At 45.6% G+C, this 57,671-nt stretch carries 43 protein-coding genes and 1 tRNA gene (1 of these 44 running past the window's edge); 20 read left to right on the forward strand and 24 right to left on the reverse strand.

What is annotated here, in order from left to right; genetic code table 11:
• Nucleotides 1-102 precede the first annotated feature (102 nt).
• Nucleotides 103-822, reverse strand: a complete 720-nt coding sequence (locus NWE73_RS05500; protein ID WP_277577287.1) for a response regulator — start codon at nucleotides 820-822, stop codon at nucleotides 103-105.
• A 265-nt stretch (nucleotides 823-1,087) separates the two neighbouring features.
• Here NWE73_RS05500 and cfa point away from each other — a divergent pair, with 265 nt between their 5' ends.
• Nucleotides 1,088-2,221 carry a cyclopropane fatty acyl phospholipid synthase gene (gene cfa / locus NWE73_RS05505; protein ID WP_277577288.1) on the forward strand — a complete coding sequence of 378 codons (1,134 nt, stop codon included), beginning with the start codon at nucleotides 1,088-1,090 and terminating at the stop codon, nucleotides 2,219-2,221.
• 122 nt (nucleotides 2,222-2,343) lie between these two features.
• Here the strand turns inward: cfa and NWE73_RS05510 are convergent, their stop codons facing one another.
• On the reverse strand, nucleotides 2,344-3,639 hold the full coding sequence (locus NWE73_RS05510; RefSeq protein ID WP_277577289.1) for a beta-sandwich domain-containing protein: 1,296 nt from the start codon (nucleotides 3,637-3,639) through the stop codon (nucleotides 2,344-2,346).
• Between the two features lie 346 nt (nucleotides 3,640-3,985).
• Here NWE73_RS05510 and NWE73_RS05515 point away from each other — a divergent pair, with 346 nt between their 5' ends.
• Nucleotides 3,986-4,645, forward strand: coding sequence for an Hsp20/alpha crystallin family protein (locus tag NWE73_RS05515; protein WP_277577290.1), 660 nt, complete (start codon nucleotides 3,986-3,988; stop codon nucleotides 4,643-4,645).
• Nucleotides 4,646-4,769: 124 nt separating this feature from the next.
• Nucleotides 4,770-5,312: an Hsp20/alpha crystallin family protein gene (locus NWE73_RS05520; protein ID WP_277577291.1), complete on the forward strand. Its 543-nt coding sequence runs from the start codon at nucleotides 4,770-4,772 to the stop codon at nucleotides 5,310-5,312.
• A gap of 74 nt (nucleotides 5,313-5,386) precedes the next feature.
• On the opposite strand, the gene NWE73_RS05525 is transcribed toward NWE73_RS05520, so the two are convergent.
• The 4 genes from NWE73_RS05525 to NWE73_RS05540 form a co-directional block, all read right to left on the reverse strand.
• On the reverse strand, nucleotides 5,387-8,968 hold the full coding sequence (locus tag NWE73_RS05525; RefSeq protein ID WP_277577292.1) for an ABC transporter permease/M1 family aminopeptidase: 3,582 nt from the start codon (nucleotides 8,966-8,968) through the stop codon (nucleotides 5,387-5,389).
• Between the two features lie 18 nt (nucleotides 8,969-8,986).
• Complete coding sequence (locus NWE73_RS05530) at nucleotides 8,987-9,859, reverse strand: ABC transporter ATP-binding protein (protein ID WP_277577293.1); 873 nt, start codon at nucleotides 9,857-9,859, stop codon at nucleotides 8,987-8,989.
• 321 nt (nucleotides 9,860-10,180) lie between these two features.
• A complete protein-coding gene (locus NWE73_RS05535; RefSeq protein WP_277577294.1) occupies nucleotides 10,181-10,924 on the reverse strand; it encodes an endonuclease I family protein in 744 nt (247 codons plus the stop codon).
• Between the two features lie 173 nt (nucleotides 10,925-11,097).
• Nucleotides 11,098-18,216 (reverse strand): tail fiber domain-containing protein, encoded by a 7,119-nt coding sequence (locus NWE73_RS05540; RefSeq protein WP_277577295.1) that lies wholly within the window; start codon nucleotides 18,214-18,216, stop codon nucleotides 11,098-11,100.
• Between the two features lie 253 nt (nucleotides 18,217-18,469).
• Here NWE73_RS05540 and pip point away from each other — a divergent pair, with 253 nt between their 5' ends.
• From pip to NWE73_RS05560, 4 genes are all read left to right on the forward strand, one after another.
• Entirely contained in the window at nucleotides 18,470-19,432 is a 963-nt protein-coding gene (gene pip, locus NWE73_RS05545; protein ID WP_277577296.1) for a prolyl aminopeptidase, read from the forward strand.
• A gap of 254 nt (nucleotides 19,433-19,686) precedes the next feature.
• Nucleotides 19,687-21,876 carry a hypothetical protein gene (locus NWE73_RS05550; RefSeq protein WP_277577297.1) on the forward strand — a complete coding sequence of 730 codons (2,190 nt, stop codon included), beginning with the start codon at nucleotides 19,687-19,689 and terminating at the stop codon, nucleotides 21,874-21,876.
• A gap of 161 nt (nucleotides 21,877-22,037) precedes the next feature.
• Nucleotides 22,038-22,274, forward strand: coding sequence for a hypothetical protein (locus NWE73_RS05555; protein ID WP_277577298.1), 237 nt, complete (start codon nucleotides 22,038-22,040; stop codon nucleotides 22,272-22,274).
• A 30-nt stretch (nucleotides 22,275-22,304) separates the two neighbouring features.
• Nucleotides 22,305-23,918 carry an SH3 domain-containing protein gene (locus tag NWE73_RS05560; protein WP_277577299.1) on the forward strand — a complete coding sequence of 538 codons (1,614 nt, stop codon included), beginning with the start codon at nucleotides 22,305-22,307 and terminating at the stop codon, nucleotides 23,916-23,918.
• 246 nt (nucleotides 23,919-24,164) lie between these two features.
• Here the strand turns inward: NWE73_RS05560 and NWE73_RS05565 are convergent.
• From NWE73_RS05565 to NWE73_RS05590, 6 genes are all read right to left on the reverse strand, one after another.
• Nucleotides 24,165-24,240 (reverse strand) — tRNA-Gln (locus NWE73_RS05565).
• A 136-nt stretch (nucleotides 24,241-24,376) separates the two neighbouring features.
• Entirely contained in the window at nucleotides 24,377-24,829 is a 453-nt protein-coding gene (locus NWE73_RS05570; protein WP_277577300.1) for a hypothetical protein, read from the reverse strand.
• Nucleotides 24,830-25,057: 228 nt separating this feature from the next.
• The gene (gene spoVG / locus NWE73_RS05575; RefSeq protein ID WP_277577301.1) at nucleotides 25,058-25,387 is read right to left on the reverse strand and encodes a septation regulator SpoVG; all 330 of its coding nucleotides are present in this window, start codon (nucleotides 25,385-25,387) and stop codon (nucleotides 25,058-25,060) included.
• A 404-nt stretch (nucleotides 25,388-25,791) separates the two neighbouring features.
• Nucleotides 25,792-27,225, reverse strand: a complete 1,434-nt coding sequence (locus NWE73_RS05580; protein ID WP_277577302.1) for a trypsin-like peptidase domain-containing protein — start codon at nucleotides 27,223-27,225, stop codon at nucleotides 25,792-25,794.
• Between the two features lie 69 nt (nucleotides 27,226-27,294).
• Nucleotides 27,295-27,546, reverse strand: coding sequence for a DUF1844 domain-containing protein (locus NWE73_RS05585; protein ID WP_277577303.1), 252 nt, complete (start codon nucleotides 27,544-27,546; stop codon nucleotides 27,295-27,297).
• 32 nt (nucleotides 27,547-27,578) lie between these two features.
• A complete protein-coding gene (locus NWE73_RS05590) occupies nucleotides 27,579-28,391 on the reverse strand; it encodes a M48 family metalloprotease (protein WP_277577304.1) in 813 nt (270 codons plus the stop codon).
• 412 nt (nucleotides 28,392-28,803) lie between these two features.
• Between NWE73_RS05590 and NWE73_RS05595 the strand changes: the two genes are divergently transcribed.
• Genes NWE73_RS05595 through NWE73_RS05625 form a run of 7 tightly spaced genes read left to right on the forward strand, consistent with a single transcriptional unit; the run spans nucleotide 28,804 to nucleotide 36,422 of the window.
• Nucleotides 28,804-29,778 carry an AAA family ATPase gene (locus NWE73_RS05595; protein WP_407652940.1) on the forward strand — a complete coding sequence of 325 codons (975 nt, stop codon included), beginning with the start codon at nucleotides 28,804-28,806 and terminating at the stop codon, nucleotides 29,776-29,778.
• A 35-nt stretch (nucleotides 29,779-29,813) separates the two neighbouring features.
• Entirely contained in the window at nucleotides 29,814-30,647 is an 834-nt protein-coding gene (locus tag NWE73_RS05600) for a DUF58 domain-containing protein (RefSeq protein WP_277577306.1), read from the forward strand.
• The gene (locus tag NWE73_RS05605) at nucleotides 30,647-31,552 is read left to right on the forward strand and encodes a hypothetical protein (protein WP_277577307.1); all 906 of its coding nucleotides are present in this window, start codon (nucleotides 30,647-30,649) and stop codon (nucleotides 31,550-31,552) included. The genes NWE73_RS05600 and NWE73_RS05605 overlap by 1 nt, the downstream gene beginning before the upstream one ends.
• Nucleotides 31,549-32,559 (forward strand): vWA domain-containing protein, encoded by a 1,011-nt coding sequence (locus NWE73_RS05610; RefSeq protein WP_277577308.1) that lies wholly within the window; start codon nucleotides 31,549-31,551, stop codon nucleotides 32,557-32,559. Before NWE73_RS05605 ends, NWE73_RS05610 begins: the two co-directional genes overlap by 4 nt.
• Nucleotides 32,559-33,623: a vWA domain-containing protein gene (locus tag NWE73_RS05615; RefSeq protein ID WP_277577309.1), complete on the forward strand. Its 1,065-nt coding sequence runs from the start codon at nucleotides 32,559-32,561 to the stop codon at nucleotides 33,621-33,623. Before NWE73_RS05610 ends, NWE73_RS05615 begins: the two co-directional genes overlap by 1 nt.
• Complete coding sequence (locus NWE73_RS05620; protein ID WP_277577310.1) at nucleotides 33,620-34,384, forward strand: tetratricopeptide repeat protein; 765 nt, start codon at nucleotides 33,620-33,622, stop codon at nucleotides 34,382-34,384. Before NWE73_RS05615 ends, NWE73_RS05620 begins: the two co-directional genes overlap by 4 nt.
• Nucleotides 34,368-36,422: a BatD family protein gene (locus NWE73_RS05625; protein WP_277577311.1), complete on the forward strand. Its 2,055-nt coding sequence runs from the start codon at nucleotides 34,368-34,370 to the stop codon at nucleotides 36,420-36,422. The genes NWE73_RS05620 and NWE73_RS05625 overlap by 17 nt, the downstream gene beginning before the upstream one ends.
• A 66-nt stretch (nucleotides 36,423-36,488) precedes the next feature.
• Here the strand turns inward: NWE73_RS05625 and NWE73_RS05630 are convergent, their stop codons facing one another.
• On the reverse strand, nucleotides 36,489-37,034 hold the full coding sequence (locus tag NWE73_RS05630) for a hypothetical protein (protein ID WP_277577312.1): 546 nt from the start codon (nucleotides 37,032-37,034) through the stop codon (nucleotides 36,489-36,491).
• Nucleotides 37,035-37,285: 251 nt separating this feature from the next.
• Between NWE73_RS05630 and NWE73_RS05635 the strand changes: the two genes are divergently transcribed.
• Nucleotides 37,286-41,842 (forward strand): tail fiber domain-containing protein, encoded by a 4,557-nt coding sequence (locus NWE73_RS05635; protein ID WP_277577313.1) that lies wholly within the window; start codon nucleotides 37,286-37,288, stop codon nucleotides 41,840-41,842.
• Nucleotides 41,843-41,863: 21 nt separating this feature from the next.
• On the opposite strand, the gene cobB is transcribed toward NWE73_RS05635, so the two are convergent.
• Complete coding sequence (cobB, locus tag NWE73_RS05640) at nucleotides 41,864-42,580, reverse strand: Sir2 family NAD+-dependent deacetylase (protein ID WP_277577314.1); 717 nt, start codon at nucleotides 42,578-42,580, stop codon at nucleotides 41,864-41,866.
• Nucleotides 42,581-42,732: 152 nt separating this feature from the next.
• Between cobB and NWE73_RS05645 the strand changes: the two genes are divergently transcribed.
• Nucleotides 42,733-44,994 (forward strand): aconitate hydratase, encoded by a 2,262-nt coding sequence (locus NWE73_RS05645; protein ID WP_277577315.1) that lies wholly within the window; start codon nucleotides 42,733-42,735, stop codon nucleotides 44,992-44,994.
• Between the two features lie 108 nt (nucleotides 44,995-45,102).
• On the opposite strand, the gene NWE73_RS05650 is transcribed toward NWE73_RS05645, so the two are convergent.
• Complete coding sequence (locus tag NWE73_RS05650; RefSeq protein ID WP_277577316.1) at nucleotides 45,103-45,873, reverse strand: substrate-binding periplasmic protein; 771 nt, start codon at nucleotides 45,871-45,873, stop codon at nucleotides 45,103-45,105.
• A complete protein-coding gene (locus NWE73_RS05655; RefSeq protein ID WP_277577317.1) occupies nucleotides 45,870-46,664 on the reverse strand; it encodes a substrate-binding periplasmic protein in 795 nt (264 codons plus the stop codon). The genes NWE73_RS05650 and NWE73_RS05655 overlap by 4 nt, the downstream gene beginning before the upstream one ends.
• A 196-nt stretch (nucleotides 46,665-46,860) precedes the next feature.
• On the opposite strand from NWE73_RS05655, the gene NWE73_RS05660 reads away from it, so the two are divergent.
• Entirely contained in the window at nucleotides 46,861-48,612 is a 1,752-nt protein-coding gene (locus tag NWE73_RS05660) for a phospholipase D-like domain-containing protein (protein ID WP_277577318.1), read from the forward strand.
• 105 nt (nucleotides 48,613-48,717) lie between these two features.
• Nucleotides 48,718-49,872 carry a hypothetical protein gene (locus tag NWE73_RS05665; RefSeq protein ID WP_277577319.1) on the forward strand — a complete coding sequence of 385 codons (1,155 nt, stop codon included), beginning with the start codon at nucleotides 48,718-48,720 and terminating at the stop codon, nucleotides 49,870-49,872.
• Between the two features lie 88 nt (nucleotides 49,873-49,960).
• Here the strand turns inward: NWE73_RS05665 and NWE73_RS05670 are convergent, their stop codons facing one another.
• The 3 genes from NWE73_RS05670 to NWE73_RS05680 are packed head-to-tail and all read right to left on the reverse strand — an operon-like array spanning nucleotide 49,961 to nucleotide 52,863.
• Nucleotides 49,961-50,467, reverse strand: coding sequence for a hypothetical protein (locus NWE73_RS05670; protein ID WP_277577320.1), 507 nt, complete (start codon nucleotides 50,465-50,467; stop codon nucleotides 49,961-49,963).
• A 9-nt stretch (nucleotides 50,468-50,476) separates the two neighbouring features.
• On the reverse strand, nucleotides 50,477-52,177 hold the full coding sequence (locus tag NWE73_RS05675) for an aspartate:alanine exchanger family transporter (protein WP_277577321.1): 1,701 nt from the start codon (nucleotides 52,175-52,177) through the stop codon (nucleotides 50,477-50,479).
• Between the two features lie 8 nt (nucleotides 52,178-52,185).
• On the reverse strand, nucleotides 52,186-52,863 hold the full coding sequence (locus NWE73_RS05680; RefSeq protein WP_277577322.1) for a MarC family protein: 678 nt from the start codon (nucleotides 52,861-52,863) through the stop codon (nucleotides 52,186-52,188).
• 160 nt (nucleotides 52,864-53,023) lie between these two features.
• On the opposite strand from NWE73_RS05680, the gene NWE73_RS05685 reads away from it, so the two are divergent.
• Nucleotides 53,024-53,599, forward strand: coding sequence for an HD domain-containing protein (locus NWE73_RS05685; RefSeq protein WP_277577323.1), 576 nt, complete (start codon nucleotides 53,024-53,026; stop codon nucleotides 53,597-53,599).
• A gap of 151 nt (nucleotides 53,600-53,750) precedes the next feature.
• Here the strand turns inward: NWE73_RS05685 and NWE73_RS05690 are convergent, their stop codons facing one another.
• Nucleotides 53,751-54,404, reverse strand: a complete 654-nt coding sequence (locus NWE73_RS05690) for an OmpA family protein (RefSeq protein ID WP_277577324.1) — start codon at nucleotides 54,402-54,404, stop codon at nucleotides 53,751-53,753.
• Between the two features lie 199 nt (nucleotides 54,405-54,603).
• On the opposite strand from NWE73_RS05690, the gene NWE73_RS05695 reads away from it, so the two are divergent.
• The gene (locus tag NWE73_RS05695; protein ID WP_277577325.1) at nucleotides 54,604-55,323 is read left to right on the forward strand and encodes an SIMPL domain-containing protein; all 720 of its coding nucleotides are present in this window, start codon (nucleotides 54,604-54,606) and stop codon (nucleotides 55,321-55,323) included.
• Nucleotides 55,324-55,471: 148 nt separating this feature from the next.
• Here NWE73_RS05695 and NWE73_RS05700 read toward each other — a convergent pair whose 3' ends face one another.
• The 4 genes in view from NWE73_RS05700 to nadC are tightly spaced (at most 13 nt apart) and all read right to left on the reverse strand, a layout consistent with a single transcriptional unit that may run on beyond the window.
• Nucleotides 55,472-56,023, reverse strand: coding sequence for a GyrI-like domain-containing protein (locus tag NWE73_RS05700; RefSeq protein ID WP_277577326.1), 552 nt, complete (start codon nucleotides 56,021-56,023; stop codon nucleotides 55,472-55,474).
• A 1-nt stretch (nucleotide 56,024) separates the two neighbouring features.
• Nucleotides 56,025-56,573, reverse strand: coding sequence for a thioredoxin family protein (locus tag NWE73_RS05705; protein WP_277577327.1), 549 nt, complete (start codon nucleotides 56,571-56,573; stop codon nucleotides 56,025-56,027).
• 13 nt (nucleotides 56,574-56,586) lie between these two features.
• On the reverse strand, nucleotides 56,587-57,336 hold the full coding sequence (locus NWE73_RS05710; RefSeq protein WP_277577328.1) for a biotin--[acetyl-CoA-carboxylase] ligase: 750 nt from the start codon (nucleotides 57,334-57,336) through the stop codon (nucleotides 56,587-56,589).
• On the reverse strand, nucleotides 57,336-57,671 hold the 3' end of the coding sequence (nadC, locus tag NWE73_RS05715; protein WP_277577329.1) for a carboxylating nicotinate-nucleotide diphosphorylase. It continues 489 nt past the right edge of the window; the window shows 336 of its 825 coding nt (coding positions 490-825); its start codon lies beyond the right edge, outside the window; its stop codon occupies nucleotides 57,336-57,338. The genes NWE73_RS05710 and nadC overlap by 1 nt, the downstream gene beginning before the upstream one ends.

A 57,671-nucleotide genomic window follows, 5' to 3' on the forward strand; every position in this document is an offset into this window, starting at 1 on the left:
CATCTATCTCTGAGTGAGTGACGCTTTATTAAACTGAATTGTTGAAGATAAAAGAACCCACACAACGGCGGGTTCTATGTGCATTAGCGAATTCTTATAAGCTCATGAAAGAGTCATACTATCTAGATTGATCCTGGGCGCGTTGGAAGACTCCGATTTAAGGATATATCCCACGCCTCTGACCGTATAGAGCATGCGTGTGGGGAAATTGCGTTCCATCTTGGAGCGAAGTCGGCAGACTAAGACATCTACAATATTTGTTTGCGGATCGAAGTCATAGTTCCAAACTTCTTTGAGGATAGTTTGTTTACAGAGAATCTTATTGGGATTGCTCATCAGGAGGTCCAATAAGGCGAATTCATGAGAGAGTAAATCTAACTTCTTTTCACCACGGATCACATTGCGATTTAATCGATTCAATTTCAAATCTTGGAATATCAATTGAGTCACTTCAGAGATATTTTGCGAGCGCTTTAACAGATTTTTTACACGAATTTGAAGTTCAGCTGTCGCAAAGGGTTTGGACAGATAGTCATCCGCTCCCAGATTCAAACCTTTTAAGCGATCATCAAGCTCGCGTAACGCGCTCAGAATTAGAATTGGCGCATGGATCTCTTTTTCCCGAAGAGATTTGGTAAAGGTATAACCATCCATATCAGGAAGCATCAGATCCAAAATGATAATATCGTAATTATTTGAAATGGCTCTTTCGTAGGCCTGTCGTCCATTGAATTCAATATCGACTGTTGCATCCATTTCAATAAGGCTTTGTTTTACTAGTGATGCAATTTCGTAGTCATCTTCTACTATCAAACATTTCATATTAACCCCCTCGAACTGTTTCGTGGACCGTAATGTATTCATAAGTTTTGTTTATTAACAAACTAATCTGATCGAGCTTACCGCATTTTAATGTCAAACATTGCCAGGAAGAAACAAAGTATGAAGCCGAAGCTTTGCCAGTCTCAGTGAAATATTATTTTAGGCCCCTGTATGATCGTTCGCAAATTAAGGTAAATGCTATTGATACTTCTCCATCCTGGATGAAATAAATTTGAATTGAATTTCAAAAGCAAAGGAGGAGAAATTGAATATTGAAACACTCTCTCGGATTGATTCACAGGATTTTCTCAGTGAGATTCTGGGACGTGCCGGAATTGTGGTAAATGGCACCGCTTGTTCAGATATCAAAGTCCACAATCCTAGATTCTATAACAGAGTTCTCGCACAAGGCTCCTTGGGGCTGGGTGACTCTTATGTAGAAGGCTGGTGGGACTGCGATGATCTAAGTCAGTTCTTCTTTCTTTTGCTGCGAGCAAAACTGGATGAGGAAGTGAATCCTGCATTGTTCTTGCTCCAATCATTGAAATCAAAAGTCTTAAATCTTTCGAGTCGGAACGATCCCTTTTTGATTGGGGAGTTTCATTACGATCTGGGTGATGATCTTTATAAGGCCATGCTGGATGAAAAAATGATTTACACCTGTGGCTATTGGAAAGACGCCAAGAACCTCGAAGAAGCTCAAGAAAGAAAGCTCCAACTTGTCTGCGATAAGCTTTCCATTCAACCAGGCATGCGAGTTTTGGATATTGGCTGTGGTTGGGGAGGGTTTCTAAAATACTGTGCAGAAAAGTATCAAGTGCAAGGTGTGGGGGTGACGGTTTCGGAAGAGCAGGCGGTCGTAGCCCGCAAAAACTGTCAAGGTCTGGATGTTGAGATCCTTCTGCAGGACTATCGTGAAGTCACAGGAAAGTTCGATCGAATTGTGTCTTTGGGCATGTTCGAGCATGTGGGAAAAAGAAGCTATCAAACCTTTTTCGAGAAAGCGGCTGATTGTTTGACCGATGATGGACTTTTCTTACTTCATACCATCGGCGGTAACAAATCCTCCAGCGGCACCGATCCATGGATCGAACGTCATATCTTTCCAAACTCAATGCTTCCATCGATCGCGCAAATAGGCCAGAGCATTGAAGACGTCTTTGTCATGGAAGATTGGCACAACTTTGGAGTTGATTACGACAAGACACTGTTGGCATGGTATGAAAACTTCGACAGAAACTGGCCGGCGCTTTCGGGAAAGTATGAAAAGACATTCTATCGCAAATGGAAGTACTATCTTCTTTGCTGTGCTGGATCGTTTCGCGCACGAAGCAATCAGCTGTGGCAGATTGTATTATCAAAGAATGGCGTCCTCGAGGGGTATAAAGGCATCCGGTAGTGTTCAGCGTTTAATGAGATCACATGTAAAGTAGATAGAAAAAAGGCGGTCTTGTGACCGCCTTTTTCTTTGAGATAGCCCGCTCTTGTTTTGCAGCGGGCGTCTCGAGTAAATTTTCGTATCTACTTGGAGATGTAGATGCGGAACAAAGTACCTTGTTCAGATAGAATCAAAAGATACTTCATCATTGTTTCCTGATGGAAATGGGTAGGGTCGTTGTACTTGGTTTGGAACTCAACAATGAGTTGATATCTTTGCTCATTGTCCATTTGTTTAACTTCCTGAAGAAGCGCTTTTTCTGCCACAGCATAGGCCGCAAGGCTCATGTCTCTTTGAGTGGCTTTTAGAATGCTTTCAGGCTTGCTTGTGGTGTACGACTTATAATACTTGTTTCCTTCGGTATCTGCTGCGCGGAAGTCATAGTTCTTCGTAGCGAGCTCTCTACGATACTGTGCCGGAATCACTTTCCCGATTTCAGTGATCATCATTTCATAAAGCTTACCTGCGCGACTGTCTGATTTAACAGTTTCATACTTCTTTTGGAAGTCGAGGGCGATATTGATGAGACCTTCGCTGGTGACGTTGCGGCAAGGTTGATCACTTTGAATGGATGTCAAAAGAGAGCTGAAAGTTTCAGTGGCCATGGTTTTGTAGCCCAATTCCAAAGCACTGCCTTCGCGACTCGCGTTATAGCGCTCTGTGAAGAAGTTCAAAAGAACCAAAGTGTATTCAGTAGACGCATAAGATGGCTTCCCAGATTTCAATGTTGTGATGAAGTAGTTCACGTACTTATTGAACTCTTGGATTGTATATTTCTCTTGGATGGATCCAGGAGCACTTCCTTCCACACGAGAAGCCCATTTTTGAACTGTGTCCAATCCATCTTTAAGAATTGGGTCAATTTTTTGTTTGCATGAAAGCTCTTCACGTAAGGTAAGTTGAGGAGCTTCTTTACTTGAAACCGCTTTCACGTCAAGAGTCGCATCGCCTCCCATGGCTTCTGCCTTAATTTCAATCACCGCGATTATTGCATTCGGATTGAGATTTTCAGATACCAGGGCCGCGTCGGTGGCTGCGACAGTGACATTGGTCAATGTCTTAACAGGGATGCGTTCATTCTTGTCCGTGACCAGAACAGTTTCGATAATTCGTACACGGCCGGCTTGGGGTTTTACTTTTAATTGTGTGAGAGGAATTGCTCGCGACAAATCCAGTCTATAGATGTCACCACCTGCCTGACGGGTGATAGAGCCAATTCGAGCGGAGCCTTCAAAAGAGGGTGCTGGCTCAACCGGTGGTGCAGCCAGAGCCTCAGTGACATTTTGATAAGAGGGACTTATCGTGTAGGCGTGAGCTATCCCCGCAGTTTGAAGCAATAGGACGGAAGTTAGAATTTTGTACATTGAATGACGATCCATTTCGATTCCTTTCTCTTGAATTATTAAGTCAGAAGCATTTTGCCTGAGCAGTGATTCTGAACCTTAGTCTGGAAAAATCTCGAAGAAAAAAGAGCGAGTTGTTTAAAATCAGATGTCTTGGATTGTCATTTTGTACGCTAAATAACAGAACTGTAAATGAATGCTAAATGTCAGGATGAACTGCAATCTGCAGTGGATTGCCTGTCTATATGTTGCGGCATAAGCGGTTTTCTTAAATATTTGAAAATACTAAATTTTCAAAAAATATTTCCAGTCGAACTTGACGAGAAAAAAAGTGATCACATTTTTCTAAAAAATGAGGGCCAATTCCTAAAAAGGAGGAATTATGAATTTGTCCTTTAGAAAATTAATGATTCCCGCTGCGAGCGCTGTCGTCGGAGGCGTCGCTGTATTGGCAGTGTTAAAAATGAATCCAGCACTGCGCCTGAAACTTGAGGGCGATTCTCACAAAGCACCAAAGATCGAATCTCCCACCGAGGACATTTTCGATCATAAAAACCGGTTCCGGAATAATTTCGACGGTTTCTTCGATGACGATATTTTTGACCAAGAAGATCCATTCAGGCAGATGAAAAGAATGCGCGAGCAAATGGAAAAGCGAATGAGAAAGTTTGCTGGCGAAGATCAAACAAGAAGTAATTCTTTTGAATCGTGGTTTTCGGATAAACTCGGTGGCGGCGGTACCTATGGCATCTCTAAAAGAGAAGACGATGGTTTTATTTACTACGACATCAGAATTAATGATCTCAACCCAACATCTATTGATACAAAAGTTGAGAATGGGTACGTCACTATAACGGGGACCGTGGAGAAAAAGAATCAGGATATTGGAACCGATGAGACCGACAGAATATCTACTTTGCATTTCTATAAGTCGACATTCAATCGAACGTTCCCATTACCTGATAATGTAAATGCAGATAAAATGCAGATGACTCCTGAAAAAGACAAAATCGTACTGAAGTTCCCGAAGGTGAGTGTCTGACGGTGTACTTGATTTTGAAAAAAATAATTTGATCAACTTGACAGAATATTTAAGCAGCACACATTAAACACAGAACAACTTGAATTGGTTAAAAATTTATAACTACAACTATAGGAGGTACAAAATGAGAATGTTAAGCCCACTATCAACAGACTGGACATGGTCACGTCGTAATTTATCTCCCGATCGTATGGTAGATGTTTTTAGCGATTTTGATCGGATTGTTGATGGTTTTTTGCGACCAACGTATGCAAGTACAGTGAATTTTCAACCAAGCTGCGATATCCATGAAAGCAAGGATCACTATTTGGTCAGCTTCGATATGCCAGGCGTAAGAAAAGAAGATATTAAAATTGAAGTGCAAGGTAATAACCTGGTTATTTCAGGCGAGCGCCAACGTGAAGTGAAGCAGCAAGATGGCGAGGCGACTCTTTACCATGAGCGTGCCTATGGAAAGTTCGAAAGAACCTTTGTTATGCCCACATCTATCAATCTTGAAAAAATCGAAGCTCATTATGAAAATGGCGTTTTGAATGTGGCTCTTCCTAAAGCCGAATCTGCAAAAGGAAGAACTATTCAAATCCAAACGGGCCAAGATAGCATCTTCAGTAAACTTTTAGGTCCCAAGAAGGAAGCGAAAGAACTTAAGGACGTAAAAGTGTCTTAAATCCCATCCCCCCTCTAGGACTGTGATCCTAGGTATCCTACAAGTGGCCACTCCAAAGATTGGATGGCCACTTTCTATTTCTCTTCTTCCGCAGTCACCAGATTGTCGTCAGGAATTCGGTCAATCAACTTATTGATGGGATCCACGCCCGCTTTGGCGGGAAGTGTCGTGACCTGAATCTTGAATTCGTTCGCGCCTGATTTCACCAAGTGTTTTTTCAAGTAAAGAAAGTTGCCATCCTTGTCAGTGACGCCAATGTCGATCATGTCTTGCAAAGGAACTTCAGTTTCTTTGCCCAGCTCATCCGCGCGAAGTTTTTGGTTTTGTGTGGTGAGTGTCACCAAATATCCTTTGTCATTCTTTTTATAAGTCACTTTGCGGGTTTGATTGTCCCACAAGGTGATTGTTTCAAAAAGATCTGTGATCAGATGTTTCTGCTCTGGCAAGGCGACCTTTTTAAAACGTTCAACCAATTCCACCGAACGGGTGAAGGGAGCATCTTGAAAACCAACGTCCTTGATGAAGTCACGAAGGACTTTATTCACAACCTCTTCGCCCAGATAGTCTTTTAAGGCATAGAACACAATGCTGCCCTTATTGTAGTGAATATAAGGCTGGTTTTCGTTGTAAGCCAAAGGAAGTTCTTTTTTGGTTTCGCTGCCGCGGCTTTTTAAATATTTATCCAGTTCATACTTTAAGAACTTACGCATTTTTAAGGGGCCGTATTCTTTCTCCATCACCATCAAAGCTGAATACTGAGCTAGCGATTCTGATAACATCGTCGCGCCCTGAACATTGCCGCCAATGACTTGATGAGCCCACCACTGATGGGCAATCTCGTGAGAGGTGACATAGAACGGGAAGTCGATCTCTGTAGGTTTCGAGTCATCCACCTTCGCGATAAAGCCTATGGCTTCTGAATAGGGAATAGTGTTCGGGAAAGCCTGTGCAAACATTTGATAGCGCGGAAACTCCAAAATCCTGGCTTGTCGGAACTGATACGGAGAGAAGTTTACAGTGAAGTAATCGAAAGATTTTTTAATCGACTTCACCATGCGCTGCAGATCTTCAATGTGGCCCGGGTGGTAGTAGATTTCGATATTCACATCATTCCACTTGTCGCGCAGGACCTCATAGCGGGCTGACATGAAAGCAAAGAAATTCAAAATCGGTCGGTCCATTTTATAATGGAAATAACGACGACCGCCTTCGTTCCATTCCTTTTGCAAGTAACCCGGAGCGATCGCGATCTGATCAGACGTCGTGCTGACCGTTGCTTCAAAATTAATCCAAGTCGCCTCGGAACTGATATAAGTTTTATTCAAAGCTGTCAGATCTTTGATATCATTCATGCGTGGGCGTTCCGGCAGATTGTATTTCCGGCGAGTTTTGTCCTGTGCGATCTCTCCGCCATCGTTATAGCCCATCATGGGAATGAAGTCTGAGCCATAGAAGAAGCTGCCGTTTTCGACAATCTTTTTTGAGAAATCAGAGTTTTGGAAACCCTTGGGGGACAGCTCGGCCTCATAGTGCAAAGTCACTTCGTCGCCGGGTTTCATTGGTTTCGCAAACTTATAAAGAGAAACTGGCAGGTCTGTATCTTTCTTAACTAATGTAGCCTCGTTGCTCCAAGCAAACTTCTGCACCTGGATTTGGTCGTTGAACGACATCAGGAATTCAGAAATATCTTCTTTCGTTTTATTTTTATATATCAAGGTCGCAGACGCTTTTAGCTGTTGAGTCTCGGGGTAGATGTCGGCCTTGACATTGACATCAATCAGTTCCGGCATGGCCTTATGTTCATAAGACTTGTATCTGATTTCATAGTTTACCTGATCCTGCTCTTGCTGCTTTTGAGTCTTATAGATGTTCAGCACATTGGTGTTGTAGAAAATAAATCCACCTACTGAAGCCCAAGCCACCAGGCTTGAAGTCAGAACTGCCTTATGAGTTTTATTAATGCGTTGGAAAAATTCTTTCTGACGTTCTTTCCAAGTGAGGTTGGATCCACGGCGCCAGAAAAGCACCGTCAGGTCCGCCAAGGCGATATGGAATAGCCCCCAATACACTGCAAAGACAAAGAAAGGCCATGCAGTTGCACCATACTGATTCATATCAGAATAGAAAGCGTGAGGTAGAACCCCAATAAGGTACAGCTTGTGATCCAGGCCAAAACTGGGCAGCCAGATCAAGGCGATATAATACAAAACCACAAACGAATGGCCGACGTACTTGTTCTTGGCAACACTTTGGATGAACAGGGCAAAGATGCAAGTCAGAATCTTGGCAGGAAGCCAATAGACAATGAGATGTTGGAAGTAAAGACCGAATTCGTACTTGTGATAGCCCTTAAAGGTTTGAATCAAAATACAGCAAAGGAAAATCACCACAGCCAGGAAGACTTGAATTAAACTCAAGGACAAGAGTTTTGAAAGGTACAGGTAAAGATTAGAAACTGGTTTTGAATCCACCAGCTCGTTAAACTTAAGCTCGCGATCTTTCCAGACCAGTTCCCCGGCATAATAAGTCGTGATGATGATCACGAACAAACTAAAGGTGTTACTGACCACATCTAGCACGTGATAAGTCACGGGCAGGGTTTCAGTGCCATAGAATTTGCCGATCTCGCCGCTAATAGCAAAGATGTACAGCAATCCGCATAACAGAATCATCAAAAAGTAAACGTTCGAGAAAGCCTGCTTGAATTCCGAAACCGCAAGTCCCAAGAAGACTTTCCACGAGCTAGTTTTAGATTCCGCCTGAATCCGGCTGTAATCAATTTTCTCGTAGGCTTTCTCTTCAATCTCAAGAACCTTCTTTTTCTTCTTAGAAGCGGAAGGAGCCTTGAATGGATTGAATGAGATATACCCTACCAGCAAGAATACCAAACCCACGGCAAACCAAAGCAGTCGGTTATAAAGCAGATACCCAGTTAGGGGAATGTTTTGGGTTGATTGCTCTGCCACGGACCAATAGCGAATCACTTGGGAAGTAGCTTCTAGGCCGAAGGGCTCAATGAGCGAAGCAACCAGTTTGTTTTCAAGATCACTGGTGAGATTTTGTGAAATCATCCAACCTGTAAACACGGCAATACTGGCCACATAAACCGGGGCCATTTTTTTTGCCAAAGACACGACTGAAATAAAGATCGCACCAAAGATCAAAATATTCGGGATTAATGAAAAGAAATAGGGATTCAGGTAATAGCTCAGATGATTTGCACCCACCAAGCTTTGATCCACAAAGGGCATTAAGGTCGCAAGCCAAAGTCCAATCGCCAAAGACGACAAAATCGCCAGCGATGCAATGGCCGAGGCCGAATAGCGAACGAAGAAATAGGTGAACTTACGAATCGGCGTGGCAAAAAGAATCTGTTGAAAGCCGGATTCAAAATCCTGGTTGATAGATTGTCCAAAAATAGGGGCGACCACCAAAAGTCCCAAGTAGCTTAAAAAACAAATCAGATAGCTCAAAACGACCGGACTGTTTAAGACAAGTTTATTTGAAAGTCCAAAGTTGACCACGACGCCTTTAAAGGCTCCTGCAAATGAGATCCCAATAAGAAAAGCCAAGCTCAAATAGACTAAAAAATAAATCAACGAAGACCAACGAAGCAGTCGGTTCTTAATCTCAAAGGCAAACAATGAAGCAAACATCTGAAAAAGCTCCGAACGTTAAGCGAGGTAAGATTTGATGTAAGAGAAATAAACGTCTTCAAGATCCGCCGGCGCAGCCTCGAATTCGGCCCCAGGAGATCCATCGCTGAACACCCGCACCATCACTTTGCCGTGGGTCAATCTTGACGAGATCACTTTGTGCTTGGCAGACACCGACTCTAACGAATCTTTAGAAACAATCTGCTTCCAGACTTTCCCCTGAACCAGCTTCAACGCTTCAGACGGGGACTTCTGCACAAGAACCTGACCGCCATTAATAATCGCCATGTCGTTACAAAGATCTGACACATCCGACACGATATGTGTCGAAAGAATGACGGTGACGTTTTCGCCAATAGAGCTTAGCAAATTATGAAAACGATCACGCTCTTCCGGATCCAAGCCTGCGGTGGGCTCATCCACAATAATGACTTGCGGACTTCCCAACAAAGCCTGTGCGATCCCAAAGCGCTGTCTCATCCCGCCAGAGTATCCGCCCAGGTTTTTCTTCTTATGCTTTGTCAGATTCGTCATCTCAAGTAGGTAAGCCACCATGTCGGCGCGTTTTTTAGAATCTGTGATGCCTTTAAGGATTGCCAAATGATGCAAAAGATCTTCGGCGTTGGAATTTGGATAAACGCCAAAATCCTGGGGCAGGTAGCCCAGGATTGAACGCATGTTCTCTTTTTCCGCCAGCACATCTAAAGAGTTGAATTTGATTGATCCCGAATCAGGCTCTTGAAGAGTGGCAATCGTGCGCATCAAGCTTGATTTACCAGCGCCATTCGGTCCGAGCAGACCAAACATTCCTTTTCCAATTTTAAGATCAATATTATTGATGGCTTTAACACCGTTCGCATAAGTCTTATTGAGGGCAGAAACTTCTAGCATTGTTTAAACTCCGTACTGTTTTTAGATCATGAAATGCGCGGAGTTTCGAATGAAAAGTGGGGGAGTGTTGGGGAAAATGCGTATACAACGCGGAGTCGAAACTTATCAGAACCTGAAATTAGAAATGTTTTGCTCTCGTGGATGAATGCAATGCAACACCGTCGCCGCAAGCGGAGTCCAAGAGTTTGGTTAAGTTCAAGTTGTAGTCGATGTGGAATTCTAGATATTTAAGAATCACGTTAAAGAATAAAAAAGAAGCCTCGTCATCTCGACGGGGCTTCGTTTTTCATTGGATGCCTTGGGAAGGGCGTATTAAGAAAACTAGAACTTAGAGATTTGATCAACATACTCCGGATGATCAATAAAGGGATTGCGATTGCCCTGAATTTTCTCAATGGCATCATTGCGGTCTAATTCTGTTTGATCTACAGGATCAAGCTTGTTCCAACGGCGTAGAGTTGCTTCTAAAGCAGATGGTACTGGGAAGTCGTAGCGAATTGCAAAATAGAATACCGCTCTTGCAACATTGCCTTTGTGTTTAGTCGGCGGTTCAAAAACAAGATTGCCGCCATTGCCACTGCCTAGTTTTGACTCTGTCGAAATAGTTTGTCTTTGTTCATCAAAACATTTTGGAGTGTTCTTAATCTCAGTCACTTCGCCAAATTGGAAGTTGCCGCGCATTGAGTTGGCTTTGGAGTCTGACGGATAAAGATGATGTAAGTCGGCTCTACCAACATTGAAGTAAGCTCGTCCTTTAAACCAAGATTGTGCAACAGTATGTTCAACATTGATGATCATTGAAGATGGCTCTTTGCCTGGACCGACTGAATTTCCTAGGTGGGTTGAACCATAAGGAGTGGAGCAGTAAACTTCGTCGACAGCGTAAGAGCCGTCACTCAAACGAATAAGTGCCACATTTCCGAGTAGTGCTACTTGCGCTTGGTCGTAAGAAATTGGATGGTGGCTGGAAATTACCTGTTTTTTTAAATCGCTGCGAAGGTCGGCTCTGGCTGCTATTGAAGTTAAGAGTAATGCAACTGATAAGATAACAAACGAACGGACCATTTTTCCCCCCTGGATAGGTCGCACAAGATCTTCAGAAAGAAGACATGCGTCCAGTATCAAAGGGATTTTGGTGTTTCAATCATGAACAGCAGTTTGTCTTGGTGCGGCTGATTATAAAAATGGATTCCTGACAAAGGAGCCGTCATAACCGGAGCCGCGATCGACTATGTGCGCTATTGTCCCGAGTGCTGGGTTAGAGCTTTCTCGATTCTTTCAAGGCGATTTTTGAGTTCATTGATCTCTTTATCTTTCGCGGCGTTCTCTTGTTTTAGGGCTTCCAATTCGACTTTATCCGCCTTTTGAGCCTTTAGCGAGGCGATTTCACGATTCTGGGCGACGCTATCGTCGAACCACTTTTTATAAAGGTCTTTGATGGCGTTCACGACAGCCCAGTGAATGGGGTCCACATTGAGTTCTAGATAGCCGTCTTTACGAGTGCTCACGGCATCCGGAATCACTTTTTGAACTTCTTGGGCTATAAAACCTGTTTTTGAAAAGTCGGAAGGAAGACCCAGTGGATTGTCCTTCTTGTAGTTATAGCGAACTGTGTGAAGTTGCAGGACTTCGTTAAGACCGTATTCGTAATCTCCCTGAATATCCTTGAGGCGAATGTCAGAGGCGTTCGTCCATGCGGTACCAGAGCTAAGACCGGCTGTACCTACCACGTGCAGGCTGTATGACGGAGTTGACGTTCCAATCCCGACGTTGCCACCCGAATTGGCCAAAAGGACGTTCCCGTAACTTCCAGCTCCACCGGGAGCCCCCCCATTCACGGTCGCATTACCACCATTCGCGTCTGTAGCGCCTCCAGTTCCACCGGTAATGGATACAGCGCCTCCTTGATAAGTGCCACTTCCAGTACCACCAGATACGCTGGCGCTACCGCCTGCACCAAGGGTTGCACCACCATTACCACCAAGCATCGAAACCGCACCACCTTGGCCTGAAGAAGCTCCAGTTCCACCAGTGATGGTAACTCCTCCACCACGCGACAAAATCGGACTACCACTAATATAAGCACCAACGCCACCGGTGATGAGGACGTTGCCACCGGCCCTATTCGAGGCGGCCGCTGCAGCATTCCCGGCTGTAAGAACAATATTACCACCAGAGTTTGAAGTACCGCTGTTAGCATTCTGTCCAACCAAGGTGATGGGCGCTGCTGCACCGGAGGACGTTCCACCTTGGACATCCAGTGGCCCTTGCGGAGAAGTCGTCCCCATGCCGACATTTCCTGAAGCATCGATGCGCATTCTTTCGGTAGCTGAAGTTGAAAAGCCGAGCATCTCCGTACCAGACGTAAAGAACATCCCACTGCCGAGGCCATTAAATTTAATATTCGGGCTTGCCGCTGAACCACTGGAAATGACTGTCCAAGAAGAAGACAAAGGAGTCCCGTTAAATTGCCAATTGCCGCTCGCAATACTATTACTTGCGCTATCAAGGGTTAAACGTGCAGTTCCCTTAGAGGTGAAGCTTAGTACACCCGCACTGTTATACATGCCAGTGTTCGTATTATTGGCAAACGAATAGGTTGGCGCTGAAACTGTTCCATCTGTTCCGGACAATGGGAAGGCTCCAGCTCCCCAGCCACCAGAAATGGTCTTACAGTTAGCGCCGGTGCGGTCACAGATCGTATCTGTGCGAATCGTACCCGAAACATCGAGGGTAGAACCAGGACTGGTTGTCCCGATACCCACATTGCCATTTCGCAAAACCATTCCTGTGCCGTAGGTGTTGTCCGCCGTGGGATATTGAAGAGCTAATATTGCACCTGGATAACCAGGGTTCGATCCTCCTGAAGTATCAAAATATGAAAGAATTCGGCCGGTAGAAAGTGAACTTGTCCCACCATAGGTTGCGGCTTTGAAGCTCAAGGCCGAACCATAAATGGACGTGGAAGGATTCGTGCCACCATTTGATAAAACCAAAGTATCATAACTTCCGGCTCCATTGGCGCCACCGACGTTAGAGTTGATGGTCGCTGTGGCAGAGGCCGGGCGTGCGGCGATATTAGCCGTCGCAACTTCAAGTGGAGTGGCTGGAGCGGTATTGCTGATACCCGTACTTCCTGCGGCAACAATAAGACCGTAGTTAGTGCTGGCGCCGCTGGCCGAGAAGTAACCACCCCAAGCTGTCGACGATCCACCTGTCAGAGCGACAACCGATTTCACTCCCACTGCAGTTGATGAAGAGCCTGAGGTGATATTCATATTAAGATTCAGGCCCACCGCATTTGAAAGGCCAGCTTGGGATCCATTGACTGCACTCAATGATAAAATGTTGCCCGACTGAAGAGCGTTGGCAGTTAATGACTGAAGATTTCCGTTCGTCATGGATGATGATGAGATGGCCAATGCTGAACCGTTAGTTAGAGAGTTGGCCGTGATGGATTGTGCCGTTCCGTTGCCTGTATAGGTTTGAGAGATTGTTCCCGTCCCTGATGAAAGAGTTAATCCTTTGTTCGCAGCCAATGTTAAGCCAGAGCTTGAGAAGGTGGCAGCAGGAGATCCCGCAGAGCTGATGCCGACTACACCCGCACCACCTTGATAGAGACCCGTTGTCGTATCACCAGTAAAATTCAAAGATGGTGCGGCCGCAGATCCTACAGGCAATGTGACAGCTGAACCGCTGCCTGAATTTGCCCAAGACAAAGTGCCGGCACCATCTGTCATCAGGAATTGTCCATTTCCTCCATCTGTAGCGGGTAAAGTCCACACGGTGGAGCCAGCTGCTGCTGCAGGTTGAAAGCCAGTGTAACCACTGGTTGCTCCAGACATGCGAATGGCACCCTTAACATCCAAGGCAGCCCCGGGTGAAGTGGTTCCAATTCCCACTTTTCCGGTGGATGGCACCAACCACAAGTTGTTATTTGTGTTGTCACCTTCTAGAAGTGTATGGTCGGTACTGCCGTAGTAGTTGTCGATCCAGAAGTTTCCATTGGTGCCGCGAACTCTCATCGCCGCTTTCAAAGTACCTGCAGCGGGAGCTGCGCCAACGGCACCCAAATGCAAGTTGTAACCACCGCCATTGGCGGCATTGCTTGTATAGAACAAGTTGGTTCCTTCAGAGTAAGGCGTGTTCGAAGAGTAGAATATAGAGTCGCCACGCACATCGAAAAATTTCTGCGGGCTCGCAGTGCCGACGCCCACGTTTCCTGACGTATCGATTGTCATTCGCGTGGAGTTATTTGTTTTAAAGCCCAAAGTGTTTGAATCATTTGTTCCAAGAGTGGCGGCGGCCCCGAAGGAGTTACCACCATTCATATAAAGACCTGTGGCTCCCGTAGTCGGCAGGTCTGTGCTGGCAATAGTACGATAAGTTGGCGCACCCGCAGCCCCGGTTGGCGCCGCCAGGAAAGTTTTGGCGGCCTGGGAGCCATAAGTGATTTGTGAATCAGCAATGGCGATATTTGAACAAGTTAAGTTGTCGCCGACAGAGTTGTAAGTCAAAGTTTGACTGGCGGTGCATGCACTGGCCAAAGCCGTCGTGCCTGTGATTGTCGAGCGAAGATCCAACATTGAAATAAAATTAGGAGTCCAATTTGTTCCATCATAGCGCAGAACTTGTCCTGCGATGGTTGGCGCGGCACTGACAGTTTTGCCTTTGATGCCCCCAACGGTGAAGACTCCAGCGTTCGTGGTGGAAAGGTCTCCTGATGGTGTTACTGCCGTGGCAGTTCCTGTTTGACCAACCCAAATTTTCCCATCAGCCAATGATGGCGTCGAGGGAGTGGACCAAGCCAGAGTTCCCGAGGTGTCAGAAGCAGTAAGAACTTGGCCCGCGACAGAAGCGACGTTCGCGGGGAGTTTTAACACATAGCTTGTTCCAATACTTGTTGGGGCTTGGATTGTGACTGTATTTGCGCCGGTATCTTTAAAGATCGCGCTCGTACTTAAAGTCACAGCACCCGCCGCAAAGTTTCCGGAGCCATCGCGCTTCACAATCGTGCTGGCTGTATTTGCACTTGCGGAGTTCAAAGTCAAAACAGGTGTGCTTGTGCCACTTGCCACACCGATGTCAGAGTTTGCAGAAGACACATTCGTAACCGTCCCGCCGGAGCCGGTGGACGAAGCAATATTCACCCAGGCACTAGAGTTGTATTGATAGATCGTTTTTGAATCCGTCGCAAAGTAGATAGTTCCAGCAGAAGGGGAAGCTGGTTTACTTGCATCTAAACCTGTTTGAATTCCAGGAGTTCCACCCAGGTTGCTGACCAAGGAATCCGTAATGCCATAGCCAGTCAGAGTTGTCGGATTTGCACCCGAAGTCACGCGACCTTTAGCATCTACAGTCACAGATTTATAAGTGCCCGCGGTCACACCTGAAAAGGCCAGAGTCAAAGCCCCTGCATTTGAAAGAATCGCATCACCACTCATAGTGACGGGTGCAGCAGTGTTGGTGGCATCACCAACGAAGAACTGACCAGAGTTTAATGCAGATGTTGCCGGATTATAACCCAAAGCCGTCGTCACTTGTGAGCTGGTTAAAGAGTAAGCCTGACAACTTAAGGTATCAGTCGCAGAAGTGTATGTCAGAGTCTGCCCAGAAGGACATCCACCAGAAGCGGTGAAAAAGGATCCAGCGACCGTCGATTGAATATCAGAAATATTTAAAGTTCTAAAGGTCGGTGTGCCGCCCGCAGCGGGAGCAGCAAGAACCGTTGAAGCCGATTGGGTGGCAAGTGTGGCCGTCAAAGTGCCAGTGTTTGTTACGGGAGAATTCGTCACTGAGAAAATGCTAGGAAGTGAAAGCCCCACACTGGACACTGTACCACCAGAGCCTGTGGACGAAGCAATGTTCACCCAAGAACCGGCATTGTACTGATAAATGGTTTTTGTATCTGTTGCAAAATAAATAGTTCCCGCTACTGGAGAAGCCGGTTTGGTGGCATCTGTTCCAGTTTTAATACCAGGAGTTCCCCCCAAGTTGCTAACCAAAGAATCTGTGATGCCATAACCAGCAAGAGTCGTCGGAGTCCCTGAGGTAATGGCGCTCCACGGAAGAGCAATGGCTGTATTTCCGGCAGCAGTCAACTGACCTTGAGCATTCACCGTGAATGTTGGCACCTGAGTCGCAGAGCCATAAGATCCTGCAGCAACAGCAGTGTCAGCGACAGCAATCGTACCTGTTCCAGTGATCGTGCCGCCGCTTAAGCCTGTACCCGTGGCGACTGACGTGACCGTGCCACCACTTCCACCTGCAGAGCTGATAAGATCCCAAGAGGCTCCGTTATAGCGATAAATTTTTTGTGAATCTGTCGCCACGAACAAGTCCCCGGAAGCGGGAGTACCAGGCTTTACAGCATCAAGACCCGCAGAGATATTGCCAACGCCACCCGCATTTTTCACGGCATCAGTAATCCCATAACCTGCCAGAGTTGTCGGATTTGCACCCGAAGTCACGCGACCTTTAGCATCCACAGTCACAGATTTATAAGTGCCTGCGGTCACACCTGACGAGGCCAGAGTCAAAGCGCCTGCATTTGAGAGTATCGCATCACCATTCATGGTAACTGGTGCTGCAGTGTTGGTGGCATCGCCGACGAAGATCTGACCAGAGTTGAGTGCAGATGTTGCTGGGCTATACCCCAAAGCGGCCGTCACTTGTGAATTGGTCAAAGAGTAAGCCTGGCAACTTAAAGTGTCATTCGCAGAAGTATAAGTCAGAGTCTGCCCAGAGGGACATCCACCAGAAGCCGTGAAGAAGTCCCCAGAAACCTTCGATTTGATATCAGAAATATTTAAAGTTCTAAATATGGGAGTCCCACCCGCAGCTGGCGCTGCAAGAACTGTTGAAGCTGACTGTGTTGCGAGTGTGGCGGTCAGAGTGCCAGTGTTTGTCACAGGAGAATTCGTCACTGAGAAAATGCTAGGAAGTGAAAGCCCCACACTGGAGACCGTCCCGCCAGAACCTGTCGATGAAGCGATATTCACCCATGCACTGGAGTTATATTGATAGATCGTTTTTGAGTCTGTCGCAAAGTAGATAGTTCCCGTAGAAGGGGAGGCCGGTTTGCTCGCGTCTAAACCTGTTTGAATTCCCGGAGTTCCCCCCAGGTTGCTGACCAAAGAATCGGTGATTCCGTATCCACTCAAGGTGGTGGGTTTTCCGGTGGTAATTTTATTCCAGTCCAGGTTTGGAATATCAGCAGCAAGAAGAGAAGTTGCACCAGAAGTGACACGACCCTTCGAGTCCGTTGTTACCTTATAGTAAGTGCCCGCAGTTCCAGTTGCACTTAAGGTTAAAATGCTCGAGCCCGCAGCAGAATTCACATCACCAGAAAAGGCGGGAAGATTTGTTGCGGAAATAGTTCCTGTGAGATCACTCGCTTGCAGAGGTGAATTCACAAATGCGGTTCCATTATAGCGGAAGTAGTCTGCCGTTTGTGGAGAGGTCAGCGTCACCGTGCTGCCTTGGATTTTAGCGATGCTTGCAGCTGCGGAACCAGGCCCTGTAGCGGTCACGTCCCCAGTCAGCGTAGTGATATAATTTCCTGTGGCCTGTTTGTTGTTAAAGGCATTCCAGTCCGCAGCGGATAGATATCCATCTGTGGTGGAAGTGGCTTTTGCGATAGAGATCGTCGGAGTGGTCGTTCCATTAATAACAGAGAGTGGGGCGCTGCCCGTAAGACTTGTTACAGAACCTGCTCCCGCAGGGCTGCAGGTCAAAGCAGTTCCATTCCAAGTGAGGAAAGTTCCCGCGGCGCAAGTAGGGAGCCCGGCCTTGAGAAGAAAATCAGAAGCGGTATTTGTTCCCAATTTGTCCGCCGCGTGAGCGTATGCCGCAAAAGGAACAGATCGAATCGCAGTGTCTGGAGAAATAGTTTTCCAACCTACGCCATCATAGAATTGAACTCTAAGCAGACGTCCATCAGACATGACTGGAGTGTAAGTCGAAGAACTCACGGAGCAAGTATAGCCGCTGCAATTTCCACAGCTTTGAACGACAGAATTATTAAAAGCATCCAAAATTGTATAGCTTCCACTTAAAGGGAAACTGATGGTTCCTTTTCCGATGGGTACATCAAAAATTCCATTGGAGTTAACCATGTTGTAGCCGCTGACTTGTTCCTGGTAAATAACGCAAGAACCAGTAGGATCTGTGACTTGAAAAATAAAGCCGACTGCACTGTATTCCAGAGGGTTGCCATCGCTTTTAACAATTCGACCTTGATAAGTTAATGCAGCCGGTGCCGCCAATAAATTCAGTGGTGCAACGACTAGCATCACTGCTAGCAGCGAGCGGGGAATCAACAATTTTAATTTTGAAAAGCATACCAGATTATTCAAAATTAGCTCCTCGGTATTCGGTCTTTACCGAGTCTTTATCGGGATGAGGTTTGAAAATTCTGAGGTCTTCTGTGATTAAAGTGTTTCATATATGGATGTGGATCAGCGGGATGGTGTTGTGCAGCTTTTAGAGCGTGCAAGGTAGCTCTTAAGTCAGCGTAATGGTGGGCAGTCGGCGTATCCAAAGCATTAGTTTGATGACTACCTACAAAGTTTAGATAAGCTCTTAACTATCGGAGGATAAGAAGTAACGATGTTCCCACCCATTGAGCCATTTAGAACTGGTTACCTGGCAACAACAGATGGAAATGAAATCTACTGGGAGGCCTCAGGCAATCCAAAAGGTTTGCCTGCTATCTATATACACGGCGGCCCCGGTGGAGGAATTATGACGGGATATCGTCGACATTTCGATCCCGAAAAGTTTTGTATCGTCTCGTTTGAACAAAGAGGATGCGGTCGAAGCAGACCTCTGGCTACCAGTAGCCTGGAAGATCTTAAAACGAATACCACTCAGAGTCTCATTTCAGATATCGAGTTACTAAGAACGCACCTGAATGTGGATCAGTGGCTTCTTTATGGTGTCTCTTGGGGAACAACTCTGGCGCTTGCCTATGCCCAAGCCCATCCTGACAGAGTTATGGGATTGATCTTGGCGTTAATTTGCACGACCACACATCAAGAGGTCGAATGGATTACAGAAGATATGCGACGTATCTTTCCTATCGAGTGGGAGCGGTTTGCTGCGATGGCAGAACCAGAGCCGGGCGAACGAATCATTGATGCCTATTATCGAAAGATCACAAGCCCTGATCTGACAATGCGAGAAGCGGCAGCTAAAGCCTGGTGCGAATGGGAGGACACTCACGTGTCTCTTGATCCTCGTCATACCCCTTTTAGTAAATTCCAAGATCCAGATTTTTGTATGTTATTTGCAACTCTGGTAATTCACTATTGGAAGAATGGGGCCTTCCTTGGTGACCAGCAGATTCTAAGGAATCTTAAAACCATTCAGCATCTTCCCTGCGTGTTGATTCACGGTAAACTTGATGTGAGTTCCCCGTTAGAAATTGCTTGGCGCCTTCATAAGGCTTGGCCGGGCAGTGAGCTGGTCATTCTTCAAAATGAGGGTCACGGAGGGAGCGGTATGGTTGAAGCGGTGACAAAGGCTGTAGCGAAAATGGAGAGTGAACTTGTGGGAAAGATGTCGATATGAACTCAATTAATTTGCTTATAAAAATGAGTGTCATTTTTATAGAAACCCGCTGACTTATCTGCGGGTTTCTTGCTTAGTCGAGTATCCGTGAGCAATTTCAACAGCGTCTTTAATTTTTAATGACTGATTGAAATACACATGAGTGAAATCAGATTCTTTCAAACAGGACCTTTGTCTGATGTATTTATTATCTTCTTAAAATATAAACAAACAAAACTTAATATGTCAGATCAATTTTAGTGGGATGGTATTTGATGGGTAAGTTAGTTGAAAATTTAGTGCACCATGTGGAACTTTGGAAATCAGAGTGGGATCTTACTGCAATTACACAGTTTATCGAGTTTTCGATGTTCAACGAAAATGAGTTAATTTCCCTTGAGTCTTTAACAGCAATTATAAATAGTTCTTTGGGGCTAAAAATAGATAATTTGAAAGTCGAAAGATGTCTGCAAAATTTAATCAGTAAGCAGGCAATTTTTAAAGTAGGGGATCTCTACAAGCTCTCTGAGCAACGAAAGTCAGAAATTTTAATTCTTCAGCAAGAAAGGACAAATTTAGATGCGATAGCGGCGGAAGAATTTCAAGATTATCTCATTAGATATTCGTTGTCTGGAGTGAATGAGGTAACGTGGGAGAGATATTCAAAAGAGTTTATTCCAAAATTGGTCGAGCTTTACGGTTCAGAAGTTTTTGATTTACTCAGGAATAAAGTTAACCATAGTAGAACTCTTCCGGTTGACTTAATAAGGGATTGTTTTCCAATTTGCCATTCAGAAGTCGTATCAATTTCTCATGAAATTTTTGTTCACCGCGAGTCAAATATTTCTAAGCTAATTTTAAATCATTTAAATGTATATTATATTACGGCCGCATTAGGTCTGGATAGTTCTGCTCAACGTTTACTTAAACGCTCTTCATCCGGCAAATACATATTCCGAATTCTTTTGGACTCAAATGCTTTGTTGTCGATATTTTCTCTACATAAAAGTTTGTACGACGATGCCATTTTGAGAATTTTTTCTTTTCGAGAATCACTCAAGGGTAATATTGATCTCCACTTCTATGTTATGGATCAAACTCTCGAAGAGACGACAAATGTTCTGATTGCCGCAAATCGCGCCTTGGAGCAAAACCCATTAGACGGCATCACTCAAAAAGTGTTTGTGAGACAAAACCTACATGGCGTTCGGGCCAAGTTTTATGAAGCAACTTTAAACAAGCCGATTCCTCCAAAAAAATATTTTGAACCATATACTGAAAATTTTCCAATGTTACTTCGAGAGAAAGACATTCAAGTTCTTAAGAGCGAAGACTTTCGACAAAGTAATTTGGCCGAAGTTCAAGCTTTAACAGGCGAAGCGTATGAATTTCAAAAGAAACTGAAAGAAGATAAACAGCGGGAATATAAAAGTCTCGAGCACGATAGTATGTTAGTTTTATTTTGCAAAAAGCGTCGTTCAGATTCTATTAATTCATTGGCAAAATCTGAGTACTGGGTCTTGTCACAGGACTTTTCCTTGCTAATTCCATTTGATAAAAAAGTATCCAAAGGTAGCCCATTGCAAAGGCATGTTTTAGAACCTCTTGTTTTTTTAGAGTTGTTGAGTTTTTGGTCGATTGATACAGATGTAGCTCGTAAGATGTCGTTAGAAAATTTGAACTTCTTCCTTTCTTTAAATAAATTTGATTCTAATGCAGAAAAAGTCTCAATTTCGATTTTGGAAGGTCTAGCTGCCTATAAAGATCATGATCAACTAACTGAGAGCCAAGTTGAGAAAATATTGGAAGACCAAGCGTTAAGGGTTCGAATTAATTCGTTAACGCCCGAAGAAAAGAAAAATTTTATTCGGGAGGCGGCTCTTGGAATATTTAAGAATGATTTGCAGCGTGCTATGGATGAATCCGCAACATTAGAATCCTATGTAGTTAAAAAAAATGAGCAGCTTAGGAGTGCTGAAAGCGATCTACTTCTGATGCGAGAGGGGCTCAGCCAAAAAAACGATGAGTTAATCGGAGCGCAAGGTGAGCTTGAAGCAATAAAAGCAAATGTTCAGGAGTTAGAAAAGTTTAAGATTCTAGAATTTGAAAACCGAATTTGGAAGTATATTTTCTTCCCTCTCACTGTGTGTGCGTTGATTGCATTATTCGGGACTTATGGGCTGTCAGTTTCACTAAATGTTACTTTTTTTGATTTGGTTCTAATTTATACTTCAATGTTAATTTTAATTATTAAAGGAATGAAACTGTTATTAAAAAAATATTTTGCAGAGGGTGAGATTAATAGATCTCGAACTGTGAAAATATTTTTTGATAATTCATTAGTCGATAAAGCAAGCTGGGGTTTGGTGGCATTTATCTTTGTAGTTTTGTTCAAAACAAAATGCGAAGGATTGGTTCAAAAGATTTTCTCTTCCATTCATTTATTTGAAATCGGTAATAGTTAAATTTGCGGAGCACGATTTTTTGAAGTGGTCGATAAAAACGTATGAGCCGAACCTAGTAGTTATTGGGTCGATAACTACACCCAATCACTACAGAAATGCAAAAACCCGCGGGAGCGGATTTTAAATGGATGGGGTTATGTTTTCAGGCTTAAACCATTGAAATGACTGAACACGAATTGCAAAAGTACCACAAAGTACGAAACAATTCGATCATGCTGTGGGATCAAAGTCAGACAATAATTGGAAGGGTCGAGGTTCATCTTAAGCCGATCAACAAGGTACTCTTTGAGCCCCATGTGAGTGCTTGTTTTGTGAGTCAGCTGGTAGGTTCTCAACGATATTCGGCTTTAATAGGCCTGGATCAAATGATTCAAGCTCGCATCAAGGCTAATGAATAGCAAAATTTTGCAATAAAGAAGGTTGGTCCGATGATCTATGAAGTCGTCGAAACTTACGAAGTCGTCTATACATCTCCAATTAGATTAAAGGTTGGAGAGGATGTAACAATCACCGAAAGAGAAACAAATCCGGAATGGCTGGGGTGGGTTTTCTGTTTGGATGCGAATGGGACAAGTGGATGGGTGTCTGAGAAGTATCTCCAAATTAATGGAAACTTCGGACAGGTTATAAAGAATTACGACGCGACTGAGTTGGGAGTTGAAAAGGGTGAATCAGTCAGTTTGATTAACGAAGAGTTTGGTTGGGCTTGGGTAAAAAATAGCGCCGGAAATGAAGGTTGGGTGCCTCTTAAAAATCTTCGCGCTGTAAGTGAACAGACGAAAACATCAAAGCGATCTCGATTTTCGGATAAATCCTTAGATGTGCTTGTTACGATGATTTTTCAGGGCATAAAGGATGTGTCTACTCATATCAAAATGGATGAGGTCGGATATATTCGAATAGCTGCTACCGCTCACAGTAGTGTTAAAGATTTCTTCTTGTATGGTTGTACTGATGAGGTCATGAAGGTTGCAACGGCCGCACTCCGCTGGAGCGAACTGTTATCTGAATCAAAAGAAGATCTAATTCAGCAGGATGTGACGGAGCGAGTGAGTCGCGTCGTTTTGGAAGCAATTCATGATGAAATGCAAATGTGGAACAGGAAGCTGACCGAGATTTTGGTGGATCAGATTCTTTTTAAGACAACTAACGATCAAGAGTACTATAAGCTCTATTTTTATTGTTCATCACTTGAGACTCTTCGCCGCGTGCAAAAAGATTTTAAGGAATTTTACGGCTTCGAAAGCGGGAACGTTCAGCACCAAATTGATTATGACATTTCGGCTATAAAAAGTATTTTATCCAATATAGATATAAAGCGCGCCTGGTTTCTTGATAAAGGTTTTGATCCAAAAAAATTTGATACTAACTCTAAGCGAATTTTAAAAAGTGCAAACGCTAGAATCAAAGAGGCATTTGCCCTAGCTACCCCGCAACAAAAATTGGCCTTAGGAATTAGCTATGAACGCGGGTACTCCGCTCCCAGCAGAGCGATCCACGCATCAATTGGTCAATTTTTTGGTGAAGTTAGTTCTGAAAAAGCAAAAGCGCTCTTCGGCAAAAATATTGTTACTGCCCGGCATGTGATCTTAGGTTGTCATAATCTATTGGAAACTCAGCCCAAAGGATTGATGGGCATGATGGAGAAATCCGAGGAGCGTGACGAAGCAGGTGATAAAGTCGTAAAGGCTTTGTCGGCTGACTATCAACTTGGCGATATTGTTTCTGCCTACGGTGAGATATGTTTGGTCACGGACAAGAGAGTGAGTGCCTTTGGTTACACTTCCTACGAAGTAGAGTTTTTATTTAAGCCAATGCTTCCTAATCTTTTGAAAGATTATTTTCCTGCACAATACATTCAGATGATCGCTCCTAGAGCGAAACTGATTCCGACTATACAAAAAATTTTTAGTGATATGGGATTGGATCCAGGAAAAGTGACTGATGATTTGGTTTCTCAGGCAATTAAACAGATGTGTAAGGATCTCGGTGAAGAGCTGTTCCTCAAGTCATTTCGTCTTAAAAGAGTCATTCGCAAATGATATTGGAATACTTTAAGCAAAGTCGGGTAAAAGAAATTCCGCCATGCGAGTAAGATTCTCTCAAGGTAATCAGCACCGTCAAAGTACCACCAGATATAACCACAAAAGTCGGCAGGTGGGATGAGTTCCCTTTGAGAAAAAATGAGATAGATGGACGACGAAAAGCGACGCTTGATCTTACTAGATTATTGATTTTACTTTTGATTGCTTAAAAAACAAAAACCACCTGTCGGTGGTTTAAAAAAATGGATGGGGTGGCAGGACTCGAACCTGCGAATGACAGAATCAAAATCTGTTGACTTACCAACTTGTCGACACCCCAACAAGAATAGTTTCGAAACGCCAAGTTACGGATTTTCCCCTTTAAAATCAATGAAAGATGCACTGCAATAAGGCCGCAATCTTAAAGCTGGACCGAACTTGCTTTCTTTTAGAGCAATTTTATGTGCGGAACCACCCTAAGGAGGCGAAAACAAGCCATCGAACACCTTCTGGTCCCACCTAAAAGGTAAACAAGCTGCTGCATGACTGGCCACCGGGGAGGCCTCGAGCTTGCCTTTGACTGAACGAATCGCTTGGATTTGAGTGTCGCAGTCGTTGCTGGGGGCTGGCAGTTTGATGGAGTGCTCTACCAAAAATGCAGGATTTTTTCCTGTTTGGTGCACGCGCAGTTTGCCGTTAGGTTCGCGGTGGAACTGGCAAGGGGCTTTGATCTTTAAATTGATATCCAACTTATCATTGGCCACCACCACGCACAGGCCATCGCGATTGTGCAGGCTCAGCTTGTAACCAGAGAACTCGGCCTCGGTAGGAATAACCGCGCCAGCGTGAGCTTCTGAAGTCAAAAGCATTAATGCCGCAAGCGCAGTTGAAATGGCTAAAGCGGGCAGTCTGAGCAAAGTTGAATTCATGACGTCGTCCTTTTGTTGCTATTCAAAATTACGCGAAGAGAGTGAAGAAGTCAGATTACTATTGCAGCAAAAATAAAAAAAGCCCGCTGGTTTTAGCCAACGGGCAAAAGGGTCCATGAGGTTTTTTATTTGAAGCCGCCGCGGGCTTTGGCTCTCCACAAATGAACCAAAGCTTGGCGAGTGAGCAGGGATCTTCAACTACTCCGACGAGGTCGGAGTGAAACCAACTCAGTAGTCGTCATTTCCACCATAATCACTGCCTGGAGCTTTCTGGCGTTTCAAACTAACAAGAGTTTCACCCATGGATTTCAATTCTTTTTCATAAGCCTCAAAAACAAGGTCCTCGATCATCGCTCGAGTTTCTTGGTTCAGAGGATGCGCAATATCTCTAAACTGACCGTCTTTGCGCTTCTTGCTGGGCATCGCCACAAACAAGCCGCTGGTGCCTTGAATAACCTTAAGGTCGCGCACCACGAAACAATTATCGAGTGTGATCGACACATAAGCTTTCAGTCGGTCTTCATTCACCGGGAAAACTTTTACTTCGGTGACTTTCATAGAGTCCCTTTCTAGTTGCCATTCTTGTTGCATCACTGTTGCGTCTAACTTCGAACCAAACTATGGTCTGTATTTCTTCTCGGAAGTGAGTGGAAAAACTAAAGACCTAGGTCGAGGATTTTTTCACGATGTAATCGATCTCTGAAAATCACAGCAATTTTGTCTCAAGGGGAGACAAAGTCTACTTACAAATGAATTTTTTCGCCTATTTTTCAGGCAGCATTTTGTGGCGCAAACAGGGAGCTTAATTGATTAGGAATTTCGCTGAATTGAGCTGCTGGTCTGGGTTTGTGCGGAATCTTTTAAAAATGAAATTTAGGGATGATTGTCGGATGACACATTAACCAAGGAAAAAGCCAGACCTTTTCAGTCTGGCTTAATCATAAACAGGAAGTGGGTACTTTTTAGTTGGTTTCGATATTGATGATTTGAATGCGGGCGTTGCGCGCAATTCTTAATGTGTTCGAACCCTTCTTAAGACTTTTCAAAACATCCTTTGAAGTTTCAACAGAGTTCTTGTTCACATCCAAGATCACATCACCAGCTTGCAATCCGGCTTTTGAAGCGGCGGAGTTCATTACTGTATCAATTACTACCGGTTGTCTCATATCGTCAGGAAGGCCCATCTCCGCGCGCAATTGGTCATTCGGATCAAGAACTGTGAAGCCCAAGTTGAATGGAGCTTTTTGGCCTTGATAAGCTTTCTTTGGTGAAGCTTTTTTAGGAGCGTCCTCAGGGCGTTCCGTGATCAACATACTGACCGTGACGGGTTTGCGATTGCGAAGCAAGCTGGCTTTTACTGATTTACCAATAGTCGCGTCAGCAACAGCATCCTGAAGTTCCAATGAGTTCGTGATTTTGCGACCGTTAAATTCAGTGACGATGTCGTACATTTTAACACCGGCTTTTGCTGCCGGTCCGCGAGGATCCAGTTGAGTGATCACGGCGCCACGAGTGTCGCCCAAACCCAAGTACTCTGCCGCTTCGGCGTCGATATCACCCAAAGCCGTACCAATGTAGCCGCGTGCGATGCGACCTTTGGATTCAAGCTGTGGAATCAAAGCTTTCACGTCGTCAATTGGAATCGCAAAACCGATTCCCTGTGCGCGAGCATCAATTGCGGAGTTCACGCCGATCACTTGCCCCTTGGTATTTACAAGTGGACCGCCGGAGTTTCCAGGATTGATGCTGGCATCAGTTTGCAAAAGAGGAATTTTATTGATTTCAGTGATGTCGCGGCCTTTTGAAGAGATCAATCCTTTTGTCATCGAGTGACCGTGACCAAAAGGATTACCGAACGCCGCCACCCATTCGCCGACTTCAAGGTCTTTTGAAGAGCCTAGAACAGCATAGGGCACTTTGCCTTTCGGAGTGATTTTGATCAAGGCGATGTCCGTGCGCGCGTCGCTACCGATCAGGACCGCATCGTAAACATCTTTTGATCCTTCGCTCAATTGAACTTGGATTTGATCAGCTCCCTGGATCACGTGATTATTTGTGACGATCAAACCATCTTCGCGGATGATAAAGCCTGTACCCAAACCAATTTGTTGAGGCTTGTTGCTTTGTTGTTGGGGCTGCATGCGGATGCCATAAAGTTGTTCCAACATATCCATCATCGGATCGCGCATGCGTGGATTGTTGCGAGGAAGTGCAGACGTTGAAATATTGACGACGGCAGGATTGATGGCCTTCGCCAACTCAACAAAAAGATTCGCCGGCAGGGGAGCGCTGAGGTTGAGCTTCGGTGGATCTTTTGGCAGGTTCTGAGCCTGCACAGGCAAAGCCATAGCTAAAGTTGAAAGAACGGGTAAAGCGAGAGTAAAGAACTGCTTCATATAAGTCTCCTATTACACTCTGACCTCGTCAGAGTAGATGTCGCGCTCTGAGGCTGTCAGAGCAGAAAACTAAATGGATACGTATTTGATTTGCAAATCACTAATTAAATTTTCTAAAAACTGTGCTTCATCATTCGTCAAATTCCCCTTGGTCTTTTGTTGAAGAACCAAAAGTAAATCGATATTGAAGCGAGCCATCTGTTTATCTTTGCTGGTCTGACCCGTTTGCGGATCTGGAGACAAGCCCATGGCCATCACTGCCGAAGAAGCGATAGACATGATCAAGATCGACATTGAAGCTTCCATTTTTTCTTGCTGCATAAATACCTCGCGGCCAAGTTGGGCCGTTAAAACTAGATTGGGTAGTACCCCATAAGCTTTTGTAAACGAACCTCAATAGGAGGATGTGATTTCAAAAATAGATTTCGCTGTTTGAAACCTTCTGGATTCACCATAAATAAGTGGCTTGTACAGGCTGGAATCATCAAAGGCTTGGTCTGGGCCATTCCTTCAAGACGCCACAAAGTTTCACCCAAACGGACGCGATCGCCCATTAGTTGAGAAGCCATCAAATCATTTTCAAAGAAGGATTTTTCTCCAACAACCAACTTGATAATCAACCAGCCAACAGGGGACAGCAGCGGCATAAAGAATTTCAAACGATAGGGCAGGAATGAATCCAAGAATTGGCCCAAACCCACAACCGAATTGGCAAGAGTCGAGCTGACTCCAAAGGCAAAAGTATCTAAACGACGAATATGGCAAAGCTGATGGGCCACGACAGCCTCAAGCTCATCTTGATCCAAAGTGTGCAAAAGCCCATGAGTAAATCCCAAGGCCCCTTTTTTCCAAGAGTGTCCCACCGCAAAAGCATTCGCAGAAGAATTAGGAATCAAATAAACAGAAGGAACGGGGACACCCAGTTGAGCCGAAAGATTCTCAACCATATCCAAAAGACCCCAAGCATCCTGACCTTTAAGACGTTTCGCATTCAACTTAACCAGAACCCGACTTTCCCCATAGAAGAAAACCATAAAGTTCAAAAGCACAGCCAACGAGAACCCAATCATCAACCCAAGACGCTCTCCAAGTTGATACCCAACGACCAAAAGCGCCAAAGAACTCGAAAGAATAAAAACCCAGACCTTAGTACTCGTACTCTGCATACAAAATTCTTCCCACTTTCCCTGCCCCTTGGCAAGCCCAGCGCACCATCAAAGCGCATCAAACCAACACCATAACACGCCTCAACAAGCTCCTATGATTCCGTCGTACAAAATACCCCGAACTAGACCCATTTTTTTGCCCTGCGCGCTACAAAGTCGCTAGACCTAAACTAGTTGGAAATATGGGGATCTTAGGCCTCGATGCAAGTTCCACAGCGAAGAAAAAAACTCCTTTGTGTGACATAACAACTAGAGCGAGGACTGTCCGAAGCAGCGGGGCCTAAGATCTCCATATTTCCGTACCGAGCTTAAGGTCCAAGCAACGCACTGTCTTGTTGCCGAGCCGAATCTAACAATGTGAAATGAGAGAGTTAATCTACGTGGAGGAATCATCGTGAGTGAAGTTGATATCATGGCTTTGAATGCAGCCATCAAACAGGAGAGCCAATTCATCGGAAAGATGATGGCCGAAATCAACAAGGTCATCGTAGGCCAAACCGAAATGGTTGAAGGCATCATGATGGGGCTTCTCACGGGCGGTCATATCTTGCTTGAAGGTGTGCCGGGACTTGCGAAGACGTTGACGATCTCCACTGTGTGCCAGTCTATTTCTTTAGACTTCCAACGTATTCAATTTACGCCGGATCTTTTGCCAACGGACTTGATCGGGACAATGATTTTCAATCCGAAATCAGGGGAGTTCGCTCCTCGTAAAGGTCCTATCTTTACGAATATCGTCTTGGCCGACGAGATCAATCGTGCTCCGGCAAAAGTGCAATCAGCTTTGCTTGAGGCGATGGCGGAAAAACAAGTCACGATCGGTGATGTCTCCTACAAACTCGCAAATCCATTCTTGGTATTGGCGACGCAAAATCCATTGGAGCAAGAGGGAACATATCCACTTCCTGAAGCCCAGATGGACCGCTTCATGTTCAAGATCAATGTTGTTTATCCTCACAAAGGCGAAGAGCTTGAGATCTTGAATCGCATGGGCTCGAACGACAAGCCTGTCGTGAATCCGGTGATTTCAAAAGATGATCTTCTGCGTGCGGTTCAGCGTGTGGATCAGATTTACGTCGATAATAAAATCAAAAACTATATCGTTGAATTGGTCATGGCGACTCGTAAGCCGGCAGAGTATGGCTTAAGCCGTATTGCCAACTTGATCAATGTGGGCGGTTCACCGCGTGCGACGATCTGTTTGTACCGTGCAGCTAAAGCTCACGCTTTCTTGCAGGGACGTGGTTACGTGACCGCGGAAGATGTGAAGGCGATTGCTTATCACGTGATGAGACATCGTTTGATTCTGACTTATGAAGCGGAAGCGGAAAATATCAAATCTGACGACGTGATCAAAGAGATCTTGAGCCAAATCGAGGTTCCATAGTGAGTCTGCCTCCTGAGGTCCTAAAGAAAGTCAAAATGCTTGAGATTAACACAAGGAAACTTGTGAATAATCTCTTCGCGGGCGAGTACCATACGGCCTTCAAAGGTCAGGGTATGACTTTCGCTGATTTCAGGGAGTACGTCGCGGGCGATGACATTCGCTCTATTTCTTGGCCGCTGACGGCGCGCACAGGAAAACCCTATATCAAAACTTATGAAGAAGAGCGTGAACTGACTTTGATTTTAGCAATTGACGTGAGTGGCTCCAGTGATTTCGGAACGGGTCCTTATTTTAAGGGCGAGGTGATGACTCATATGGCAGCTTTACTGGCGTTCTCTGCGGTAAAGAACAACGACCAAATTGGTTTGCTTTTGTTCAGCGATCAAGTCGAGCACTTCGTGCCACCGAAAAAGGGCCGAGGTCATGTGCGCCGTCTTCTGCGTGATTTATTCTATTACAAACCGAAGAGTCACCGCACGAAACTTGCCGCTGGTTTAAGTTTCATGCAAGGGGCCTTGAAAAAACGCGCGACAATTTTTGTATTCAGCGATTTTATAGATCAAGGTTTTGAACAAAGCCTGCGTCTGTTGGGAAGAAAGCATGATGTGGTCGCCTGTGTCGTAAACGATGCGGCGGAGTACTCTTTGCCAAGTATGGGTGTGATTGAAGTGCAAGACGCTGAAACCGGTGAATTGCTGACGGTCGATACCTCATCGCCGACGTTCCGTCGTGAATATGAAGATGCTGTTATGAAGCGCAAAGAACAACGTGATCGATTGTTGCGATTGTCGCAAGTCGAGCGTGTTGAAGTGAGATCCAGTGAGGATTACGTCAATCCTCTTGTGGCTTTCTTTAAGAAGAGAAAATAATGGCAGCGATTCAGTGCAAGCTTGATATTCCAAATGTTGAAGGTCTTAAAGACAACGAGCTCACGGTGGGCCGAGAAGCTTTTATGACCTGCGAGGGGGAGTTCCCTAAGAACCTGAACCCTCAGAAGTTGCACTTTGTTGAAACGGCTGAAATCAAATATCTGATCAAACTTTTAAAAGCGAATTTCGAATCGGAAACCAAAGCGGTCTTTGTGGTGACCAGCTACAAAGCCGGGGATATCCGTTGGCCTGATTTGCAAATGACCGATGATTCTCAGACTTTCAGTTTGGGAGCAATTGACTATCATGTTGAAACAGTGATTCCGAAGCCAGATCCTAAGCAGCCACAGGTTCCCGGCCAGGAGCAAAAAACGGAAGCCTATGGTCCCATCGGGCCGGCGGATATTGGAATTCCCCATTTGTATTGGGTGATTTTGTTGGCGGCGATCGGTCTGATTATTTCGTTGATCGTCTTTAAAGTTGTTCGTGTGATTCAACGCCGTAATATGATCGAGCGTTTGAAAGAGCATGATTCGGCTTTGGCTCCATTGACGCAATTCCACACCAGCATGCGCAAGTTGCAACGAATGAATCCAGCCTTCTTCGGTGGCTCGGCTTCGCAAGAGGACATTCACAGTGGGATGGATGAATTGCGCCATATGCTGCGTTTGTATATCACGCGTAAGTATCAAATTCCGGCCCTGGAGTGGAGCACGCGTTTGATTGTGAAAGATATCAAGAAACATCACCGCAAAGTTTATGCGGAGTGTGGCAATGATCTTCAGGCTTTGATTAAAGAATACCAACATGCTTTTGAAAACAAGCAAGCCGTGATTGGTAGCGATATCGTGAACTTGGCGAAACGCACTCGCAGCCTGGTGGAATTGATGGAGAGCCTGTCATGACTTTCCACTCTGCGATTTCATTTTGGTTGATTGTTCCGCTGGTGATTTTACTGGTTTGGACTTTGTGGCGAAAAAAGAAGAAAACGCCGACCTTGCAATTCGGCTCCGTCGAGGTTTTGAAAACCGTGACGCCGAGTGTGCGCACGCGCCTCATGCATTTGCCTCTATTGCTAAAGGCACTGGCTATTGTTTTTGCGATCATTGCTTTGGCCCGTCCGCAAGAGATGAACACTAAAATCAAGAAGAACGTGGAAGGGATCGATATCGTCATCTGTTTGGATATATCCGACAGTATGTTGATTGAGGATATGAAGCCTTTGAATCGTTTGGAAGCAGCCAAAGAAACGATTAAGAAATTCATCGAAGGCCGAAGCTCAGACAGGATTGGCTTGGTTATCTTCGCCGGGGAGTCCTTCACTGTCGTGCCTCCGACATTGGACTATCAATTGATTTTACAACGTGTCGGAGAAATCACGACCGCTCAACAAGCACGCATCAAAGACGGAACGGCCTTGGGAGTAGCTTTGGCCAATGCCGCGGGCCGTTTAAAAGATTCTCAGGCAAAAAGCCGCGTCGTGATCTTTATGACCGACGGGGAAAATAACAGCGGTACCATCGATCCCGAGACGGGTTTGGATATTGCTAAAGGTTACGGTGTAAAAATCTATTCAATTGGTATTGGTAAGGATGGTCCAACACGCATTCCAATATACACGCGTGATATCTTCGGCCAAAAAGTAAAAACCTATCAGCCATTTGACAGCACGGTGAATGAAGATCTTTTGGGACGCATGGCGAAGGACACTGGCGGCAAATACTACCGCGCTTCGAAGGAAGATTCTTTGCGTGGCATTTTTAAAGATATCGACTCCTTGGAGAAAACCAAAATCGACATTAACAAGTTTACGAACTACACAGAGAAATTTCCTCCTTATTTAGTGATCGCGATCATTCTGTATTTGGCGGCTCTTGTACTGGGGCGTTCATGGTTAAGGAGGGTGCCATAATGTTTAGATTTGAAAACCTCTCTGCCTTTAACTATTTGTGGGTGATTCCACTAATTCTGGTTCTGGGATATATTTTTGACCGCAGATCTCGTAAACGTCTGGAAACTGCGATCGGTTCAAGACTTTATCCATTCCTTTCAAGTTCAGTGTCCAAGCGCAAACGCGGTTTAAAAACATTCTTGCAAGTGGCAACGGTCTTTTTCTTCGTGTTGGCCCTGGCACGCCCACAAATGGGGCAAAGCAAACAGGAAGTGAAGAGTGAAGGCGTTGAACTTATTTTCGCCGTCGACGTCTCTGACAGTATGATGGCCGAAGACGTGAAGCCTTCGCGCTTGGCGCAGGCAAAAGCCGAACTGAGCCGTTTGGTAGACATGATGCCGGGAAATAAGATCGGTATTTTGGCCTTCGCCGGATCAGCGGCCTTGTTGTCACCCATCACCAACGATCCTGGTGCTATTAAAATGTACTTGGATTCCTTGGATACAAATTCAGTGTCCACTCAGGGCACTAATTTCCAAGCCGCTCTTGATACTGCCAAAGAAGCGTTCGAACGCGGGGGCGTGAGCACGGACGACACTTTGAAGGTTACGCGTGTAATTTTGATTGCCTCTGATGGGGAAGATCATGAACCAGGAGCTTTGGAAGCTGCCAAGAAGCTGGCAAGTGAAGGTGTTCGCATTTTCACTGTGGCCTATGGAACTGAAAAAGGCGGAGCGATTCCAGAGCGTGACGGAATGGGATTCCTTAAGGGATACAAAAAGGATCGCGGCGGAGAAACGGTCATCACGACAGTGAAAGGCGATGCCCTAAGAGCTCTGGCTGAGGCCGGCAAAGGCAGTTTCTATTTCGCCACTTTTGGGGGCGAACAAACGAAGCACTTGGTTGAAGATGTGAATAAGCTTGAAAAAACTCAGTTCGACACCACAATGGCCGTTGCTTATGAAGAACGCTTTCAGTTTTTCTTATTGTTGGGAATCATCTTGGCTTTGATTGAACTAGTCATGGGCGAACGCCGCAGTTCATTCAAATTCTGGAAGGGCCGCTACGAGGTACCAAACGCATGACCCGTTTAGTAGCTCTTCTTTTTATTGTTGGTTTAGCGGGATGTGGGGATAAGAATCCTCATTTGAAAACTCTTGAGCTGAATCGGGCTGGTAACAAGGCGATGAAGGCCAACACTTTCCAGATTGCCGGAGATAAGTATATTGAGGCTTTGGGTATGAATCCGTTCTTGCCTGAACTTCATCTGAATTTAGGTCTGTCGTTTGAAATGCTTCAGCAGGCTGAGAAAGCCCAACAGTCTTATAAGGAAGCAGAACGTCTTGCGAAACAATCAGGCAATTTGCCTGTGCTGTTTATGGCTCGTTTCAATCAGGCGCAGCTTTTGGGTAAAGCCAAAAAAGTGGATGAGGCCATAGCGCTTTATCAGTCAGCTCTTGAGATCGTTCCATCTTCTAAAGAAACAAAAACGAATATCGAGTTGTTGACCCAATCTCAGCAGGGCAAAGGTGGCTCTGATCAGCAAAATAAAGATCAGAATCAACAAAATAAAGGCCAACAACAGCAGAACAAAGATAATAAAGACGGCAAAGACAATAAAGATAAGAAGGATCAGGATAAAGAGGGCGACGACAAAGATAAGAACAAGCAGGATAAAAAATATGAAAGTTCTGCGAAGTACAAGCCTCGACCGTTTAACGGCAAAGACTTATCTGAAGGCGACGTCAAAAAGATCCTAGGAGAGATTAAACAGCAGGAAGCAAAAATCCGTGCTGAATTTAATCGCAAAGAAGTGAAGGAGCAGCCTCGTGATAAAGATTGGTAGTTCGATTGGGAGCTCTTTGTTTGCGCTTGTATTCTGTTTTGCATTTATGCACCAGTCGACGGCGCTGGCGGCGACCTCTGTGCAATCCACAGTGGATCGCAACGAAATGGGCTTGGGTGACAGTTTCACTTTGTCGGTTACGGTCGTATCGAATGACGACGTTGATGTCCAAGATCCCCGGGTTCCGTCTTTGGAAGATTTTGATCTTCTCAATAACTGGAGTTCAACTGCAGTAGCTCAGAAACTGGTGCAAACCAGCAAGGGGATGCAATTTGAAACTCAAAGACGCAAAGAGTTTCACTATATGCTCAGCCCAAAACGAGCAGGGACTTTAAGCGTTTCTTCTTTTGAAGTGGTAGTGAACGGAAAAGTTTATCGCACTCAGCCGATTGTCATTAATGTTGGTAGTCAGGGCGGTGGAAGTGGCGGTGGCGGACGCGGTGTTCCCAAATCACCAAAGGCCCCAAGTACGGGGCCGCGCATGCCGCATGGCTTTGATGATCAGTTTGAAAATATGGATAACGCCGAAGAGGAAATCTTCAATCAGCTTCTTCAGCAGCGCCAGCGTTTGATGCAGCAAATGCAGCAGCAGGGCGGTGGAAATTTCCCTGATCCAAATAATTTTGGCAGTGTAGGCACTGGCGGAATGGCCCATCCGGCGTTTAGAAGTTTACCAACCAACCCGAACGAAGCTTTCTTTATCAGTGTTGAACTTGATAAAACCGAAGTGTATGAGGGCGAACAAGTTACTGTGAATTGGTATGTTTATACTCGTGGGCAAATGGAAACTTTGGATCGGTTGAAATTCCCGGATCTTCGTGGTTTCTGGAAAGAGATCATTGAAGAAGTTCCGGCAATCCAGTTCTCTGAAGAGATTGTGAACGGGGTTCCCTGGAAGAAGGCACTTCTTGCGTCTCACGCTTTGTTCCCAATCAAAGCGGGGACAGCGGTCGTTGATGAATACAAAATCAAATCCCGTGTGCGCTTGCTGTCGCAAGGACAAGGCTGGGGTTACTCTGGTAAACCTTACGAATACACGAAAAGTTCAGCGCGAGTTGAGATCAAGGTAAAACCTCTTCCTTTGGAAGGCCGTCCTTCTGATTTCAGTGGTGCAGTCGGACAGTTTGAATTGCATGACTCGGTGGAAAATACTACCGTGCCAGTCAATCAGCCCTTTAGTTTGAAGGTACGTTTTGAAGGAGCGGGGAATGCAAAACTGATTGATTTGCCAGCTTTGAATTTGCCATCGGCTTTGGAACAGTATGACTCTAAATCAGAAGCAAAGTTCTTTAAAAATGGACGAAGCTTTAAAGAATTTGAAGTGTTGTTGATTCCCCGACAAGAGGGGGAACTGACTATTCCGGCTATGAGTGTGAGCATGTTTGATCCGCAAGGATCTAAATACTACACACGCAAAACTCAACCAATCACTTTGAAGATCGTAAACAACCCAAATGCTCCGGTAGGTTCTTCACAAAGAATGGCCGACGGCGGTAAACCTTCAGCAACGGCTCCGGTCGTCACGAACCGACTTCCAGATGTGATCATGGCATGGCAGCCGTCGACACAAGCCAGCGTCATGTACCGGCCTTGGGTGTGGGTCTTTATCTTTGCAGGGGTTATCGCAAGTTTGTTGTGGAAGGCTCAGCGTGAATTTGGTTGGGGAAGACGTCAGCGCACATTGAAAGAACTTGTGCAAAAACGTTATAAAGCCCTTGATTCAGCTTTGGCCAAAAACGAAGTGCGTAAGGTTGGCGCTGAAATGACGAATATCTTCTATTTGGTCATGGGCAATGTTTCAGGGGAGGGTGGTGCTTCTTTGAAGATCAACGATCTTCTGGAGATGATCCCACCAAGTTTGCGCCGGGAACACGGCGATGAGATCACGAAAACTTTTGAGATCTTCCAGACCATGAGCTTTGCCCCGGAAGAAATGCTGGGTGGATTAAAAGATCCGGCAACGATGAAAGGGAATGTGGAGCGAGCTAAAAAAGTTATTTCTGAAATGATCAGCTCGGTGGATGAAAAGCAAAGCTAACAGCTTGCAAAATAAAAGGCTCTCATTCGAGAGCCTTTTTGTTTTTTTGGAGTCTATTTTTTAGAATCACTTCAATTTTAAAAAAGGCAAAGAGTCGACTTGGTCATGACGAGTTTCTGGAGTTTTTCCATCTCCAGTTGCGCTGGCTGTTCCTAAAAAGAGTTCCCACTTAGCATCTGCTTTTTGATTCAAAGTAAAAATGGAGTAGAGGATATCACCACTGGCAGGAGCTTGAAACTCATCGCAAACTCTTCCGGTTACAATTTTTTTGGTCTTGGTTTTCCAGTCTTCAAAACCACAATAATGAACCATGTTCAAAGCTTGGCTGACCTCATCAGACAAAGTCATGTAAGAAACTTCAATGGCCGTCATATCAAGGTCACGGTTGTTTTCAGATTTTACTTTGTAGTCGACTTCGTAAATTAAATACGCCTTTTCGCACTTTTCATCCTCGTAGGCGATATGTTGAATTTTCCATTGATTTTTCTCTATGGAAATCTCTGTCGTCAAAGCATCGGTATCGGCAACGAAACAGGGGCGTTGATAGAGCCCATCCAAAGAAGTAGTGGCCTGTGCAAAGACTAAGTTTGAAATGAAAAAGGCGGCGATCATGGTGTTGACTCCAAGGTGATCTCTTGAGCTTAGACAGGGCTGCGGCTTTGAGGCAAGAAGGAGGCGCTGCGCAAACTTGGAGAACTTCTAACTTCATTCACAGTTCTCGGGATGAGAACAAATTGGAGAACACTCGTACCAAGTGTCGTATAACCAATTTTCAATGGTAAAGGGCCTCATATTATCACGATAAGACGTAGTTTATTCGTAATTGTGTTAAGAGCTGATCAACTCGGACCGATAAATAAGGTATGAAATCCTTCGCCACCTGTACGTTACTGGCACTTTTAGTGATATTCACGGCGTGGTCCGCTCATGCGGCTCCTAACTCACTCACGTATCAGGGACGCATTCTCAAGGCCGATGGCTCTGCATTAGAATTCAATAGCGTCAGTTTTAGTTTCGAAGTCACCAGCCCCGATGGTCTGTGTGTGATCTATCGTGAGCAAATCAATGGCATCAATATGACCAACTCCGGTGGGGTGTTCGATGTGGCCATTGGGAGTGGGACGAAGTCTTTCCCCGCGGCACCTACATTTAAGCTTTTGGACTCTTTCGTAAACTCCGGATCTGTTTCTTGCGATGGCGGAGCGACTTATTCGCCAGCTTTCGATGATATTCGTAAGTTGCGTGTGCAATTTCATGATGGCACAGGTTGGAAAGTGATTTCACCAGATTCAGAAATTCGTTCGGTTCCTTTTGCGGGTCATGCACTTACAGCATCGAAATTGGGAAGTTATAGTTCTTCGGCATTTGTCTTAAAAACGGGAATTCCAACTTGTACTACGGGGACTTTTCTTTCTTGGAACGGCAGTGTCTTAACTTGCGAAGCCGTGGCAGGTGCCAGTGGCGGTACAGTCACCAGTGTGACTTCAACGAATCCATATTTAACTGTTGTAACCGGGACTTCAACTCCTGCCTTAACTTTAAATGTGGGAACGACGGCGAACACCGTCGCAGCGGGTGACGATGCTCGTCTGTCTGACTCTCGTACACCTACTGGCAGTGCCGGTGGAGATCTTAGTAATACCTATCCCAATCCGAAGGTGGCAAAAATTCAAGGGGTTGCGGTAGCCACAACTCTTCCTAATAGCGGAGAGTTTTTTAAATACAACGGATCGCAGTGGGTGCCGTCAGGAATTACCACTTCCGATGTCGCCGGTTTGACGGCCTCGTTGAGCAGTTATTTGACGCAATCATATTTCAATACGGCCATCGCCAGCGCAGCTTGTACTGCCAACCAAACAATGTACTGGAATTCCGCAACAGGAAATTTCCTGTGTCAAAATATCAACGTCGGAGTTGCCGGTGATGTCAGTGGATCGATCGGCGCGGTGAGTGTTAATAAGCTTAAAGGTGTTGGAATTGATTTTTCAGTGGCGCCAACAAATGGTCAGGTTTTGAGATTTAACGGAACCAATTGGGTTCCAGGTGCGGATAACAACTCAGGCGGCACAGTGACTGGTGTTACCTCTGCGAATAGTGACATCACTGTCGCGGGGACCACAGCTCCTGTTTTGACTTTGAATTCAGGGGTGACTGGTGGCGCTGGTGATGCGAACAAAATTGCCAAATTGGATGCCAGTGGTTTGATTCCATCTGCTATGTTGCCCAATCATGATGTCAGTAAATTGACGTCAGGGGTTTTGCCGATTGCACGTGGTGGAACAAACTCATCGACGGCCTTGGTCGGCAATCGCGTCATGGCGTCGTCAGGAACGGCGATCGTTGAGGCCGCAGCAATCACTGCAAATCGGGCTCTTATATCTAATGCGAGTGGCATTCCGACTCATTCTGCAGTCACGGACACTGAGCTTGGCTATCTGTCCGGTGTAACATCTTCCGTGCAAACTCAGATCAATTCAAAAGTTTCGGGATCAGGATGGACAAACTACAGTGTGATGGGTGTTGATGGCTCGGGAGCCCTGACTGCGATTCCTGGCTCTGTTGCTGGCTCATTTTTGACATGGACTGCGGCAGGGCCGGTTTGGACGGCGGCAACGGTAGATACATTTAGTCAGTACGCTTTACTTGCCGGTCGCGCGGGTGGACAGGTCTTAAATGGTTCCACGGCAGCTTCAGGAAATTTGACTTTGGATTCAACTGCGAATGCCACTAAGGGATATGTTTTGCTTGCTCCAACCGGCGGGAATGTTGGGATTGGAACAAGCGCCCCGGTTGCAAATTTGGAAGTTAAAAAAGCAAGTGGCTGGCCCAACTTCCGCCTCGCCAGCGGTGATGCTGGAGTTACGATTGAGTTGAACTCAGTGGGTGCGACGGCGAGTGACGGTATGATCCAGTATGGAAGTACCAAAGCTTTGAGTTTTTATACAGATTATCAGTCTAGTGCTTCACCTGATTTAACAATTTTAGCTGCTGGTAATGTGGGTGTGGGAACGAACAGTCCCGCAGCGAAGTTTGATGTGAATGGTGATTTTGTTTTGCGCGGAATGGCAGCTCCGGCAGTCTCTGTGGCGGGGCAAGGTAGAATCTATTATGATTCTGGTGCCAACAAATTCAAAGTTTCTCAGAATGCCGGGGCTTATGTTGATCTTGTCGGCGGCGGCGGTGCTGGGACAGTGACAAGCGTGACATCAGCCAATGCGGATATCAGCGTGGCAACGGGAACTTCAACGCCAGTGCTGACATTGAATACAGGCACAGGCCCGAGTCAAATCGTCAAGCTCGATGCTTCTTCACGCTTACCCGCAGTGGATGGCTCTCAATTAACAGGTCTGACTGCAACGCAAATTCCTAATTTAGATGCCGCGAAGATCACGACGGGAACTTTACCCGTCGCTCGCGGAGGTACGGGACTCACAACGGGGACCAGTGGTGGCATTCCATATTTTAGTGCTGCAACAACAATGACTTCATCAGGAGTTTTAGCTGCGAATGGTGTTGTTCTCGGCGGCGGCGCGGGTGCTGCACCTACTACAACAACCGCAGGTACTGCAGATCAAGTTCTGCGAATTCCAGGTGCCGGTGGTGCACCAGCTTTTGGCGCCATTGATCTTACTAAAGCAGCGGCGGTCACTGGCGTTTTGCCAATAGCAAACGGTGGAACAGGCGTGTCTTCTTTGGCGGCAAATCGGTTGGTTGGAACTAACGGAACGGGAACGGCTCAGCAGGCAGTGACTTGTACTTTGAATCAAATATTAAGTTTCGATGCTTCCGGAAACTATGGCTGTTACAACGTGAGTTCAATTTATGCAGGGTTTACAAATGGCGGAAATAGTTTCGGAGCCACTTCAAATCTTGGTAACAATGACAACTTTGATTTGAATATCAAAACAAATAATTTAACTCGCATGACAGTGCAAGCTGGTGGAAAAGTAGGGATCGGCACAACGAGCCCCGGCAGTTTGTTGACTGTCAATGGGGCGGCTTTGTTAGGAAAGGCCAGCACAAACTATACGGGGACTTCGGCTGGGGCTATTCTTGGAAATGGGACGTCGAATCCCACCTTAATCTTTGATGCCAGCTCAACCAGTATAGCGAATCTTAATTGGAACAATGGTATCTTAACGTTCGGCAAGTGCGGCGTTGTTGATTGCTCAAGTTTATCTCCTTATTTTTCTATTGATACAGGAACAAACATAGCTAACTTCAGCAATACAAATTCTTTGCGAGCGGGAAATGGATACGGGTCCGCCGCAACACCGACGTTTAGTTTCGGAACAACAACCACAGTTGGAATGTTTAATCCGGCGGCGAATGTTTTAAGTTTCGCAACGAGTTCGAGCGAGAGAGTCAGAATTGATGCTTCCGGAAACGTCGGAATTGGTTTAACAAGTCCTGTTGAAAAGTTGCATATAGTGGGTAATGAAACAGCGGCTGGAATGAATCGGGCCGCCATTCGGCTGGAGGATACTGGTATTGGTGCGTCTTGGAATTTGGTGCTCAACGGGACGGCTTCAGCTGACGGCAGTAATAAGTTTTCAATCAATCAGACTGGAATGGGCTCAAGATTTGTCATTGATTCTTCCGGTGACGTAGGCATAGGTACGACGTCGCCAAATGATAAACTTCAGGTGATTGGTGCCGCAACATTTTACGCGGACGTCGTTGGAGGGGTTGGCCGTGTTCTTTCAATAGGAAATGATTTGAATGTCCATGACATTGGAGTAGCAAACACGATTGGACTGCGGGGGGCTGCCGCTGCGGGTGAAGCCGGTTTGCAGTTTGGATCTGGTGGAGCGACTGTTTATGGAAAGTCTGGGAATATCGGTATCGGAACAACCACACCGGCGGTGCCACTTGATGTGGTGGGCGCTGGGGGGACACCTATGCGTTTAAAGAATACCACCTCCGGCGGCGCTTTTTGGCAGATGGGACCAGATAGCGTTAATAATTTTGTGATCTATAATTCTGTTGGGACAGGAATGTATATTACCAATGGTGCCACAACTTGGACTGCCAATTCAGATCGCCGCATTAAGCGAAATATTGAGTTGATCCCTAATTCGCTAAACAAATTGAGCGAAATTAACGGTGTTACTTATTGGTATAAAACGGACCCGAAAAATGAATCACGTCGAGTAGGCGTGATCGCGCAAGACGTTCAAAAAGTTCTGCCTGAAGCTGTTAGTGAGAAAAACGGAATACTTGGGGTTCGATATCCTGAACTTATTCCTTTGGTGATCAATGCGATTAAAGAGTTTTATGCTGAATTTAAAGCTCAATCTTCTGAGCAAAGTCGCAAAATCGCTTCCTTGGAAGAAGAGAATCTTCGTTTGAAAGTAGAGATTCAGGAAACCAAGAAAGCAGTTTGTGAATTGAATCCGAAAGCTAAAATTTGCAATTAGTATGATTGAAAGTTCGGTATCTTAATTTTCTTCGTCTAAAAGTAGTTGAATTAATTTTGGAACTTCGATGGAAGCCGCTCCGACCAGATGTTCCGCGAAAGCTGCGGAAATTTCAGTGTCGCGGGTGTTGATTTCGATCTTTCGTGCTTTCCACGCCAAGCTCACAAAGCCTGCCGCGGGGTAGACGTTCCCACTCGTACCGATGGAAATGAACAGGTCTGCTTTATCTAGCGCGGCATAGATCTCTTCCATAAAGTAGGGCATTTCCCCAAACCACACGATGTCGGGGCGAAGGGCCCTGCGAATACCGCAATGAGGACAATCCTCATCTACAGGCAGATCTTCGGTCCATTCGAATTCTTCCTCACAGCTCAAGCAGCGGATACGGTCCAGTCGACCATGCATATGCAGCAAGTTTTTTGAACCTGCGCGGCGATGAAGATTGTCGACGTTTTGTGTTATCAGGAGGAAATCCCCCTCCCAATGTTTCTCAAGTTCTGCCAGAGCCAAATGAGCGGCATTAGGCTGGACTTTGGGGTCTTTCAGCTGAGCTCGGCGGGCGTTGTAGAAGCGTTGAACCAACTCTGGACTTCGAGCAAAAGCTTCAGGTGTTGCCACATCTTCAATTCGGTGTTCTTCCCAAAGGCCGTCCTGGTCACGGAAGGTGCGAATGCCTGACTCTGCTGATATTCCGGCACCTGTAAGAATGACGATGTTTTTGAATAAAATGGGGTTCAATTTATGCCTCGCACAAAGTCCTGTAACCGTTGTTAAGGGATCCTGCCCTTAACCCTTCGGGCTACGCTAAAAAAAAGCCATCATGGCATTTTTATTGAGCTTTCACTTGGTTTTCTTTAAGATGAGCCGTTCTAAAACGAAAGGCAAATATAATGGCTTCTAAAATCGAAACTACGCCAGAAATGGTGCAGAACGTTTATAAGAAGACAGCTGAAAGACTCGCTGTTGTTCGTAATCGTTTAAATCGTCCTTTGACTCTTGGAGAGAAAATTTTGTTCGGTCACTTGGATGACCCTCAGAACCAAGAACTCGTTCGCGGAGAAAGCTTCCTGCTTTTGAGACCAGACCGCGTAGCTATGCAAGATGCGACAGCGCAAATGGCTTTGTTGCAATTCATGCTTGCAGGCAAAGATGAAGCTGCCGTTCCTTCAACAGTTCACTGTGACCACTTGATCCAAGCCTACAAAGGTAAAGACGTGGACATGACTGTTTCAAACACTGCCAATAAAGAAGTTTTTGATTTCTTGGCGACAGCATCTTCTCGTTACAACATCGGCTTCTGGCAACCAGGCGCTGGTATCATCCATCAAGTAATCCTTGAGAACTATGCGTTCCCAGGTGGTTTGATGATCGGTACAGATTCTCATACTCCAAATGCAGGCGGCCTTGGCATGTGTGCAATTGGTGTTGGTGGATCTGATGCTTCTGACGTGATGGTTGGTCTTCCTTGGGAAGTGAAAAATCCGAAATTGATCGGTGTTCACTTGAAAGGAAAACTCAACGGTTGGGCTTCTGCTAAAGACGTGATCTTGAAACTTTGCGGAATGCTGACTGTTAAAGGTGGAACTGATAAAGTTGTAGAGTACTTCGGTGAAGGTACTTCTTCTATCTCTTGCACAGGTAAAGCAACAATCACAAACATGGGTGCTGAGTTGGGTGCAACTTGCTCTGTGTTCCCTTACGATGAGCGCATGGCCGCTTACCTTGGTTCAACAGGTCGTGCAGAGCTTGCAAAAGTTTCTGATGCACACAAAGACCTTTTGTCTGCAGATGCTGACGTTGTTGTAAATCCAGGTAAATACTTCGATGAAGTTTACGAAATCGATCTATCGGCTTTGGAACCACACATTGTGGGTCCTCATACTCCAGACTTGGCTCGTCCTATTTCGGCGTTGAAAAAAGAAACAGCTGAAAAAGGTTACACAGCGAAACTTTCTTCTGCATTGATCGGTTCATGCACGAACTCTTCTTACGAAGATATCGGTCGCGCGGCATTCGTAGCAAAACAAGCTATGGATATCGGTGTGAAAATGAATCAACCATTCTTGGTTTCTCCAGGTTCTACACAAATCCAAAAAACAATCGAACGCGATGGTCAAATGGCAACTTTCAATGAAGTTGGCGCGACTGTTCTTGCGAACGCTTGCGGTCCTTGCATCGGTCAATGGAGACGTGACGACGTTAAAACTGGTGAGAAAAACACGATCATCACATCTTTCAACCGTAACTTCCGCGCGCGTAACGATGCGAATCCAGAGACTTTGGCTTTCATCGCTTCTCCGGAAATCGTAATGGCATTGGGCTTGGCAGGACGTTTGGATTTCAATCCAATGACTGACGAGCTTGAAGGACCAAACGGAAAAATCAAATTGCAAGCACCGGTAGCTCCAGAGCTTCCAGCAAAAGGTTTCATCCCTGATACTGAAGGTTACCAAAAACCTGCGGGATCAGCTGCAAAAGTGGCTGTGAACCCTTCTTCTGACCGTTTGCAATTGTTGTCTCCATTCACGAAATGGGATGGTAAGGATTTCGTTGATAACCTCGTGCTTGCAAAAGCAAAAGGTAAATGTACGACAGACCATATCTCTCCGGGCGGCAAATGGTTGAACTACCGCGGTCACTTGGACAACATCTCTAACAATATGTTGTTGGGTGCTGACAACTCATTCACTGGCGAAATCGGAAAAGGTAAAAACCTTTTGACTGGTCAAACAGGTGTTGAGTTCGCGCAAATCGCACGTGCTTACCAAAAAGCCAACAAAGGCTGGGTCATCATTGGTGACGAAAACTACGGCGAAGGTTCTTCTCGTGAGCACGCAGCAATGTGCCCAAGATTCTTGGGCGCTACGGCAGTTATCACGAAGTCATTCGCGCGTATCCATGAAACAAACTTGAAAAAACAAGGTGTTCTGGCTTTGACTTTCGCGAATCCAAAAGATTACGACAAAATCCAAGAAGAAGATCATGTTTCACTTGTGAACTTGGCTGATCTAGCTCCTGGTAAACCAGTAGTTATGAATATTAAGCACAAAGATGGTTCTGCTGAATCTATCGAGTTGAAGCACACTTACAACGCTGAACAGTTGAAATGGTTCCGCGCTGGTTCTGCTTTGAACTTGATTCGCGGCCTCTAGGACGCACCGAGTGAAGCAAAAGGTGCCTGGCACCTTTTGCGGATAAATAAGAAGGCTGAGATGAAAATCTCGGCCTTTTTTGTTTTTTGCATTACCAATAGCTTCTAGTTAGTTAGCCGGTGGTATTGCTTCCAAGTTGTACCTGTCTGCCAGGTCCTTGATGAAACCTGATTTTTTGAGGGCTTTTACGATCTGGTTGATTTTTTTGAAGTCGTCTTCACTGACTGTTTTTCTTGAGAAAACCATATAGATATCGAAGGGCTCGCCGAGGGCAGGGATTTCCCTGAGGTTGCTATCGCGATTGTGCTGGAAATAGGCACGTGCCAGCTCTCGAGGAACATAAGCCAAAGCGTAGTTTTTGTTTTCGGTTTTTCGAATGGCCGTAAGTTCTGTGGGCTCTCCGCTGACTTTCATTTTGTTTCCGGTGATTTCATTCACACGTTGAAGGCTGATCCAGGTCATGGAAGTGGACATGGCGACGGCAGACATTCCGGCAAGGTCGTTGTAGGACTTAATTTTTTTTGCTGTCTCAGATGCCGCCAGAAAGACAAAAGCAGATTTGAAAATGGGGTCGGTGTAGTGCAAAACTGTTTCCCGCTGGCGAGAGATGGCGAAAGGGCCGCCGCCATGAGCCGCACCATTTTTGATCATGTCCAAAGCGGGACGCATTTGGGCAATTTTGAATTTGCAAGTGAGTTTTTCTTGCGTGCAGATTTCTTTCATAATGTCAAAAACGGCCCCTTGAATTCCGACAGAACCTTCTTTGAAATAGAATGGTTCAACGTCTTGACCGACAAAGGTGAAAGGTGAGTTGTAGCGTGCCTTAGCGGGACTTCCAAAACACAGAAGGGTCAAGGCGAATACACGGAAGTACTTCATGGGTGCCTTCCCAACTCAGTTAGATTGAGTTTGTACTTCAGAGCAATACTCTTCAGAAAACCGGATTTCCTCAGTTTGGGAAATGCTTCTAAGAGGCTTTTCATTTTCTCTGGGGGAATTGCTTTCTTTGAAAATGCAAAACGATAATCTAAGTTTTCGCTCAAGTTGGGAATCTCAACGATTTTCGAGTGATTTTTTGCAATCCATGAAATTCCACCATCGCGGTTAATATAGCCCAGAGGATATTGGCGAGAATCTATTTTTTGCATCAAAGAAGAAACACTTTTTTCCTCTTTGATAGTGAGCGTTCCATCGACAAACTCATTCACGGCCTCAAGGCTGACTCTGGTGCCAGATAAGACCAAGGTTCCGATCTTGTATCCTCTGAGATCCTCATAAGAAATTATTTCTGCAGCAGTTTTCGGAAGTCCGAAGAATGCATAGGTGCTCGAGAAAATGCCCTCACTAAAACTGAGGACGGACGATCTAGGAACGGTAAAAACATAGGGGCCACCGCCATGAGTTTCGCCTTTTTTTAATTGGTCTATGGATTTCCGAAATTCACTGATTTTAAAAGTACAACGCAGATTTTCAGTACGACAAACTTCCACCATAATGTCGTAATAAGCCCCTTGTATGCCTTGAGGACCCTTATAATAAAAGGGTTCAATGTTCCATCCGGCGAAGATGAAAGCATCATCCGGTTGGGGGGCCGAGTAGAAGAAAGCTGACAGTGCACAGCCGATAAAAATCGACAAGGCCGCGAGGATTTTGGCTACTTTTTTAGTCATATACTGAGGGTACATCAGGTGAAGGCTCATCCGAATGGACGTTTCTCTGATTGCGGAAAAACAACTCTGATTGAAAATTGAAAATCGATTTTGGGAAGCCTAAAAGTGTCACCAGTCTATCAATTTTTCCAAAGAGTCCCCTTCAAATGCCTTATATCAGCTTCCAAGCGGCCGACAAATTGCTGATTGTTTGCTTATGATTAGGAAATTGTTGTTTTTTATTTTTGTCAGCGTCTCTTTACAGGGTGTTCAGGTCTGGGCGGATAGCTATGAATACTCCCGAATCTTTGACGTGACCTTTAAGGTCATGATTCAAAAAGATCTGTATAAGGCTTTAAATGAATCTATCAGTGTGCAGAAGAGCAACCTCACACAAAGTCAGATCGTTTATCTATTGCAGAAGAACCCCCAGTATATGCCATTGCTAGAGGAAGCTTTGCAAAAACTGACGGAGCTTCAGACGCAAACTCCCGAGGCCTACACAGAGTATTTTGCGAAGGTGAAATCCCGTCTCAAAGAAGAAGTGCAGGCCCCATCTTTCACAGAACAATTGCAAAAACATGCGAATCCAGGTGAGCCTGTAGTTTTGAGTCTTGAAAAAGAAGCGCCAGGATATAAAGCTCTGAAGCTGTATATCAATCATCCGCATCTAAAGAATGCCACAGATCCCAATAGCAAAGTTTTACCGGGAGATGACCTGCGACAATTGGTTTTGGACTTTATTAAAGGTTCCGAGCAGGAACTTTGGTACAACGTTTTCGACTTCGATTTAAAGGTGATTGCGGAAGCCTTGAAAGAGCAGCACCGCTCTAAAAAAGTTAAAATTTTAGGTGGTATCGACGCTGGAACAATATCAACTCGCCCCGAGGTGAAGGCGATCTTTGATGATCTGACGGCGTTTGAGAATGACAACTTTAAAACAGTGGCCGTTCGTTCTGTGGGATTGAACCATCAAAAAATTATTGTGCGTGATCCTTTTGGGCCGAAAGCGGCAGTGCTCTTTTTATCGGGGAACTTCACGCAAAGTTGCATCGGTCCTGAAGGGGATTTGGCAAAAGTTCCAGCTGCAGAGCGACCTGAAATATCAATTCCCAACGCCAATCATGCTCTGTTAGTGATGGGGGCCTTGCCGGCTCAGATCACTCGATCTGAACTAAAAAAGACGTTGGAATTTAAAATCCGTGGGCAGAGTCAATATCCTGTCAGTGGAAGCTATAAAGTTTTTGGCGCAAAGAAATCACCGAAAGAAGAAGCTCCGTTTATCATCATTTCCTTCTCACCAAATGGCGGGGAAGGGGATGTCAATAAAAGTATCTTTGTGCCCTTGATTGAAAAAAGCCACGGACCTATTGAGGCTGTACACTTTGCTTTTTCATCAAAGGCCATTCAAGACGCTTTGGTGAAAAAGGCAGAGACTGAAAGTAAAGAGTCCGGCCATTTTCAGTTCAAATCGGTGGGCGATACGCCCTTTGCAATGCGCGAGTGGAGCGTGTTCTTGAATTTGTCCGGCTTAAAGAAAGATCTGACTTCGAATAAATATTCCAGCGATGCAGAGGCACCAATTCTGAAGGCCGTGGGCGATCAGGGACTGCAAGATTTGCAGAAGAATATTCATGTGGCACCAGCCGTATATGGTGATCGGTCTGTGCGTCTTGCTGATGGCACAGCCGCCAAAGTGACGTCAAAAATCCATCATAAAGTTTTTATCTTTCCAGAGGATGAGACGGCAGTCTTGGGTACTTCATTCAATCCCAGCGAGAACGCTGAAAATAACAATGAGCAGATTATCATTGTGAAGGATTCGGCCATCGTCAGCGAGGCGCGCGGCTTATTTGCTTATCTTTATAAGAATGGCGCAGGATCTGTCCTGGAAGAGGCTAATAAGCGCAACCTTCGTGCGGTGCCTGTGAACGAAGAACCTGCCAGCCCGAGCGAGCGCGACGAGTAGTACCTCTCTTCGGCCCCTGTCAAAACTTTAGACAGTCTAGGGGCCTCGATTCAATACCTTAGAGCCTGTTCCGACAGGCTCTGTCTTTGCAACTTTCGCTTCAATATGAAAAAACTGACGGGCCTTTGGCTTTTACTTATATTGGCGATAGCTCCAGCGGGGCTGGTGTGGGCGGACGAATCTGTGGAAACAGAGGTGGTCGAGACCCTTTTAGATCCGGCCAGAGTTGCCCAACAAGAAAAGTTGCTCATTAAGCTGAGTGAAGACAAGGTCTTTAGCTTCGACGCGATTCCCGATCGCGAGCAAATGAAAGAAGCTCTGGGGTTGAAACTTCCTGAAAAGGTGAAGGAGCAGATCATTGCGCGTGGCGGATCTCTTGAAGAGATTGATCCTCTGCAGCCTTATGAAAGTATGGCTCCAGAAAGTCGCCAGAAGTTCCAAGAAATGCGTATTCTGTTTTTGACGAACGCGGCTAGAATTTTAAATTCCACAAAATTTGTTTTTGGTGCAGGCAGTGTTGCCGGTGATGTCCTGAGCTTTGTTAAAGTAAAGACATTGAAAGCCATCGGAAAGAATCCCGAAGTAGAGACCAAGGCACAACGAACCTTTCAGCAACGTAGTCATGAGGCCGTGGCTTCTGTTCTTAAAGGTATCGACTACAAGCTTTTCTCTCAAGCTCCCTTGGTGATTGAATCCAATGAGTTTGGTATGAGCGTTTCAGCGGGTATCGTCGCAGAAACGGGTGTTTTACGTAAAGGTGGCGGTGGCGCCGAAGAGCTGGGATTCAGTCTGGCCTTTAACAAAACGAAAAGGGCCTTTGTCTTTGAGATTTTCCACAATTCAGAAAAATTTGATAATACCAAAGCGGCAGTGTCTGTTGTTGGCCTTGTCGGAAAAGCTGGGATTACAATGGGTCGCAGGGAAGGCGCTGAGACTCTCAAGGGGAGTTCGTTCTATCCGCCAGCGGTTCCTGGATACAGCACTTCGTCAGCAGACTATTTTTCTGCCGGTTTGAGTTCAAGCTTGGGATTGCCACCACCGCCATTGGCCGATCTTTTAACTTTTACCAATAAGTCGGAACGTAATGCTTTGATTCGCGTGACGGTTTCTCCGATTGTGAAAGGTTTTGTCCGTCTTCAATTTGGTGACGTGCGTGGTTCTATCAGATTGGTGACAATGAAATTTGTCGATGTCTATACGGCTGTTGCTGATAAAGTGCGCGCGATGGGGCGACGTTCTTGCGGACCAGTATTCGGGTAGGCGGGCAACACTCCGCCTTCGGCTGAGTGGCTACTTGCACTCCGCCTTCGGGGGAGTGGTTTCTTTCACTCCGCCTTCGGCGGAGTAGCTATCTATGCTGCAAAAAGTATTTCAATCCAAAGCCAAGCCAAATATAGAAGCCTATCGTATTGAAGATCACCGCTAGGATCAGGCGTTGGCGGGTCACTCTGGATAATGGACGTTCCGCTGCCATCACTCTCCAGCCAAGAATCATTGAATAGAAATTGCAAATTACCGGAATGAGCACACAACCCAGGACCGCATTGATCAATGTCTTCTTCGCCATATTTTGGGTGAGTGCCAGTGCGACCTCTTTCTGCTGATCTTCCTCGTTGTTTACTAAATGCAGGTCACCGCGTGATTCTAGAGACTCCAAAGCTTGCGAAGCATCCACAGCCTCTTCCTCGGGAATTTCAATGATCAATTTGCCCAAAAGATTTTGTAAATGGGGAGCGACCGCGCGCATTTGTTCGTCACGAACTTTCGGATGAAAGCCCTGAGAAACGAGGAAAGACTTCACCACTTGGGCTTCACCAAAATCTGCACATTCAGTTAAAAAGACATACGAACTCATGCATAAAGCTTACTGCCATAAACTGGAGACTGCAACAATCACCGGGCCCCACAGCGTCAGAAGGATATTTCCGAGAGCATAGGGAAGGGTGAAGTAGGTCGCCAGCACCTTACTTCCCGAGGCGTCTTGTAGTGCATTGAGTGAGACCATCACCGTTTGCGCACCGCCAATGGTGGCTAAAGTTGTTGCGCCATTTTGTCTTAGGATAAAACGGCCCACCAAGAAACCAACAATGGGACCAACCAGGGTTGCAATGGCTCCAGAAATGAAAATCTTTAGGACCATTTCGAAGCCACCGGCTTGAATGGCCTCAACGGCGTGGGGACCTGATTTGAGGCCGATGACAGCGATAAATACAATCAAGCCGATATCAATGAGTATTTGCTGCGCGGACTCTGGAATCGAACCCACTTTAGGAAAGCGTTTTTGTGCCCATCCCGCGATAAGTCCAACTACCAAAATTGATCCACTGGCTCCAAGACCAAGGGGCACGTTTTTCAAGTTGAAGCTGAACATTCCCAGAATGATGCCAACGCAAATGCAGGCTCCGATAAAGGCAAGGTCAGATTTCTTTGGATCTGACTCTGCAAAACCTAAAACTTTTGTGGCTCGGTCGAGATTTTTTGGAGATCCCATCAGATACACCACATCTCCCCGATGAAGTTCTAAGTTGGGGCCGACGGGGAGCTCGACAGGACCGCGAGTGATTTTTTTAAGAAAGAGACCGCGACCTTGCTCGGCCAGCTGACCCAGCTTCATCCCGTCAATTTCCTTATTTGTGATAAAGATCTTCCTGACTGAGGTTTCTACAGACAACATGACATTACTGTCCACTTCGGGGCCCAAGACTTCGACTCCATGTATGAAGCCAGAGCGCCATCCGGAGATTGTCACAATGTCGCCCTTGATGACCTTGAGCTCGGGAGCAACTTCTAAAAGTTTTCCGTCGCGCATGACTTTATCGATATAGACCCGAGTGTTGGGGAAAGACTTTTCAATTTCCTGAATGTTCTTATCAAAGAAATTGGAATTGCTGACGATGTAGGCGCGAATGGTTTCTTTATTGGGAGATTGGAAAAAGCTGTCGGAACTTTCAGACGAATTTTTCTTTAAGGCTTCTTCCAGAATTTCACATTCTTTGCGCAAATCGATTCTAAAAAGGGCGGGCAAAATCATAACCAGCATCAACATCAAACCCAGGTCCCCAAATACATAAGTTAAAGCATCGGCGATGGGCACATTCGCGATGAGTTTGTTTTTTTGATCATCGGGAAGAGGCAGCTCGTTGAGAGCGCTAATACCCGTTCCCAAAGCTGCAGATTGAGTCAAGCTTCCAGATAAAACACCCACGGTGGTCCCTTGATCAAAACGGAGGAAATAGCAGCAGGCAATGACTGCGAGAAGCCCACTGACATTGACGACCACGGTGACAATTATTTGTGGAATCGCAGAGCGCTTAATACTTGAAAAGAATTGAGGTCCCACCGAGTAACCAATCGCGAACAGGAAAAGGTCGAAGAATGCCCAGCGCACAATGTCGGGGATCACGGGTTTGGCAACAATACCTACCACCAATCCTGCGATCAATGTGCCAACCACGGGGCCCAGTGAAAAGTGCCCGATCTTGGCTTTGGCGACCAAGTGACCTAAAAGAATTGAAAGAAAAATTGAGATCTCAGGATATTTGGTAATGAGGGCAACCCAGTCCATGGGAACTCCTAAGTTTTGTTGAACAGATGCGGAATTAATTCCGAAGCTCCATTCCAGATAATTTGAATACCCAGACAAAGCAGGATGAAAGCAGACATACGAAGAATAACAAGAGTGCCAATCTCACCGATGCGTGCAACCAAACGGTCTGCAAAGCGGTAACAAATATAGACGATGACCGAGACAATGAATAATGCCAGCAGGCTTGCGATCAAAATGATTTCTTCTTTATTGCCTTCGCTCTTTTGATTGGCACCCAAAGTGATGGCAACCGATACGCTTCCTGGTCCTACGCTGAGTGGGAAAGTAAGAGGGTAGAAGGCACGGCGAGAATACGCAGCCTGTAGTGCCTCGGGATTTTCGATAACTTGATGGGGATCTGCAAACTGAGTGCTTTGGGCTTCATTGGTTTCTAAAAGTCGCCAACCCGTCATGCTGACGAGAAGACCTCCACCAATCTGCACTGCTGAAAGTGAAATGCCGAAGAACTTCAATAAGTAGGTTCCGATGAGCATGGAACCGATTAAAAGAAAGAAACCATATGTGGCAATTTTTTTGGCGAGGATTTTTCGATCTTCTTTCGGAATATCTTGAGTCAACGATAGAAAAATTGGCATTTGGCCCATCGGATTGATTATGGGAATTAGAGCCGCAACCACTATAAAGAGATCTTTAAAAAAGATCACAAAATATTCTTTGAGCATCCCTTACAGGAGAGCTTTAGGAGAGGATACTGTAAAGGGAATGTCCGGTTGGCTGCAAAAGGACAGGGGAGCATGAAATAACACGGTGTATTGCCAAGAATTCTCATGCAACTTCACAGCTCGTTTGCTAATCGTTTGTGCCATGAAACTTGAAATGACCCCACTCCCAGACCGCCTAAATAGACCTGAAGTTGTAGAGAAATCATGGGTTGTAACACTTTCTGGAAGCCGCTTTAGTATCTTGAAGCCGGAGCCAGAAGCGGTGAAAATCGAAGACATCGCATGCGCATTAGCTCGACAAGCTCGTTTCAACGGACACACTCGATTTTTCTATAGCGTGGGTCAGCATTCTTGCTTGGGCGCTCAAGTCTCGCCAACCAAAGATGTGGCCTTACAGATGCTTTTCCATGATGCAACGGAAGCTTATGTTGGGGATCTGGTTTCACCTGTAAAGGCTTTATTGCCCGATTTTGAAATCATCGAGTCGCGCATTCACTGGGCCATCGCGCAGAAATTTGGTTTGGAATATCCAATGCCAAAAATCGTAAAGCAAATTGATCGTCGTTTGCTGGCAACCGAAATCCGCGATTTGATCACCAAGGATCTTAAATCATGGAACATCAAAGAAGACGAACCCTTCGACTTCCCAATCATTCCATGGCCTCCAGAGGTCACCGAAGCTCGCTTCCTGGAATTGGCTCGCGAACTTATGAAATAGGTACGGACACACTTATGGTGTCGCAAGTGCGTTATTGATTGTTGAATAAAAAAAAGGTCGGTGATGAACCGACCTTTTTTAATTTAAAGATATGAGTAGGACAAAGTCTTTGTGTGACGCAACTGCGACACCATAAGTGTGTCCGTACCTCTTAAGCGCCTTTTTGTTTTGGCACTTTCGATTCGTCAACTGTGATTTCGATTTCAACGCGACGATTTTTTGCCAAAGCATCTTTCGTCTTACCAGCATCTACTTGATTTTCAGAGCCCATGCCGATTGATGAAACAGTGGCTTGCGGAATGCCTGCAGCAACAAGTTGCTCGCGAACGGCGTTAGCGCGTTTTGCAGAAAGAGGCTTGTTCACTTTGTCTGAACCAGTGCTGTCTGTATAACCTTTGATCGTCAACACGTTCTCTGGATATTTTTTCATGATCGCTGCAAGTTGATTGATGTTTTCTTTCGCTTGCGGCTTCAAATCAGCTTTTCCAGTGTCGAACAAGATATCGCTTTTAAGCTTAGTCACAAGACCTTGCTCTGTTCTTTTTGTTTCTGCGATTTTCTCAAGTTCTTTTTGTTGCTTGTCCAAGCGGTTGCCGATCAAACCACCCACGCCAGCACCCAAAGTGGCGCCGATCAAAGCACCTGCATCGCGGTTGCCAGTTTGATGGCCAATCACGGCACCAGCAATACCCCCAGCAAGAGCACCGATTCCAATACCCGCCGTTGTTTTCTTATTTTCTTCCATCGTTGCACATGCACTAAGTAGCAAAGCAATCGCACTGACCATAACAATCATTTTTTTCATTTGAAGGATTCTCCTTAATTTATTGAGCCTTAACATTATCTGGAATTTAACATATCGGACGCAAGAGGAAGAACGCCGCGTCCAGACAGATGATTCAAACTAATACAATTGCGGTCCAACTAAACTTTGCTTTATCGTTAAGAGGGCCGGTCTAAACTCCAGAGTTCTTTTTTGGAGGGGCTAAAATGAAAGGGATTTTATGAGAAAAGCTTTAACATCTTTGGTGGTTTCGCTAGCGACCTTCGCAAGCCTGGCACATGCCGACGAACGTTTGATCATCGTTGGAGGAAGCGCTGAGAAAAGTCTGGATCCTAATATGGTGATCATGAATGTAGAAGTCTGGAGTAAGGCACCGACGGCTAAACAGGCGCAGCAGTTGGCTGCGAACCAGTATAAGCAGGTTAAAAAAACCTTCGACGATTTCAAAATCAAAAAAGAAGACATTCAGACTGATAATTACGCTTTGAATCCGGAATATATTTACGATCAGAAAACTCAGCAGAATAAAATGGTCGGGTTTCGCGTGGTCAACAACGTCATTGTAACATTCAGAAAAGTCGACGAGGCAGGAAACTTCCTGGATGCGCTGGTTGTTGAAAAGAAGGGGACAGATTCTGGCGTGAATGTGAACAACATCAACTGGGATTCAGATCAACGATCCAAAGTTGAAACAGCAGCCTTGGCGGATGCCGTTCGCGCAGCTAAAATCAAAGCAGAAGAGATTGCAAAAGCGGCCGGTGTGAAAATCAAAAATGTTGCAAGAATCAGCCACGGAGCGACCAACATCAGGCCTCCAATGCCTATGGCTCGCGGTGGATTCGCAATGAAGGCAGCGATGGCAGACAGTGCTCCCACAGAGCTTTCCGCAGGGCAAATCAAAGTCCGCGTCGACGTAACCGCAGAATACGAAATCAACTAGAGGTACGGACACACTTTTGGTGTCGCTCGTGCGTTACTAAATAATGAATAAAAAAAAGGTCGGTGATGAGCCGACCTTTTTTATTTGATAAACGAGAGAGAGATACTTTTTTCATGACGCAGTTGCGACACCAAAAGTGTGTCCGTACCTATTTCGCAACAGCTTCTTTTGTTGGGAACAGATAAGTGGTCGTCATGGCATTTTTCTCTGTGATGGAGTGGATCTCGTAGATCTCGATCAAGGCGCCATCTTGTTGAAGTTTGTTTTCCTTCATGAACTCATTCACGCGAGGATAAACTTTCAATGGTCCAATGCCAGGGGAGCCCGTGAAGGTTGCGATCACGTATTTCTTCGCAGCAAACTCGCCAGTCTTGAAATCTTCTGGCAAATTCTTAGGGTATTCGTCAACGATACAGCCGGCTTTTGCGCGCAGGCGAGCTTCTTCAGTTACTTGTGGATCGTCCATGTACTCGCCGAACGTTCTGCCGCAAGGCTTGCCTTCCTTAACGAAGAACTTTTCCACAACTTCGATGTCTTTGTTCATCTTGTGGTAAGGACCGATGTGATCGATGTAAACGATCTTGAAGGGACCTTGTTCACCTTGAGTGATATCAACGCCTTTAAAAGCGCCAAGATAAGTTGAAAGATAAACGCCAAAGGCGATGATAGCGGCAAGAACAAATACCAATACGTATTTCATTTTACTTCCATTTAATAGAGCAGCCCATTGAGGCTGTCTGGTCTTCAGACACTGTTTGGCCCTTGAGAAGGGTTTGTACAGCATCGTACAATTCTCTTTTAGTAACACGAGCGGCATCTTTCCATGAGTCATCAAGACGTCCGCGATAAACTAATTTCAAAGCTCCATCGTACACAAAGTAGTCTGGAGTGCAGACTGCGCCAAAAGCATGGGCCACAGTTTGCGATTCATCATGCAAGTAGGTGAACGGGTAGTTCATTTCTTTCGCACGTTTTTGCAAATTCTCGAAGGAATCTTCAGGATGATCGGCAGCATCGTTAGAACAGATTGCCACCACATTGACGCCATCTTTTTTAAGATCGGCACCAAGCGCTATCAAGCGCGATTCAATAGCTTGAACATAAGGGCAGTGATTGCAGATGAACATCACCACCAAAGGCTTCCCATTTGAGAAATCCTTAAGACTGTAATTCTTCCCATCGACTGCAGGCAGAGTGAAGTCAGGACATTTGTTTCCCAGTTCAGGAAATGGAGTGAATGTCAGTGCCATCGGAAACCTCCGTCTACAAGCTCATCCAGTTGATTTTTTTAGTCGCTGTGAACAAGCTGCCATCGGCTTGCATTCCTGTGTAGATTTCTTCCAGCAAAGGATGCAAATTCAAAGCTGTCAGCAAAGATAGTTGATCTGTAGGGCTCAAAGGCTCTTCGCAATAGGAAACGGCGATCGTCAATTCAAACAACAAGCGATCCAAGAATGCAGTGTAGTCTTGACCCAATAGAGGAGCACCTGGTGGCAGCTCTTCAATCAAGCTTGTTGCCGTTTCCACAGATTCTGGAGAAGACGTGACGTTGAGACCCAGTCCAATGATCAAACGCACTTCATCGCCTTGGATGACATTCTCAACCAGGATGCCCGCGATTTTTTTATCGCCGATATAAATATCGTTGGGGGCTTTTAAATTCCAAGCAAGGAAGGGCCACGTTGAAGAGCAGGCTCTGTAAACTGCCAACCCCACCAAACAAGAAGTGGTCGGTTGAGGCTTTGTCGCCAAAAGATAGGACCATGAGCTCAACAATGAACTTCCTGGGCGGCTGTCTGTCCAAGTATGAGTGCCACGACCGCGACCCGCAGTTTGGTGGTCTGTGAGATAGAGACATAGAGATTCCGCTAGAAGCTCTTCTTCGAAGGCTTCTTCTTTGGCCAGATTATTGGTGCTGTCTACTTGTGGTTGGTAGGTCACAAAGACATGATTGTTCTCCGCCCACTGCGAAGTCACTTTACCAATTTTGATATCTGCTAAAGGCGTTTCCACTATTCCTCCCAGGCGAACACAAGACTGACGTCAGCCACGGGTGCTGAGTGAGTTAACGCACCCACTGAGATATAGGTCACACCCAACTGCGCCACAGAGTGCACGCGATCCAAGTTCATATTGCCGCTGGCTTCAGTGACCACGCCCTCAGGAATGATCGCCAAGGCTTGCTTCAACATGTCGTTGTTCATGTTATCCAAAAGGAGGTGAGTTGCATTCAATTCAATGGCTTCTTTGACTTCTGCCAAAGTGCGAGTTTCCACTTCAATTGGCAAATTGCTATGTTCACGCACGCGAGTCACAGCCGCTTTCAGGCCGCCGGCCAAGGCGATATG

It is taken from the genome of Bdellovibrio svalbardensis, from assembly GCF_029531655.1.
Classification (GTDB): Bacteria; Bdellovibrionota; Bdellovibrionia; order Bdellovibrionales; family Bdellovibrionaceae; genus Bdellovibrio; species Bdellovibrio svalbardensis.

Excerpts from the sequence above, each read along its gene's own strand:
- NWE73_RS05705 (WP_277577327.1), bottom strand. The coding sequence starts at position 56,573 with ATGGCACTGACATTCACTCCATTTCCTGAACTGGGAAACAAATGTCCT.
- NWE73_RS05670 (WP_277577320.1), bottom strand. The coding sequence starts at position 50,467 with ATGAGTTCGTATGTCTTTTTAACTGAATGTGCAGATTTTGGTGAAGCC.
- NWE73_RS05555 (WP_277577298.1), top strand. The coding sequence starts at position 22,038 with ATGACTGAACACGAATTGCAAAAGTACCACAAAGTACGAAACAATTCG.
- NWE73_RS05590 (WP_277577304.1), bottom strand. The coding sequence starts at position 28,391 with ATGCAGAGTACGAGTACTAAGGTCTGGGTTTTTATTCTTTCGAGTTCT.
- NWE73_RS05655 (WP_277577317.1), bottom strand. The coding sequence starts at position 46,664 with ATGACTAAAAAAGTAGCCAAAATCCTCGCGGCCTTGTCGATTTTTATC.
- NWE73_RS05675 (WP_277577321.1), bottom strand. The coding sequence starts at position 52,177 with ATGGACTGGGTTGCCCTCATTACCAAATATCCTGAGATCTCAATTTTT.
- NWE73_RS05530 (WP_277577293.1), bottom strand. The coding sequence starts at position 9,859 with ATGCTAGAAGTTTCTGCCCTCAATAAGACTTATGCGAACGGTGTTAAA.
- spoVG (WP_277577301.1), bottom strand. The coding sequence starts at position 25,387 with ATGAAAGTCACCGAAGTAAAAGTTTTCCCGGTGAATGAAGACCGACTG.
- NWE73_RS05615 (WP_277577309.1), top strand. The coding sequence starts at position 32,559 with ATGTTTAGATTTGAAAACCTCTCTGCCTTTAACTATTTGTGGGTGATT.
- NWE73_RS05570 (WP_277577300.1), bottom strand. The coding sequence starts at position 24,829 with ATGAATTCAACTTTGCTCAGACTGCCCGCTTTAGCCATTTCAACTGCG.
- NWE73_RS05660 (WP_277577318.1), top strand. The coding sequence starts at position 46,861 with ATGATTAGGAAATTGTTGTTTTTTATTTTTGTCAGCGTCTCTTTACAG.
- NWE73_RS05560 (WP_277577299.1), top strand. The coding sequence starts at position 22,305 with ATGATCTATGAAGTCGTCGAAACTTACGAAGTCGTCTATACATCTCCA.
- NWE73_RS05600 (WP_277577306.1), top strand. The coding sequence starts at position 29,814 with ATGCTTGAGATTAACACAAGGAAACTTGTGAATAATCTCTTCGCGGGC.
- NWE73_RS05620 (WP_277577310.1), top strand. The coding sequence starts at position 33,620 with ATGACCCGTTTAGTAGCTCTTCTTTTTATTGTTGGTTTAGCGGGATGT.
- NWE73_RS05585 (WP_277577303.1), bottom strand. The coding sequence starts at position 27,546 with ATGCAGCAAGAAAAAATGGAAGCTTCAATGTCGATCTTGATCATGTCT.
- NWE73_RS05605 (WP_277577307.1), top strand. The coding sequence starts at position 30,647 with ATGGCAGCGATTCAGTGCAAGCTTGATATTCCAAATGTTGAAGGTCTT.
- NWE73_RS05610 (WP_277577308.1), top strand. The coding sequence starts at position 31,549 with ATGACTTTCCACTCTGCGATTTCATTTTGGTTGATTGTTCCGCTGGTG.
- NWE73_RS05500 (WP_277577287.1), bottom strand. The coding sequence starts at position 822 with ATGAAATGTTTGATAGTAGAAGATGACTACGAAATTGCATCACTAGTA.
- NWE73_RS05550 (WP_277577297.1), top strand. The coding sequence starts at position 19,687 with ATGGGTAAGTTAGTTGAAAATTTAGTGCACCATGTGGAACTTTGGAAA.
- NWE73_RS05595 (WP_407652940.1), top strand. The coding sequence starts at position 28,804 with ATGGCTTTGAATGCAGCCATCAAACAGGAGAGCCAATTCATCGGAAAG.
- NWE73_RS05535 (WP_277577294.1), bottom strand. The coding sequence starts at position 10,924 with ATGGTCCGTTCGTTTGTTATCTTATCAGTTGCATTACTCTTAACTTCA.
- NWE73_RS05630 (WP_277577312.1), bottom strand. The coding sequence starts at position 37,034 with ATGATCGCCGCCTTTTTCATTTCAAACTTAGTCTTTGCACAGGCCACT.
- NWE73_RS05685 (WP_277577323.1), top strand. The coding sequence starts at position 53,024 with ATGAAACTTGAAATGACCCCACTCCCAGACCGCCTAAATAGACCTGAA.
- NWE73_RS05695 (WP_277577325.1), top strand. The coding sequence starts at position 54,604 with ATGAGAAAAGCTTTAACATCTTTGGTGGTTTCGCTAGCGACCTTCGCA.
- NWE73_RS05690 (WP_277577324.1), bottom strand. The coding sequence starts at position 54,404 with ATGAAAAAAATGATTGTTATGGTCAGTGCGATTGCTTTGCTACTTAGT.
- NWE73_RS05645 (WP_277577315.1), top strand. The coding sequence starts at position 42,733 with ATGGCTTCTAAAATCGAAACTACGCCAGAAATGGTGCAGAACGTTTAT.
- NWE73_RS05700 (WP_277577326.1), bottom strand. The coding sequence starts at position 56,023 with ATGAAATACGTATTGGTATTTGTTCTTGCCGCTATCATCGCCTTTGGC.
- pip (WP_277577296.1), top strand. The coding sequence starts at position 18,470 with ATGTTCCCACCCATTGAGCCATTTAGAACTGGTTACCTGGCAACAACA.
- NWE73_RS05525 (WP_277577292.1), bottom strand. The coding sequence starts at position 8,968 with ATGTTTGCTTCATTGTTTGCCTTTGAGATTAAGAACCGACTGCTTCGT.
- NWE73_RS05520 (WP_277577291.1), top strand. The coding sequence starts at position 4,770 with ATGAGAATGTTAAGCCCACTATCAACAGACTGGACATGGTCACGTCGT.
- NWE73_RS05665 (WP_277577319.1), top strand. The coding sequence starts at position 48,718 with ATGAAAAAACTGACGGGCCTTTGGCTTTTACTTATATTGGCGATAGCT.
- NWE73_RS05650 (WP_277577316.1), bottom strand. The coding sequence starts at position 45,873 with ATGAAGTACTTCCGTGTATTCGCCTTGACCCTTCTGTGTTTTGGAAGT.
- NWE73_RS05635 (WP_277577313.1), top strand. The coding sequence starts at position 37,286 with ATGAAATCCTTCGCCACCTGTACGTTACTGGCACTTTTAGTGATATTC.
- NWE73_RS05510 (WP_277577289.1), bottom strand. The coding sequence starts at position 3,639 with ATGGATCGTCATTCAATGTACAAAATTCTAACTTCCGTCCTATTGCTT.
- NWE73_RS05580 (WP_277577302.1), bottom strand. The coding sequence starts at position 27,225 with ATGAAGCAGTTCTTTACTCTCGCTTTACCCGTTCTTTCAACTTTAGCT.
- NWE73_RS05515 (WP_277577290.1), top strand. The coding sequence starts at position 3,986 with ATGAATTTGTCCTTTAGAAAATTAATGATTCCCGCTGCGAGCGCTGTC.